The 57,671-nt window shown below is 60.3% G+C and carries 49 protein-coding genes (1 of these 49 running past the window's edge); 41 read left to right on the top strand and 8 right to left on the bottom strand.

All coding sequences use genetic code 11. From position 1 onward, the window contains the following. Positions 1-80: 80 nt before the first annotated feature. From KJA79_RS14855 to KJA79_RS14845, 3 genes are all read right to left on the bottom strand, one after another. Positions 81-344 (bottom strand): hypothetical protein, encoded by a 264-nt coding sequence (locus tag KJA79_RS14855; protein ID WP_213042831.1) that lies wholly within the window; start codon positions 342-344, stop codon positions 81-83. Positions 345-657: 313 nt separating this feature from the next. Next, positions 658-1,890, bottom strand: coding sequence for an ABC transporter permease (locus tag KJA79_RS14850; protein ID WP_213042830.1), 1,233 nt, complete (start codon positions 1,888-1,890; stop codon positions 658-660). Between the two features lie 10 nt (positions 1,891-1,900). Continuing rightward, the gene (locus KJA79_RS14845) at positions 1,901-3,220 is read right to left on the bottom strand and encodes an efflux RND transporter periplasmic adaptor subunit (protein ID WP_213042829.1); all 1,320 of its coding nucleotides are present in this window, start codon (positions 3,218-3,220) and stop codon (positions 1,901-1,903) included. Between the two features lie 261 nt (positions 3,221-3,481). Here KJA79_RS14845 and KJA79_RS14840 point away from each other — a divergent pair, with 261 nt between their 5' ends. The 13 genes from KJA79_RS14840 to KJA79_RS14780 all read left to right on the top strand — a co-directional run bounded on the left by KJA79_RS14840 (position 3,482) and on the right by KJA79_RS14780 (position 22,477). After that, positions 3,482-4,861 carry a sigma-54-dependent transcriptional regulator gene (locus KJA79_RS14840; protein WP_213042828.1) on the top strand — a complete coding sequence of 460 codons (1,380 nt, stop codon included), beginning with the start codon at positions 3,482-3,484 and terminating at the stop codon, positions 4,859-4,861. 32 nt (positions 4,862-4,893) lie between these two features. Further along, on the top strand, positions 4,894-7,578 hold the full coding sequence (locus KJA79_RS14835; protein WP_213042827.1) for a PAS domain-containing protein: 2,685 nt from the start codon (positions 4,894-4,896) through the stop codon (positions 7,576-7,578). Between the two features lie 260 nt (positions 7,579-7,838). Then, positions 7,839-8,243, top strand: coding sequence for a response regulator transcription factor (locus tag KJA79_RS14830; protein WP_213042826.1), 405 nt, complete (start codon positions 7,839-7,841; stop codon positions 8,241-8,243). Positions 8,244-8,384: 141 nt separating this feature from the next. Beyond that, on the top strand, positions 8,385-9,788 hold the full coding sequence (locus KJA79_RS14825) for a sigma-54 interaction domain-containing protein (protein ID WP_213042825.1): 1,404 nt from the start codon (positions 8,385-8,387) through the stop codon (positions 9,786-9,788). Positions 9,789-10,357: 569 nt separating this feature from the next. Further along, positions 10,358-15,295 (top strand): cupredoxin domain-containing protein, encoded by a 4,938-nt coding sequence (locus KJA79_RS14820; protein ID WP_213042824.1) that lies wholly within the window; start codon positions 10,358-10,360, stop codon positions 15,293-15,295. Between the two features lie 174 nt (positions 15,296-15,469). Then, positions 15,470-16,447 (top strand): carboxypeptidase regulatory-like domain-containing protein, encoded by a 978-nt coding sequence (locus KJA79_RS14815; protein ID WP_246507678.1) that lies wholly within the window; start codon positions 15,470-15,472, stop codon positions 16,445-16,447. Between the two features lie 82 nt (positions 16,448-16,529). Then, positions 16,530-17,462 carry a formylglycine-generating enzyme family protein gene (locus KJA79_RS14810; RefSeq protein WP_213042822.1) on the top strand — a complete coding sequence of 311 codons (933 nt, stop codon included), beginning with the start codon at positions 16,530-16,532 and terminating at the stop codon, positions 17,460-17,462. A 33-nt stretch (positions 17,463-17,495) separates the two neighbouring features. Beyond that, a complete protein-coding gene (locus KJA79_RS14805) occupies positions 17,496-18,458 on the top strand; it encodes a formylglycine-generating enzyme family protein (RefSeq protein ID WP_213042821.1) in 963 nt (320 codons plus the stop codon). Between the two features lie 303 nt (positions 18,459-18,761). Then, on the top strand, positions 18,762-19,475 hold the full coding sequence (locus tag KJA79_RS14800) for a Crp/Fnr family transcriptional regulator (RefSeq protein WP_213042820.1): 714 nt from the start codon (positions 18,762-18,764) through the stop codon (positions 19,473-19,475). Between the two features lie 316 nt (positions 19,476-19,791). Next, positions 19,792-20,337, top strand: coding sequence for a hemerythrin domain-containing protein (locus KJA79_RS14795; RefSeq protein WP_213042819.1), 546 nt, complete (start codon positions 19,792-19,794; stop codon positions 20,335-20,337). A 241-nt stretch (positions 20,338-20,578) separates the two neighbouring features. Next, positions 20,579-21,280 (top strand): hypothetical protein, encoded by a 702-nt coding sequence (locus KJA79_RS14790; protein WP_213042818.1) that lies wholly within the window; start codon positions 20,579-20,581, stop codon positions 21,278-21,280. A 146-nt stretch (positions 21,281-21,426) separates the two neighbouring features. Continuing rightward, complete coding sequence (locus KJA79_RS14785; protein WP_213042817.1) at positions 21,427-21,930, top strand: hypothetical protein; 504 nt, start codon at positions 21,427-21,429, stop codon at positions 21,928-21,930. Between the two features lie 73 nt (positions 21,931-22,003). Continuing rightward, positions 22,004-22,477, top strand: a complete 474-nt coding sequence (locus KJA79_RS14780) for a hypothetical protein (protein WP_213042816.1) — start codon at positions 22,004-22,006, stop codon at positions 22,475-22,477. Positions 22,478-22,834: 357 nt separating this feature from the next. On the opposite strand, the gene KJA79_RS14775 is transcribed toward KJA79_RS14780, so the two are convergent. After that, positions 22,835-23,536, bottom strand: coding sequence for a CHASE3 domain-containing protein (locus KJA79_RS14775; protein WP_213042815.1), 702 nt, complete (start codon positions 23,534-23,536; stop codon positions 22,835-22,837). Positions 23,537-23,887: 351 nt separating this feature from the next. Between KJA79_RS14775 and KJA79_RS14770 the strand changes: the two genes are divergently transcribed. From KJA79_RS14770 to KJA79_RS14745, 6 genes are all read left to right on the top strand, one after another. Beyond that, positions 23,888-25,135, top strand: a complete 1,248-nt coding sequence (locus tag KJA79_RS14770) for an NAD(P)/FAD-dependent oxidoreductase (protein WP_213042814.1) — start codon at positions 23,888-23,890, stop codon at positions 25,133-25,135. A gap of 49 nt (positions 25,136-25,184) precedes the next feature. Continuing rightward, on the top strand, positions 25,185-25,988 hold the full coding sequence (locus tag KJA79_RS14765) for a sulfite exporter TauE/SafE family protein (RefSeq protein ID WP_213042813.1): 804 nt from the start codon (positions 25,185-25,187) through the stop codon (positions 25,986-25,988). 32 nt (positions 25,989-26,020) lie between these two features. After that, the gene (locus tag KJA79_RS14760; RefSeq protein ID WP_213042812.1) at positions 26,021-27,010 is read left to right on the top strand and encodes a hypothetical protein; all 990 of its coding nucleotides are present in this window, start codon (positions 26,021-26,023) and stop codon (positions 27,008-27,010) included. Positions 27,011-27,118: 108 nt separating this feature from the next. Then, the gene (locus KJA79_RS14755; protein ID WP_213042811.1) at positions 27,119-27,307 is read left to right on the top strand and encodes a YgaP family membrane protein; all 189 of its coding nucleotides are present in this window, start codon (positions 27,119-27,121) and stop codon (positions 27,305-27,307) included. Positions 27,308-27,332: 25 nt separating this feature from the next. Further along, the gene (locus KJA79_RS14750; RefSeq protein WP_213042810.1) at positions 27,333-28,385 is read left to right on the top strand and encodes an efflux RND transporter periplasmic adaptor subunit; all 1,053 of its coding nucleotides are present in this window, start codon (positions 27,333-27,335) and stop codon (positions 28,383-28,385) included. 7 nt (positions 28,386-28,392) lie between these two features. After that, positions 28,393-31,746 (top strand): efflux RND transporter permease subunit, encoded by a 3,354-nt coding sequence (locus KJA79_RS14745; protein WP_213042809.1) that lies wholly within the window; start codon positions 28,393-28,395, stop codon positions 31,744-31,746. On the opposite strand, the gene KJA79_RS14740 is transcribed toward KJA79_RS14745, so the two are convergent. The 4 genes from KJA79_RS14740 to KJA79_RS14725 are packed head-to-tail and all read right to left on the bottom strand — an operon-like array spanning position 31,685 to position 37,986. Then, positions 31,685-32,596, bottom strand: a complete 912-nt coding sequence (locus KJA79_RS14740) for a universal stress protein (RefSeq protein WP_213042808.1) — start codon at positions 32,594-32,596, stop codon at positions 31,685-31,687. The two genes, KJA79_RS14745 and KJA79_RS14740, sit on opposite strands and share 62 nt — an antisense overlap. Beyond that, on the bottom strand, positions 32,593-33,471 hold the full coding sequence (locus tag KJA79_RS14735) for a universal stress protein (RefSeq protein WP_213042807.1): 879 nt from the start codon (positions 33,469-33,471) through the stop codon (positions 32,593-32,595). Before KJA79_RS14735 ends, KJA79_RS14740 begins: the two co-directional genes overlap by 4 nt. Further along, a complete protein-coding gene (locus KJA79_RS14730; RefSeq protein ID WP_213042806.1) occupies positions 33,468-36,290 on the bottom strand; it encodes a cation-transporting P-type ATPase in 2,823 nt (940 codons plus the stop codon). The genes KJA79_RS14735 and KJA79_RS14730 overlap by 4 nt, the downstream gene beginning before the upstream one ends. Beyond that, positions 36,220-37,986: a cation:proton antiporter gene (locus KJA79_RS14725; RefSeq protein ID WP_213042805.1), complete on the bottom strand. Its 1,767-nt coding sequence runs from the start codon at positions 37,984-37,986 to the stop codon at positions 36,220-36,222. The genes KJA79_RS14730 and KJA79_RS14725 overlap by 71 nt, the downstream gene beginning before the upstream one ends. Before the next feature lie 326 nt (positions 37,987-38,312). Between KJA79_RS14725 and KJA79_RS14720 the strand changes: the two genes are divergently transcribed. From KJA79_RS14720 to KJA79_RS14615, 22 genes are all read left to right on the top strand, one after another. Further along, a complete protein-coding gene (locus KJA79_RS14720) occupies positions 38,313-38,948 on the top strand; it encodes a TetR/AcrR family transcriptional regulator (RefSeq protein WP_213042804.1) in 636 nt (211 codons plus the stop codon). 35 nt (positions 38,949-38,983) lie between these two features. Beyond that, on the top strand, positions 38,984-40,327 hold the full coding sequence (locus KJA79_RS14715; RefSeq protein WP_213042803.1) for a TolC family protein: 1,344 nt from the start codon (positions 38,984-38,986) through the stop codon (positions 40,325-40,327). Between the two features lie 68 nt (positions 40,328-40,395). Next, entirely contained in the window at positions 40,396-41,517 is a 1,122-nt protein-coding gene (locus KJA79_RS14710) for an HlyD family secretion protein (protein WP_213042802.1), read from the top strand. Continuing rightward, positions 41,504-42,457 carry an ABC transporter ATP-binding protein gene (locus tag KJA79_RS14705; RefSeq protein ID WP_213042801.1) on the top strand — a complete coding sequence of 318 codons (954 nt, stop codon included), beginning with the start codon at positions 41,504-41,506 and terminating at the stop codon, positions 42,455-42,457. The genes KJA79_RS14710 and KJA79_RS14705 overlap by 14 nt, the downstream gene beginning before the upstream one ends. Beyond that, a complete protein-coding gene (locus KJA79_RS14700) occupies positions 42,447-43,424 on the top strand; it encodes an ABC transporter ATP-binding protein (RefSeq protein WP_213042800.1) in 978 nt (325 codons plus the stop codon). Before KJA79_RS14705 ends, KJA79_RS14700 begins: the two co-directional genes overlap by 11 nt. After that, positions 43,421-44,554, top strand: coding sequence for an ABC transporter permease (locus KJA79_RS14695; protein WP_213042799.1), 1,134 nt, complete (start codon positions 43,421-43,423; stop codon positions 44,552-44,554). The genes KJA79_RS14700 and KJA79_RS14695 overlap by 4 nt, the downstream gene beginning before the upstream one ends. Before the next feature lie 7 nt (positions 44,555-44,561). Next, positions 44,562-45,692 carry an ABC transporter permease gene (locus KJA79_RS14690; RefSeq protein ID WP_213042798.1) on the top strand — a complete coding sequence of 377 codons (1,131 nt, stop codon included), beginning with the start codon at positions 44,562-44,564 and terminating at the stop codon, positions 45,690-45,692. Positions 45,693-45,698: 6 nt separating this feature from the next. After that, positions 45,699-46,649, top strand: coding sequence for a DUF1207 domain-containing protein (locus KJA79_RS14685; RefSeq protein ID WP_213042797.1), 951 nt, complete (start codon positions 45,699-45,701; stop codon positions 46,647-46,649). A gap of 204 nt (positions 46,650-46,853) precedes the next feature. Further along, positions 46,854-47,330, top strand: coding sequence for a hypothetical protein (locus KJA79_RS14680; protein WP_213042796.1), 477 nt, complete (start codon positions 46,854-46,856; stop codon positions 47,328-47,330). Between the two features lie 201 nt (positions 47,331-47,531). After that, a complete protein-coding gene (locus tag KJA79_RS14675) occupies positions 47,532-47,816 on the top strand; it encodes a hypothetical protein (protein WP_213042795.1) in 285 nt (94 codons plus the stop codon). A 106-nt stretch (positions 47,817-47,922) separates the two neighbouring features. Continuing rightward, positions 47,923-48,840, top strand: a complete 918-nt coding sequence (locus tag KJA79_RS14670) for a transporter (RefSeq protein ID WP_213042794.1) — start codon at positions 47,923-47,925, stop codon at positions 48,838-48,840. 79 nt (positions 48,841-48,919) lie between these two features. Beyond that, positions 48,920-49,258: a cupin domain-containing protein gene (locus KJA79_RS14665; protein WP_213042793.1), complete on the top strand. Its 339-nt coding sequence runs from the start codon at positions 48,920-48,922 to the stop codon at positions 49,256-49,258. Positions 49,259-49,480: 222 nt separating this feature from the next. Then, positions 49,481-51,175, top strand: a complete 1,695-nt coding sequence (locus KJA79_RS14660; RefSeq protein ID WP_213042792.1) for an ArnT family glycosyltransferase — start codon at positions 49,481-49,483, stop codon at positions 51,173-51,175. A 475-nt stretch (positions 51,176-51,650) separates the two neighbouring features. Then, positions 51,651-52,076 carry a DUF2231 domain-containing protein gene (locus KJA79_RS14655; protein WP_213042791.1) on the top strand — a complete coding sequence of 142 codons (426 nt, stop codon included), beginning with the start codon at positions 51,651-51,653 and terminating at the stop codon, positions 52,074-52,076. After that, complete coding sequence (locus KJA79_RS14650; protein ID WP_213042790.1) at positions 52,073-53,242, top strand: DUF8173 domain-containing protein; 1,170 nt, start codon at positions 52,073-52,075, stop codon at positions 53,240-53,242. Before KJA79_RS14655 ends, KJA79_RS14650 begins: the two co-directional genes overlap by 4 nt. Before the next feature lie 17 nt (positions 53,243-53,259). Continuing rightward, positions 53,260-54,399 carry an ABC transporter permease gene (locus KJA79_RS14645; RefSeq protein ID WP_213042789.1) on the top strand — a complete coding sequence of 380 codons (1,140 nt, stop codon included), beginning with the start codon at positions 53,260-53,262 and terminating at the stop codon, positions 54,397-54,399. Between the two features lie 145 nt (positions 54,400-54,544). After that, positions 54,545-54,847, top strand: coding sequence for a hypothetical protein (locus KJA79_RS14640; protein WP_213042788.1), 303 nt, complete (start codon positions 54,545-54,547; stop codon positions 54,845-54,847). 113 nt (positions 54,848-54,960) lie between these two features. After that, positions 54,961-55,467, top strand: coding sequence for a hypothetical protein (locus KJA79_RS14635; RefSeq protein WP_213042787.1), 507 nt, complete (start codon positions 54,961-54,963; stop codon positions 55,465-55,467). A gap of 23 nt (positions 55,468-55,490) precedes the next feature. Beyond that, positions 55,491-55,946: a hypothetical protein gene (locus KJA79_RS14630; RefSeq protein WP_213042786.1), complete on the top strand. Its 456-nt coding sequence runs from the start codon at positions 55,491-55,493 to the stop codon at positions 55,944-55,946. A gap of 148 nt (positions 55,947-56,094) precedes the next feature. Next, positions 56,095-56,739 carry an MlaE family ABC transporter permease gene (locus tag KJA79_RS14625; RefSeq protein ID WP_281412692.1) on the top strand — a complete coding sequence of 215 codons (645 nt, stop codon included), beginning with the start codon at positions 56,095-56,097 and terminating at the stop codon, positions 56,737-56,739. 82 nt (positions 56,740-56,821) lie between these two features. After that, positions 56,822-57,604 carry an ABC transporter ATP-binding protein gene (locus KJA79_RS14620; protein ID WP_246507673.1) on the top strand — a complete coding sequence of 261 codons (783 nt, stop codon included), beginning with the start codon at positions 56,822-56,824 and terminating at the stop codon, positions 57,602-57,604. A 10-nt stretch (positions 57,605-57,614) separates the two neighbouring features. Beyond that, positions 57,615-57,671 carry the 5' end (the start) of an MlaD family protein gene (locus tag KJA79_RS14615; RefSeq protein WP_213042784.1) on the top strand. The gene runs 906 nt beyond the window's last position, so only the first 57 of its 963 coding nucleotides appear in the window; the start codon lies at positions 57,615-57,617; its stop codon lies off the right edge, out of view.

Here is a 57,671-nt window from a genome sequence, read left to right as displayed (position 1 = left end):
GAGTGTTCGATTTCAAGCCTGCAAGATCTTCGCGCAGATGGCGGCCGTGGAAAGTCTGAGGGACTTGCGCAGGGACGCGGCTATCGGGCGACGACGTTGACTTGGGCAGAATACCCAATTCGTGCAAGGAGTTGTTCGCAATCTTCCCATGCAAGCCCGAAGGTCCGGACGTCGGCGACACCAAGCCGTGCGATGACATCGCGAATAGCGGCGTAATGGGCGGGATCGAAGTCACTCTCCATCAGCGCCGACTCTGCCCATGCGACGAGGTCGGCCAGTGAGAGATCGTGATGCAAATAGGCGGCCAGCTTTTTGGCTACGGCTTCGCGGGAGATGATCTCCATAGCGGCTACACCTTTCGATGACCCAAGTCTACCGGATACTTATGATGGACCTCAATCAAATCCCCTTTTGCATCGTAGACCTCCTGGTAGAAACGGAGTGTGACTTCATCGGCGCCGACTGCTTTGACATATCGGACACGCCAGCCTGACCGGCTTGGAACATCGATCCAATACCGTCTCTCGCCGTCTGGCAGATCCTGCCACGTTGGAAACTTCCGCTCATTTGCTCCCTTGTACCCACGAGGTGCATACTCGGGAAATTCACAAGAGGTGTCAAGGTTGGGAGCCCGTTTCCGCCTCTGATTGACCCTATCTATTCATAATGCAGTGCTTCGATCGGATTCATGCGTGAGGCTTTGTTGGCCGGGTAGAGGCCGAAGAAAATCCCTACGGCCAGTGAGAAGAGAAAGGCGACGGCGACAGCCTGTGAAGAAATAATGGTCGGCCAGCCGATGAGGCGGGTCAGGAGCCGCGCGCCGGCGATCCCGAATATTACCCCGGCCACTCCGCCGATCGCGGTGAGAATGATCGCCTCGACGAGAAACTGCAGAAGAATGTGAGCGCGTTTGGCGCCCACTGCCATGCGAATGCCGATCTCTCTGGTGCGTTCCGTGACCGACACCAGCAAAATGTTCATGATGCCAATCCCTCCAACCAGGAGCGAGATGGAGGCGATGCTCAGCAGCATCATCATCATGGTGCGGCTCGCGCCGGCGACAGTCTTCGCCACGTCCTCCATGGTGCGGATGGTAAAGTCGTTTTCCTCGGCCGGGTGAATGCGATGTCGCGCGCGCAGGAGCTCTTTGATCTCCTCCACGGCGGCCGGAATGCTGTAGCGGTGCTGAGTGGCGACCATGATGATGCCGACGGTCCCGAGGAATTTTGTGCCCAGCACTTTGCGCTCCGCCGTCGTGAAGGGCAGGACGACGAGATCGTCCTGATCCTGGCCGGACAGCGATTGTCCTTTCGGCGACAGGATGCCGATCACGCGCAACGGGACATTTTTGATTCGGATCTGTGCGCCGATGACCTCCTCGCCCCGCTCGAATAAATTGTCCGCGACGGTTTTCCCCAACACGACGACTTTGGCGGCGGAGTCCTCATCGGCCTGCGTGAAAAAGCTCCCGTCGGCCACCGGCCAGTTGCGCAGGTCGGTGAAGGTGGTGGTGGTGCCGAGCGCGATGGTATTCCAGTTCTTGTGCTCGTGAATGACCTGGAGCACCGAGCGGGAGGCATAGGTCACCAGGCCGATGTCGCCGACGCGCTTTTCGATATCGCGGGCATCATCGACGGTGAGGGTGGAGACACTCCCGAGTCCGCCGCGCACGCCGCCGGTGGTGGTCGCGCCGGGGATGATGATGAGGACGTTCGTGCCGAGGCTGGCAATTTCGCGTTGCACCGAGGCCGTCGCGCCCTGCCCGAGACTGACCATGCCGACCACAGCGCCGACGCCGATGACGATGCCGAGCATGGTCAGGCCGGCACGCAGGGGATTTCGTCGGAGGATGCGGAGGGCCGAGAGAATCGTCAACCAGAGAAAGCTCATGAGGGCTGCATCACCGCATTTTCGGCCCGAACTCAAAACCCGGGGGCAGTTTTTCCTGCGCGGTCTCTTCCGTCGTCGCGAGGCCGACAATGGCGGCCTCGCCTTCGTGGACATCGCCGGATGTGATGTCCGTAAACAGGGAATCCGCAATGCCGAGGGTCACCGGTGCCGCTCGCACGCGACCTGTCGCGTCGAGTATCCAGAGTTGCGGCGTCTTGCGATCCGTCGGCACGCCCGGCATACGGAATCGCAACGCGGCGTTGGGGGCGCGCAGGGCCTCTTCGTTACGGGCGGTCACGATGGTGATATTGGCGGTCATGCCGGGTTTCAGTTTGAGTTCAGGGTTCTCGACAGAGATGATCACATCGTAGGTCACGACGTTCTGGATGCTGACCGGCGCATTTCTGACCTGCGTCACGATGCCATGGAATGATTCCCTTGGATAGGCATCCACCCGGAAGTCCGCCGACTTGCCTTCGGTCACTCCTCCGATATCCGATTCGCTGACGTTGGCAATCACCTGCATGCGGGTCAGGTCCTGGGCCAGGACAAACAACGTGGGTGTTTGAAAGCTGGCCACCACGGTTTGCCCTTCCTCGACATTGCGGGACACGACGGTGCCGTTCACCGGAGAAAAAATGGTGGTGTAGCCTAAATCGAGTTCGGTCGAGGCGAGCGTGGCCTTGGCTTGATCGACCTGTGCCTGGGTCAGATCAAGTTGGGCTTCGGCGTCGTGCAGATTGGTGGTCGAGAGGTCGAGCTCCGATTGGGCGACGAATTGCTGCTCCCGCAACGCCGTCATCCGCGTAAATTCCAATCTGCGCTGCGCGAGCATGATCCGAGCTTTGGCAAGGTTTGCCCGCGCGCTTTTCAGCGCCGCTTTGGCCTGACTGACCTTGGCCTGATAGGGTTTCTGGTCGATTGAGGCCAGGATCTGTCCCTCCCGTACGACCGAATTAAAGTCGGCATAGAGTTTTGCGATCTTGCCCGACACCTGACTGCCGACCTGGACGGAGATCACGGGATTCACGGCGCCTGTGGCGGTGACCAGGGACGTGATCGGCCCACGTTCGATGGGGAGGGTCTTATAGTGAGCGGTCACAGGGTCATTCGCCCACCAGCGCCAGAAGGCCAGGGCAAGAATTACGAGGAGGCTCACCATCGCCACCACGATTGCTGACCGCCTGGGCTTAGGCGAAGTCTCCTGCCGGCCGAGGGCAACTGGGACGGAGGGATGGCCTTGACCTTGCACTACAGGGACTGAGGCCGGCACAACCGGTGTGGCATGCGTTGTCTGTTGCGGGTCAGGCTCAGATGGCTTCGAACTCATACGGTCACTCCGTCTCTCTCAGAAGAACGCAAGAGAGGTGCCGTTCCAGTTTCGTTGAACAGGCGGTGGATTGGTGAGAAGCCCGCTGGGTCATGACCATCGAGGTGGAGTCTCGCCAGGACCGATGGGGCATTTTGGGACAGTGGCCTGGTGTCGGTTGCGGCAGGACGCCCCTTGACCGCTCAGGAGTTGGCCGATTAGTCTGTTCGCGCATGCTCGGCGGGCCCTGAGGTGACCGTCTGGTCCAGAGAGGAAGGCTGTATGACAGAGGAATGGGGCGCAGTACTGGTAGTCGACGATGACGCCGACATGCGGAGTCTGCTCTGTGACGTCTTGCAGGGCCGAGGACATCAATGCATGGGGGTCGGCAGCGGAGACGAGGCGCTTCAACAGTTGAGCGAGGAAGACTATGCCGTCGTGCTCACCGATCTCCGAATGAAAGGCATGCAAGGCACCGAGCTGCTGACGGAGGTCAAACAGCGGTACCCCGATATCGGGGTGATTCTGATGACGGCGTTCGGCACGGTGGAGACCGCAGTCGATGCGATGCGGCATGGGGCCAGCGATTACCTCACCAAGCCGGTGAAGACCGAAGAATTGGTGCGGGTGGTTGAACGGGCGATCCGCGAAGCGGCCCTCCGGCGCGAGGTGAGTCGTCTGCGCAAAGAAGTGCACAAGGAATATAGCTTTCATCAGATTCTCGGCAAGAGCAAGCCGATGCAGGCCGTCTTCGATTTGATTCGACGGGTGGCGGATAGTCCGACCAATGTGCTGATCACCGGCGAGAGCGGCACCGGGAAGGAGTTGGTGGCCAAAGCCATTCATTACAACAGTGATCGACGTGATGCGCCGTTTGTCCCCGTGAATTGCGCGGCGATTCCGGAACAGTTGCTGGAAAGCGAACTGTTCGGCCATATGCGGGGCTCCTTCACGGATGCCAAAGTGGATAAGCGCGGGTTGTTCGAGGAGGCGCAGAAGGGCACGCTGTTTCTGGATGAGATCAGCGAGTTGCCGCTGATGTTGCAGGCGAAGTTGCTGCGTGCCATTCAAGAGCGGGAAATTCGACGTGTGGGTGCCACCAAGTCCATTCCGGTGGATGTACGGATTATCGCCGCGACGAACTTGAATCTCGTCGATGAAGTAAAGAATAAGCGATTCCGTGAAGACTTTTACTACCGCCTCAATGTCATTGAGCTGCGGTTGCCCCCGTTGCGGGAACGGCGGGAGGATATTCCGATTCTGGTGGATGCCTTTCTGAAAAAGTGCGCTTCCGCCCGCGGCAGGCAGGTGAAGGGGCTCAGCGAGCCGGCCCTCGCGATGCTGGCCGACTACGCCTGGCCGGGCAATGTCCGGGAATTGGAGAATGTCATCGAGCGGGCGGTGACGTTGAGTCACGGCGACATCATCGGCGCGGAGGATTTACCCATCCAGGTTCAGGGCGCTCGCGGCGATCGCCGGATTCTCGACGAAGCGGCCGAACGTACCTTGCCGCTGCACGAAGTCGAGAAGGAATATATCGTGAAAATTCTGGAAAAGACGGGCGGCAATAAATATCAGGCCGCGCATGTGCTGGGCATTGATCGCAAGACCCTGTACCGCAAGCTCGCCGAGATCGAGGGCAAACCACACTCAGACGCGTAGATTCCACGTCTCACCGTCGTGGGGGAGCCGTCGTGTACCCTCTACCCCTAAAAACCCTGCTACTTGAATATGGCGGCCCTGCGCTGCTGACCCTGGGGATTTTCCTGCTCGACCTGTCGCTGCCGGCCGAGTATGCGGTCTGGCTACTCTATGCGATTCCTCTTGCGCTGACCGCGGCCAGCTCCCGGACTGGCTCGATACGTTATGGCGTGGGACTGGTCGCCCTGCTGGTCGTGATCGGGGCGGTCGCCTCCCCCTCAGAGCTTCCGCCGATTTCCTCTTGGATTAATCGACTATTGGGCATTGGGCTCCTGGTAACCATTTTCACGTTCCTGTCCGCGAACCGTCGGAATCATTCGGTGCAGGCGTTTCCACCGACCATGCCTGAGCCCGCGCATAAGCAATCGACACCTGCCGAGGCGGCGGAGGCCATCGCCCATGCAGAAGCTGCCGTGGAAGGGGCGATGGCCGGACAACGCCGGGCCGAAGCCGAGCTGCAGCATGACAAGCTTCGCTTCGAAGGGATCGTGCAATCGGCCATGGATGCCATCATCACGGTGGATGACGCGCAAAAAATCGTGTTGTTCAATCAGGCTGCGGAAGACATGTTTCAGTGGAGCGCGCAGGACATGTTGGGGCGGCCGTTGGACCGCCTGATTCCCGAGCGGTTTCGTAGCGCGCACGCGGAACACATCCGGGAGTTCGGGCGGTCGGGTATTACCACGCGTCAAATGGGGGCGTTGGGAGTAATCATGGGGGTTCGCTCCTCTGGCGAGGAATTTCCCATTGAGGCGGCGATTTCGCAAATCGGTATTGAAGGCCTGCGGTATTACACCGTCATCCTTCGCGACATCACTGAGCGCAAACGGCTGGAGGAAGATCTGGCGGAGCGTGAGGCGCTGCTGCGGGCGATCATCGAGACGGAGCCGGAGTGTGTGAAAGTACTTGCGCTCGACGGCACGGTTCAGACCATCAATGCGGCGGGGCTGGCGATGGTTGAGGCGACAAGCCCCACACAGGTCGTCGGCAAGGATGTGTGTCACCTGGTGGCCGAAGAGTTTCAGCCGGTGTTTCGCGAATTGGTCCGTCAGGCCGCCCATGGCGAGGCTGGTCGGTTGGAGTTTCGGCTGGTGGGGTTTCTCGGAACTCCCCGATGGCTGGACACCCATGTGGTGCCGCTGCGTGCCCCCGATGGCAGTGTGTCCGCCGTGTTGGGAGTGACCCGAGACGTGACGGAGTGGAAGAAGACCGAACAGCTGTTGCGTCAAAGCGAAGAACGCTATCGACGTCTGCTGGCCGTGTTGCCGGATGCTATCCTCGTCAATCGCGGGGGGCGGATTGTGTTCATCAACGAGCAGGGACTGCAGCTGTTCGGAGCGAGTCAGCCGGAAGACATCCTCGGTCGGTCGCTCTACGAGTTGGTGCATGCCGACTTTCACGATCTGGTGCGGGAGCGGATTCGGCACCTGCTGGATTCCGGCAGCACGGTCCCCGAAGTCGAGGAGAAGGCCGTTCGACTGGACGGGACCATCGTCGATGTGGCGGTCAGGGCCGCCCGGTTCCAGGACGAAGCGGGAGCCGGCATTCTCGTCGTGCTGCGCGATCTCTCGATGCGCAAGGTTTCAGAGCAGCGATTGCGGGAAAGCGAAGAACGGCTTCAGAGCCTGCTGGGGGCGATGGAGGATGTGATCTGGTCGGCGTCTCTGGATTGGGGCACGCTCTATTATGTGAGTCCGTCTGTGATGGAGATCTATGGCCGGTCCACCGAAGAGTTCCTCGCCCAGCCATCGCTACGGTTGGCGGTGGTGCATGAAGAGGATCGTGCCCTGGCCGACCAGGCGCTGTCGGATCTCCAGCGTGCCGGGGAGTTTGATGTCGAGTATCGCATCGTCCGGCTAGACGGCGAAGTGCGATGGCTGCATGATCGTGGGCGAGTCATCAAGGACGAGGCGGGCCATCCCCTGCGGATCGATGGGATCGCCAGCGACATCACGGAGCGGAAGCGGCTGCAGGCGCAGCTGCGCCGGACTGAGCGGGTGGCCGAACTCGGCACGGTGGCTTCCGGCATGGCCCATGAGATCGGGACGCCGATGAACGTCATTTTGGGCCGCGCGGAATATTTGATGGAGCGCACGAAGGAGGAGCCGGTCAGGAAGGGGCTCCAGACCATTATCAGTCAGGTCGAACGGATCACGCGGGTGATGAATCAGCTGCTGGCGTTTGCCCGCCGTCGTCCGGTTGAGCATCGGGCGTTGGATCTCCATCAGATCGTCGAGGATAATCTGGAAATTTTTCAAGAGCGGCTTTCGCACAGCCACATCACGGTTGAAACGTCGTTCGCGGAGGCTTGCCCGTTGGTGCGCGCCGATGCCGATCAGATGAGCCAGGTGTTGATCAACTTGGTCATGAACGCCATCCATGCGATGCCGGGTGGGGGCGTGCTGAAGGTCGCATTGGCGCCGGCAACGGATCGCGGCATGGTCATGCTGGTGATCGGCGATACCGGTCACGGCATGCCGAAGGACGTCATTGCCAAGATCTTCGATCCCTTCTTTACGACCAAGGAATTCGGCAAGGGGACCGGACTTGGCTTGACGGTCGTCAGGGGCATCATTGAGGAACATGGCGGCACGATCCAGGTCGAGAGCGAGCCGGGTGTTGGAACGGTGTTTACGATCTGTCTGCCGATTCAGGTCGACCCCGGTCAGAAATCGTGATGATCACCCTTTTCCCTCCCCGGTTTGAAGAGTGATCCGAGAAGCAGGTTGGGTGGTTGCTGTAGCGCTTCGGGGCAGCCTGTCTATACAGGTGGGGTCTTTCTCACCAACGCCGCTGGGGCTCCGTTTCTGTTTGGAAAATCCTTCACTGCCGAATCATCAATGAACGCAAGGTGTTGCCTCATGCCAGGGCCAAGGAGGAATGGCACATAGTTTGCGTTGACTCATTTGGCATGGAAACCGGTTATTGGAGCCTCGACATGAAAGGTAGGTCACCAGCCGTGTTGTTGGTGGTGGAAGATGATAAGGACATGCGCAGTTTGCTGTGCGATGAGCTGTGGGGGGAAGGGTATCAATTGCGCGAAGCCAGCAACGGGGCGGAAGGGTTGGATGCCGTGATGCGGGCCGCACCGGACTTGATCGTCACGGATTTGAAAATGCCGTCCGGCGGCTTCGATTATGTGCATCGGCTGAGACGGTGTGCGCCGGCCTGCCCGATCATCGTCATGACGGCATTCGGCGACGCCAAAACCAAGGAGGAGGCGCTAAAAAGCGGCGCGACTGCCTATTTCGACAAGCCGGTGCGCCTGTCGGAGTTAAAGGCGACGGTGAAACGACTCCTCATGCCTGCCGAGGGCTCGGCGTCCGAACGCACCATCCATTGATGACCCGGGTCGGACGGTGCGGCGACCCGATGGCCCCCCTTGGTGAGAGGGTTGTCTTCGAAGTTCCAGGCGTAGTACATATAGGGCCTTTACACTGAAGAAAGGCCCTTCTTGGTTTCTTCTGAAATAAGGAGTGATGAGATGGCCGGATCTCACGCACCAACAGGACCCCTCTCTCCCTTCGCTGATCCCATTCTCGCCGCTCGTTTAGAAGCGCTTCGTCAATTGGCCGATGGACTGACCGACCGCGTCGCTGTGATGGACCGGGAGCTCAATGTCGTCTACGCCAACGATGCTGCCTGGGGGAAGTCAGGAAAGCCGCCAGCGGGGACCAAGCCGGCGAAGTGTTACGAATCGTTCGTTCAAAAGAAAGATCCTTGCGGGACATGTCCTGCTGAGTCTGTTTTTGCGACGGGTGAAGTGCTGACGGTTTCCTGTAATACGTCGGGTGACGGCACTGCCTGTGGTATGCATCAGGCCTTTCCGCTTGTCTCCTCCGGGGGAGATGTCGGCTCCATTCTCGTTTTGTTTCACAAGCGGCCGGAGCCGCTCGGTATTCCGGCATCCCTTCCGCAGCACCAGCCGGGCGCATCGCGCCCGGAACGGACTGCGTCACGATTGGGCGATCTCGTCGGCGCGAGTCCGGCGATGAATCAGCTCTTTGAAATGATCCGGTTGGTGGCGGATAGCTCGGCGACGGTACTGATTCAGGGGGAAAGCGGCACGGGAAAAGAACTGGTCGCTCGGACGATTCACCAGACCAGTTATCGACGTGAGAAGCCTTTTGTGGTGGTCGATTGTGGAGCGCTCCCGGAAACATTGCTGGAGAGTGAACTGTTCGGCCATGTCAAAGGCGCGTTCACCGGAGCCGCAGGGGCCAAGCCCGGGTTGTTTGAAGAAGCTGACGGGGGCACGATCTTCTTGGATGAAATTGCCGACACCTCCCCGACCTTTCAGGCCAAGCTCCTGCGAGTCTTGCAGGAAGGGGAGATCAAGCGGGTCGGCGGCACACAACCGATCAAGATCGATGTTCGTGTCGTGTCGGCCACCAACAAGGATCTCACCGATTTAGTGAAGGCGAAGGCCTTTCGACAAGATCTCTATTATCGATTAGCCGTCTTGCCCGTCCATCTGCCCCCGTTGCGGGAGCGGAGGGCGGACATTCCCCTGTTGGTGGAGAAATTTGTCGGGGACTCCTGCCAGCGGCATCGGCAAGAGCTGCGCCGGGTCAGCGAGGAAGCCATGTGCGCATTAACTGCTGCGCCTTGGCCCGGCAATGTTCGCGAACTGCAGCACTATATCGAGCGTGCCGTGGTCACGACCACTCACCAGGAACTGACCTGCGCGGATCTGGTGGCTGTCGGGTCGCATGTCGAGGCCACCGATCTGAGGACGGTCGGGCGCTATGCGGCGAGGCAGGCTGAGCGGGTTCGGATACTTCAGGCGTTGCAGCAGACGTCCGGAAATCGGGTGAAGGCCGCACGTCTTCTCAAAATTAGTCGCGCAAGTCTCTATAACAAGCTCCACGAGTTCGATATCCGTTAGGCCCGCTTCCATCGATTCTCCTCACTGCTCCGAATCTCGACGTCCCGCAAAATCCTCTTCAAAATCAGCTCGGTTGCCGGCCAATCCTCCGGACATCCAGAGCCTCTTTGCCCCTTATTGCCACAAAACAGAATCCTTGGTGTCTAATAATGTAGACAGTCTAAGTCATTGTATTTTCATGCGTGTCGTTCACTCCCCTGCAGTCTGTCTAAAGGCCTGGAAAACAACCCGTAGTCCGTTCTTCCTCGTTGTCGCACTCGACACTCATAACATGTTGATAGTGTAGCGAAACGTTTCTGCTCATTGAGGTGGGTGGATAGGCACATCAATTGCGATGTGCCGGGGTGCTGGTGAAGGCGCGGGTGATTAGGACCGGCCTCCGAATGACCTGCTCCCTCAAACTTTGAGGACACCCTTCACCAGCCCTTTTCTCTTTTGGAGCGTTTCGTGGAGGGGAGAAGGAGAGGCCGGAGCAGCCGGGGTCCTGCCTGACGGAGGCCGGTCACACGACCACGCTTTTATTCACTCCCGCGGAAGGGCGCGGGATTATCAAGGAGGGAGGCCGACATATGAGGTCTTCAGTGCAGTCAAAACGCAGGCGCATCAGTCGCAAGGCGATGCTGAGCCTGCAGGCGGCGCTACTCTCGGGCAGCTTACTTGCTGCGCCGTGGGTGTTCGCGGCCGGGTCAGGCGATCAGTCGCATGATGGACATGCGACGCCGGTCGCCATGCCGGGTTGGACCCAGACCTTGAAGGGTCAGACGGTGGTGGAAAACGCCATCGAAGGTCGAGCCGGCAATGCGGAAAAGATGGAGATGCAGCACCACCGCCTGATGGAGAAGTTGGAGCAGCAGGCGGGCAGCGATGCCAAGGCGCAGCAGACCTCCGGTGCATTCAACGAAATGTCGATGATGCACCAGTACATGGGACAGGACGGGAGCAGCTTCTTGCTGGCATCCGATTCGTCGAAGGGCGAGCCGGTCTTGACCAACGGCGGGAAATGTCCGGCGGGCGCGCCGGTGAAGAAATATGATGTCTCGATGGTCAACATCGAGATCACGCTCAACCGGTGGCTCGATTATTATCCCGGTTACATGTACGTCCTGACCGAGGATCTCCCGAAAGCGCGTGCGGAAGAGGAGAAGAACAAGGCTGCGCGTGAGAAGGAAGGCTTTGATCCTGGTGCCGTGACCACCGGATTGCAGGGTGATGTGATTCAGCCGTTGGTCATTCGCGCCAACCAGGGTGATTGCGTCAAGATGACTCTGCGCAACCAGATGGAAGCCGAGGATGGTAGCTTGTTCATCCAGGCCTCCAGCATGATCGTGAGTTCGACCGGCAAGCCGGCGACGACCACGAACCCTGATGCGATCGTATCGCCGGGGAAGGTGCAGGATTTCGAGTGGTACATCCACCCGAACATGCAGGAAGGTGTGCGTCAGTTCCACTCCTGGAGCCATGACCGCGAATTGACCGTGCTCGGGCTCTTCGGCGCGTTCATTGTCGAGCCCAAAGGCTCGACCTACGTGGATTCGCTGGGAACGGGTCCGGACAAGCAGGTGGCCAGTGGTTGGCAGGTCAACATCGATAACGGATCGGGACCGGACTTCCGCGAGTTCGTGTTGTTCTATCACGAAATCGGCGACGAAGCCTTCCGCCCGCTGAACAAGAAGGGTGACTTCTTGCCGCAGCGCGATCCGCTCACCGATGCGTATCGTCCGGGCGGTCGCGCGTTGAACTATCGCAGCGAGCCGTTCGGCATCGATCAGATGCATTTGCAGCACGAGTACTTCGGTTTCGAAGATGAATCGCTGGCCTACAGCGCCTACACCTTCGGCGACCCACCCACCACGATTGCCCGCGGTTACTTGGGCGATCCGGTGAAATGGCGTGTGGTGCACGGTGGATCGGAAGTGTTCCATTCCCACCATCCGCACAGCGGAACGATCCGTTGGCAGCGGAGCCCGGGCACCGAAATGAACACCCTCTGGGCGGCAGGTCAGGACGGACCGGTGAAGTATCCGGTGGTTCGGACCAAGTCGGATCGTGTTGACGTCGAAGTCATCGGTCCGTCGGAAGCCCTGGACCTCGAGCCGGAATGCGGCGGCGGCGGCTGTCAGCACCTGGCCGGTGAATTCCTCTATCACTGCCACGTGGCGCATCACTACGTCGCGGGCATGTGGGGGTACGGCCGGTTCTACAACACGTTGCAAGCCGGAAACGGCCACACGGACACCATGCCGGACTTGGCGGAATTGCCTGACCGCAAGGGCCGCATGAAGCTCGGTGTGTCGTCCGACAAGCTGATCGGCACGACGGTGGATTGGTTCGGTAAGACCTTTAAGATTGTGGACAAGAGCCAGAAGACGAACTGGAAGTCCGATCCTGTGATCGTGAACATCAAGGATTGGGTGGAAATGTTCGTGCCGGCTCAGGGTCAACCGGGCCACACCAACGATGAGAAGGGCCAGATCATGGCCTATGATTCGACGGTGTGGGACTGGAAGTGGGACGGCAACATCGCCCGCGGTGAGCGGGAGAGCACGGCCCAGAACCCGAAGTATCCGTGGGCAGTGAAGTGGGATGACAGCACCAGACCGGCAATCCTGTTCGATCCGACGACGGGAAAAATGGCCTGGCCGTTGTTCAAGCCACACTTCGGCAAGCGCGTTCCGTTCTCGGCGAACCACAGCGGTGCGCCATGGTTGGAGCCGATTCACCAGGATGCGAACGGCGAGCGGACCTCAGAGCCGGCGCAGCCGGGCGAACAGGGCCGTTGGAGCCTGTGCCCTGACAACGCCAACCGGAAGCATTACAACATTCACTTTGTCCGCATGCCGATCACCCTTGCCAAGAAGCAGGGCAAAGAGCCGGCCATGGTGGACAAAGATGGTCTGATCTACGTCCTTCACGAAGAAGAGCGTTTGACCAGAGCCAATGACGATTTGAAACTGCCCGCCGTCATCCGCGCCAACGTGTATGACTGCGTGGACGTGTTGTTGACCAGCGAATGGGACGACGACGATTACACCAACTTCCAGTCGTCCAAGATCAACATCCATCCCCACTTCTTCCAGTTCGATACTGGGAACTCGGACGGCGTGATCTCCGGCATGGAGTACGAAATGTCGGTTCGGCCGTTCACCATGTGGGGCAAAAAGACCAAGCATGGGTTGCCGGCACCGATGGTGGCCAAGCTGACCGGCGAAGCCAAAGCCGGTGCGACCTCCATTAAGATCCAGATGGCGCCCGGCGCCACGGCCTTCCACGTCAACACCGAGTTGATGGTCGGTATGGATTGCTTGGAGAAGGGCAACGATCCAGCGGCGTCCTTGCCGCGGGATAAGAGCTGTCAGGAAGTCGCCCGTGTGAAGGAAATCAAGGGCGATGTGGTCACGTTCTTCAAGCCGCTGAAGCACAGCCACCCGGTGGGCGACCTCGTATCACCGGAGTTCGTGCGTTATCGGTGGTGGGTGGACGTGGATATGGGAACGGTGTTCTGGCATGACCACGCGTTCGGCGCGACGACCTGGCCCCATGGCGGGTTCGGCGTGACGATCGTGGAGCCGTACGGATCCACCTATCATGATCCGAAGAACGGCAAGCTGGTCTACAGCGGGCCGATCGCGGACATTCACAGCAATGAGCCGATCGGAGCCGGTGTCAGCGGCAGCTTCCGCGAGTTGATGGTTTCCATCCACGACACGGTGCCGCACACGGTCAACGTCATCGAAGCCGGCAATCCTCCCGGACAGCCGATCGAAGTGGCGTTGGAAGCGGGCAAGACGGTGTCGTTCCAGATGCCGGATAAGATCTTGAACGCGCCGAACAAGTACATCAACGGCGGAACGCACACGACCGGTAGCGGCTTCAACTTCCGCGCGGCCCCGTTTGCACAACGCCTGTCCAACAATCCGGACACCTCCAAGCTGTTCAGCAGCGCGGTTCACGGTGATCCGGGCACTCCGCTCCTGCGGGCGTACACGGGCGACACCATGGTGTTCCGCCTGTTGCACCAGCTGATGAACGAGTCGCACGTCTGGACGATCGCCGGCCATACCTTCCTCACGGAGCGGTATGCGGCGGATGCCAACCGGAAGAACTCGATTCACGTCGGGATCGCCGAACGGTATGACCTCGTCTCTAAGGCGGGCGGATTCCAGGGTATGCCTGGTGACTACATCCACTTCAACGGCAGAACGTCACACTTCGCCGAGGGTGGATGGGGCATCCTTCGTGTACTCGACAAGCAAGTACCGGATCTGATGCCGTTGCCCAAGGGGACCAATCCCCTCGGGATCCCAGCGACACCAAATTCCGTCTGTCCGTCGGATGCTCCGGTGAAGAGCTTCAACGTCGTGGCGTTGGATCGCCCGATGAAGCTCAATCCGAAGGCCCCGGATGCGATCGAGGTGGACTTCGAGCGGAAGATTGAAATGACCATGCCGGAAGGCAAGATCTTCGCGCTGGAGGAAGAAGCCGCGACCGTGGCGGGCAACGTGATGCCGAATCCGCTCACGCTGCGCGCGAATCTGGGTGACTGCATCAAGGTGAATCTGAAGAACAAGATGAAGGCGAGCCGGGCATCCTTCTTTGCGCCGGGCCTGGCCTTCGATCCGCGCGACAGCCAGGGCTTGAACGTCGGTAACAATGCCGGCGACCAGACCGTGGCTCCGGGCGAGAGCCGCACCTATACCTACTACGCGCATCCTTTGAACAAGGAAACGACGTCGTTGGTCTGGGACGGCGGCAACATCGTGGTCAATCCGCGTAACGGGTTGTACGGTGCGATCATCATCGGACCGAAGGGATCGCAGTATCGTGATCCAGTGACCGGCGCCGATGTGTCTCAGAAGAACACGTGGCGGGCGGATGTCATTGTCGACACCACGCTCACCGAAAACGCCGGCAAGCGGAACTATCGTGACGTCGCCCTCTTCTTCCAAGATGAGGACAACATCATCGGAACCGCGTTCATGCCGTACGTGCAGAACGTGGCCGGTTTGACGTCGGTGAATTACCGCGCTGAACCGTACAAGTTCCGCGAAGAGCAAGGGTGCTCGTTGGGCAAGATCTTCCAGCCTTGCGCGGTCGATAAGCCCGAAGATCCCGTCACGCCTTTGATCGAGGCGCATGCGGGAGATGCCGTCCGGATCCACGTGATCGGGGCGAACAGCGAGCAGAACGGAATGTTCGGTGTCGAGGGCCACGAGTGGCCGATCGAACCGTACATGCCTGGTGCGGATATGATCAGCGTGGTGGAATATGCCGGGTCTGAAGTCCTCGACGTCTTCATCCGTGGCGGTGCGGGCGGACCGTATCGTCAGGTTGGAGACTTCGTCTGGTCCAATGCTCGGCTGCCTTACACGCAGTCCGGACAATGGGGCTATATGCGCGTGTTGCCGGTTGGCGACTCGCGGATTCAGCCTCTCAGCGCAAGCGGTTCAGGTGCACGTCAAGCCGAGGTGCAGCCTGAGGCGCAGGCGATTCCGACGGCCATGAAGTAAGTAGGGACGTCATGGTGTAACACCGGATGGGGGAGCTGCCTGTACCACGCAGCTCCCCCATCTGTGTTTTGAGTTTCAGGGGAGGAATTCAGTGATCGGTTCCCTGTATGATCGAGAGCGGACATCGATCACTACATGAACCCATCACAGAGGAGGCCGGACGTGACACGGGGAATGACAATGACGTGTGAAGAACAGCAGAAGCAGGTGCATGCATCCCGGTGGGTCTTTGGTCTGGCGACGGCGGCTCTCGGAGCGTTTCTCGCGAGCGGGTCGGCGTCAGCCTACGAAGAAGTCACCGTGTCGGACGGAGGGACACTGACGGGAGTCGTCAAATTAGAGGGGGCCGTTCCAAAACCAAAGGGCTACAACCTCACCACGCTGCCCGATCCGTTCTATTGCGGGCGCATTTCCGATGGGGAAGGGTGGCGTATCCTGCAACCGTTCAACGTCGGACCGAAGGGCGAGTTTCGTGAAGTGGTGGTGTATCTCGAAGGGATCGAGAAGGGCAAGCCCTTCGCTGAAAAAGAGGTGCCGCAGATTGAAGCAAAGGACTGCCTGTTCCTGCCGTTTACGACGGTCGTACGGGACGATCAGTCGGTGACGGTCGTCAACATGGACCCTGTGATGCACGACATTCAAGCGTACGAAACGTCGAATTTAGGGGCACGCGTCCTCTTCAATGTGCCGCTGCCGATGAATCCACAGCATCCGCGGAATTTCAAGGATCGCACCGAAGCCGGCATGTATCACAAACACATGGCCGGTCCTCCGATGAAGGAACTGGTCAAGCTGAGCAAGGGGCGCCGAATCTTCGTCATGCAATGCGGGTTCCATGCCTATATGGAGAGCTGGGGCGTGGCGATCACGAATCCCTACTTTGCGAAGACGGACGAACAAGGCCGATTCACTATGACCGATGTGCCCCCTGGGACCTATAAGTTGGTTGTCTGGCATCCCTATATCAGGACGACTACCGAACAAACTGTCACCATCGGTCCCAAGGGCGCCCTTGAGACAACCATCGGAGTGCCGGCGCCGATCGGGCGGCTGTATGCCAATGAAGTCCTGGACCATGCGTACACCCGGTACAACGTGACTGAGGAAACGAAGAAGGAAATCGATCCCCTGCTTCAAAAGCAGGAGCACTGAGCTGAAGCATGTCACGCAGAAGGGACTATCGTCATGTCGGCGAAGCGGTCTCCTTCTGCGGGCGAATGACGAGTGGCGCACGATGCGTGTAGATCGCACGATTGGCAGGATTGTGTTGGCAACGGTCATGAGTGTGACGGGCTGGTGGGCGCCTGCCGACTGGGCCTCGGCCGACCATGAATTGCCGAAGCCTCCGCCTTTGTGGTCGCCCCTCGATGAGGCAGAGCGGCTCGCATTGATCGAGGTGCCGAACGGCATGGCGCACGTGCCGGCCGGTCCGTTTCTTATGGGGAGCGACCCAAAGTTCGATCGGGCGGCCGGTCCACAAGAGCAGCCGCAGCGCCGGGTCTATGTCGATGCATTCAGCATAGACCGGTATGAAGTCAGCAATGTGAATTATCTGCGGTATGTGTTGGCCACCGGGGCGGCCTGGCCGCATTACTGGCGGGGGCAGCCCTTTCCCGAAAAGATGGCCAAACATCCGGTGATCGGCGTGACCTGGCGGGAAGCCGATGCCTATTGCCGCTGGCGTGGCACCCGTCTCCCGACGGAAGCGGAATGGGAGAAGGCCGCACGGGGCGAAGACGGGCGTATGTTTCCCTGGGGCAATGAACCGGCTGGGTGGATCAAGAGTAACATCGCGCATTCCGGGTCCAAACGTGGGGCGAAGTATCCACCGCTGGCGAACGTGGATCGGTACGAGAACGGCGTGAGCCCCTATGGGGTGTATCAACTCGCCGGCAATGTCAGCGAGTGGGTCTCGGATTGGTTCGATCCGGAATACTATCGACAAGAGCAGAACCGAAACCCACTGGGCCCTGAGTCTGGGCAGGATAAAGTGTTTCGCGGAGGGTCATGGAATGAGGATCCCGAAGTCGCCCGTTCCGCGGGGCGGAATTCCGGTGGCCTGGATCACTGGAGTTACTTGACGGGATTTCGTTGCGCACAATCGGGTGACACAAGCCAGCAACTGTCGGCGATTGATCCGGAACTTCTACGGAAGGCCGATCGCTGAGGGAGTGGCGGGAATATCAGAGGGAGGCCGAACATGAGGAAGCAGAGAAAAGGCGTGACACGGGCACTCAAGCGTGCCGGGCAGGCGCTGGTGATCGGAGCGGCATTGTGTGCGGTGATTCCTGTCGCACGCGCGTTGGACACACAGGACATCATCGTCGAGTGGACGCCGGAAGGAAAAGCGCTTGCCGAGCAGCGTGTCGCGACGATGAAGTTCAAGGAAGAGATGGTGTTGGTCCCGGCAGGCGAGTTCATTATGGGCAGCGACAAAAAGGTCGATCGCGTAGCCTATCGGTCTGAGCTGCCGCAGCGCCGCGTGTATCTGGATGCCTATGAGATCGACAAGTACGAGGTCACGAATCTGCACTACTTGAAGTACATCCTGGCGACCGGAAAATTGCCGCAACTGGATTGGCGCTACGACGGCGGGAATTTCCAGGAATCGATGGCGAACCATCCGATCATGCATGTCTCCTGGTACGACGCCGACAATTATTGCCGCTGGGCCGGCAAACGATTGCCGACTGAAGCGGAATGGGAAAAGGCGGCTCGCGGAGACGACGGGCGGTTGAATCCTTGGGGAAATCAATCAGCAGGTTTGAGCCGTGCCAATTTCGGCCGCACCGGTCTCTCCGGTCCGGTCCGCGATCGACCTGAACGGCTGCTGATGTATCCGCCGCTCATTTCGGTCGATAAGTACGACAATGCCGTAAGCCCCTATGGGCTGTATCAAACGCTGGGGAACGTGTCCGAATGGGTCAATGATTGGTACGACCAGGACTATTACAAGACGGCGCCGAACCGGAATCCTCAAGGCCCGGAAACCGGCACGCAAAAGGCGTTTCGTGGCGGCGGCTGGATGGACAGCACCACCACCATGCGAGTGGCGATGCGCAACGGGACCGATCCCACGACCAAGATCAATTGGATGGGCTTCCGTTGTGCGCGTGATGTCAAGGAGAACGTGGAAACGAAGGTGTCACTGGTGAAGGAGTAATCGGGGAGAGGGAGCCGGCCCGTCTTCGGATGGATCGGGAGGCGACCGGCTCCCCGTATCCCGTTTGCGCGTTTGATGTCGCGTCGGTCAATTGCTTCAGCCGTGCGTTGACGGAAGGCGTTGGAGCGCACCAAGCACGTAACCCGCCCTCCTTCACGGCATCACCCCGTGAGCACGCTCACCGGGTGACGACGGAGCACATGAAAATTTTCCCCCATCACCCACGGCGGTCAGTGCAGCAGAGGATCGCATTGCGATTCGTCGTCGATCGCTCGGTGTTGGATTAGCGTCAGGAATCGGCCAGTGGTGAAACGTAAGCCCTGCCTTGTTGAGAATTGCAGCACCTGCGGGCTTCGCGCGAAGGTCGTGTTGTGCGATATTGCAGGAAGCGATCTCGCCGAATTTGAGAAAATCAAACGCACACTCGAGTACGCACCGCACCAAACCGTGTTCTACGAAGGTCATCTGTGCTTGGGCCTCTACGTGTTATGCTCGGGCAAGGTCAAGCTCACGCGCTCTTCGACACGCGGCCAGCGGCAGATCGTCCGCATCTTGGGTCCTGGTGAGTTGATCGAGAAACATGTTTTCGGCGAGAGAGCCCTTCATGAAGTCACGTGCGAAACCTTGGAACCTTCTCAGGTCTGCGTCATCGACAAGGAACGCTACCTCGCTGTCATCCGCGGAAATCCTCAACTGGCGATCAAGCTGATCCAGCTCCTCAGTAACGAAGTGGGGGTCAATATGGATCATCTCGATCAATTCACGTTCAAAACCGCCCGCGAGCGATTAGCCGGCCTGCTGCTCGAACTCGGCGATCGATTCGGAAAAAAACATGACGATCATGTCCGGGTTGGACTCACCCTCAAACGGGAAGAAGTGGCCGAGATGGCCGGAATTACGGTTGAAACCGCCATCCGCCTGCTCGGCGTTTTTCGCGATGAGGGGGTCCTCACCCTCGACGGACGAACCATTACCTTGCTGAATTCAGACCGCCTCTCCAGAATCGCCCAGCGCTGAGCGAATTCCTCACATGTGAACAGTGATGCGTCGTGCGTGACGCGCGACAGGCGCAACATGGCGTTCACGAATCCAGGTTCGACATTCCGCGCCCCACAAGCCTTCTCCATTTTGTCTCTCATGTGCGTTCCGCCCATCCCGACGCATGCCGCATCTCTGCAAGCATAGGTCTAAGGGCCTATCAAAAACCTTGAGATACATCATACGCCAGACCGGCCGATCCTAGTGCGGGCCACTGTCCTGTTCGGTACAGTGCGCACGCCATCACGCTGTCGCGTTGTTCGTCCGTTGGAGCTTCTGGACATGGGATCCTGGAATGATGGTGTCTCAAGGTAGCAGGCCAACGAGGATCGCCGTCGATCCGGTGGCGCTGCTCAAACGGGAGCACCAGGTGATTTTGGAACGGCTGGCTATGGTCGAAACGGCGATGAGCTCCTGCACTGTCGGGAGTGGTGCGGTGAAGCGAACGAACCGGGATACGCTACGAGAATTGCTCCAATTCTTTACCGGCCCCGTGGGCGTGCATTTCACACGGGAAGCCATGCTGGTGGGCGGTCTGCGGCGAGTCCTCGGCCGGAAGCAAGAAGAGCAGGAGCAGTTCCAGAGCTTCTTGGACGAACACCGGGCGTTGAAAGCTGATGCGACTGCGGTGCTGAAACAATTGGCTGGAAAGGACGGTCACGATGCAGCGGCGTCAACGGGAGGTGGCGGATTGCGGTCGCTGACCGAAGAACTGTACGCGCTGATTCGTCGCTATCAGGAATTGATCGCCTGCGAGGAGCGGCTGCTGTTCGCCTTAGCCGAGATGCGGTTGACGGCCGAACAACGACGGCGAATCAGCCGGCGCATGCTGCAAGTGTGAATGTACGCATGAGTGGCAACGGGCGCGGGATCGATGAGGCGCGCACCCGATGTTGTGGGGCCGACACGGGCAGCGCCGATGCATTCCATGATCGAAGCAGGCCTAAGACGAGGAGTATCCACGATGATCAGAAGCGTCCACCACAGGCTCGCGCTGTTGTTACGTCAAGCCGGTGAGGACAAGGCGGGAGGGCAACCCGGACGCCAGTCAGGCGTTTCGGTGACACATCAAGGAGGGGACTATGATGCGGGTTCGGAGAATCGTGCGGAACATTGGAATGTGGGGTGTAGGGGTTGCGATCGCCGCGGTGCTCGGTGTTTCTTATGCGCAGCCGGCATCGGCTGAAGAAGGCACCGGAAATATGGTGTTCTTCAAGGGCGGGTTCATGAATCTCAACCAGGACCGGAGCGGGCAGATTTTTACGGATACGGCAGGGATTGGCGGCCAGAATGGTGGAAATACCGGATGGTATGCCGGCGCGGGCTTGGATCTGGTCATGTCAAAGGATGTCTGGGGAGGAATGGACAAGACTTGGGTGGTCGGTGAAATCGGGTTGCAGTTCAACAGCATCAATTCAAACCGCGTGAACAATGCCGCCGGGAGCATCGCGACCAGAACCTTGACCGACACGCTGGCCACAGATCCCCAGAAGGTCCAGCTCACGATGGTCACGATCGATGTCGCGCCGAAAATCAAATTTATGGATGGAAATGCATTCCGGCCCTGGATCATTCCGATCGGTCTGGATATCCATGTGATCAGTCCGCCGTCCAATCGCACGCAGTACCTCGATCTGGGTGTGCAGTTCGGCGGCGGGTTCGAGTATGCCGTCTGGAAGGCGTTCAAAGTGGGTGTGGATGCCCGCTATCACCTCACGGCGCGTCTGACCAACACGAACAACGACTATTTTCAGGTGGGACCCTACGTCGGCATTTCGTTCTAGGGCGATGGAGGCGATGGGGCACCGGCCTGGGATATACGCCGGCGTTCGTGTGTGATACAAGTAGTCCTACGCGGCCACGCCGGTTTGAGCCATGGGGCCTGATCGGCGTGGCCGCGGTCTCGCGCAGCAGACGCGGAGGGCGGACCGTGGTGAACGTCGCGCTGTATGTTCCGAGTGATACGGTCTTACCGCGCAAAGTCCATGAGGCTGCCCATGGGGAGGCCTGCACCCACCGCATTGACGAGACCGGCTGCGGCCCCCATCATGTGCTCACCTTCGCTGATGTGCCTGACTCTCTCGATCTCATGCTTCGCGTGATCGGCGAGTTGGTCCGGATTCCAGGAGCCTGGGCCACAGTCGGGGGGCAGCGTATGTCGAGTCTGGTCGCCCTCTGGAATCGGCTGGACTGTTATCGGCAAAGTCTCTCCCATCCCGATCGACAGGCCTACTGCAGGGGGAAGGCAAGGAGTCTGCAGGCGTTGCTGGGATGTTCCGTGCCGTCCTGCGAGAGTCCCTGTCAATTTGTCTGTCCCCAGTGCACGGCGAAGGGGGATTCCCCCGCATCCCTCGTTCATCCGGAAACGCAGATGTTGCTCGTATTCGGAGAGGTCGAGTGGTGCCCGAATTTGGTTCGTCCCACCCAGTCGTAACGTCACCGCTCCTTGCGCCCTCCGTGGCGCTCTGTCATGGTAACCGTTTCCATACAGCCGAAAGGATACGCTCGTGTTTGCATTGGTGTGGATTCACCTGCTGGCCGCCGTGGTGTGGGTCGGAGGAATGGTGTTCTTGTCGGTCGTGCTTGTGCCGGTCCTGAAACAGGATGGAGGCTTTGCCAAGCATGTCGTGCTGTTTCGGACCATTGCCTATCGGTTCAGGGCCTTGGTCTGGGGAGCGATGGGAATTCTCATCGTCACCGGATCGGTGATGGCCGTGGGCCGATCGATTCCATTGCTGGAGCCATGGCAGTGGCCGACGATTTTTCTCGCCAAAATTTCTGTCGTTGCCTTCCTCTTCACCCTGACATTAGCGCACGATCTCGTGGTGGGACCGCAAGTCCGCAGAATTCTGGGGACGGCTGAAGCGGAACGCAGTGCGAGGGATCGGGTGTTGGTGCGGTACTCAGCGCTGGTGCCTCGCCTGTCGCTGCTCGTGGCACTGCTGGTCTTGCTCCTCGCCGTGGTGCTCGCCCGCACCTGACAGGATGCGAAAAAAGTCCGCCAGCGGCATTCTCGCAAGACACGGCCGCCTCACCGGCTCGGCGGCGTTCACAAACGTGCCGCGCGTTATTCCGCGCGACGTGAACCTCAGAGGCTCACCTTACAGCGCGAGTACGATTCGCCTCTTCGCTTGCTGCGGCCTTGCTGGACGGCCTTCTTGCGCATCCTGCGGGCTACGAGTATCCGAATCATGCCATGTGCTGCTGCGGTAAACGAGCTGCTGGCCTCTACGTCGATCTTCAACAGTTCGTGACCGCATGCATGATTCATCCGGGCGAGCGGTCTGGCGACAGGTGTCGTCGGCATGCACCACGGTGTGTCCGTTGTCGCCACGCGATTATCGCGCGGCAGAGACCGTCGATGGACGCAGGCTTTGGAGTAGGCGTTCGGCCTGCGACTGGCTGCTTAACGCCAGTTTCATCACCAGGCCACACAAGGTGAACACGACCGCGTTCAGCAGGAAAAACGCGACGGCGAACGAGCCGGTCGTAAAGGCCCAGGCTTCGGAGTCTGCGCGGTGTCGGGCGAGGGCTCGATTTTCCTCATCCCGGATCTGGTCGGTGATTTCCTGTATGGTCGCCATGGTCCGGTTCTGGTGATTAACCGAGACCACTGACTTGGCAAAAGGCAGTCCTTTGGTGCGTCGGGTCGCGATGGCCTGGTCCATTTCGTCCCCCCGCTGCTCGACCTGTGTGGCAAGAAAGGCCACTCGATCCTGCTGGAGACTGTTGCTCCTCGTCAGGCTTCCGATCCGTCGGAGCTGCGTTTCCAGGGTGTCGATCGCCTCCCGATAGGGGGGCAGATACTCGTCGGACCCGGTAATCAGGTATCCCCGCTGTTGGGTTTCGGCTCCTGCCACGGTGCCGCTCATCCGTTCCAACTCGATAAGGACCTGCTCGCTCTTAGTGGCCCAGTTGGCCGAGGTCTTGAAATGGACAAAGCTGAGAAAGCCGGCGGCGATGATAGCCTCGACCGCTACAAATCCTACAACCAACGTGATGACGAGGCCTTTGCCGGTATATATACGATTGAGTGCCATGGATTCCCTCCTCGATACGAGCATACCGTTATAGGACTACCGACCCCTGGGGCTCCAAGTCAACCCGACAAATCCCCCGCAGACTCCGGGCGATCTGTCCAGATGTCTTATCGAGATACAATCTGACGGCCAGACCCCAGGTCAGCTCACTGTGCATCACAACCTGACGGAGCTGCCGAATTCGGTTGTTACAACGACGGCGTGAATCCAAACCGACCCTTCATGCCTCTCAACAAGTGAGCAGAGGGCATGGGCCCTGCATGTCTGATTCGGGTGCGGCTGTCATGCACCCAGGTCATGAGGGAGCACGCGCAAGGAGATGTCTTCGACTGTGTTGATGGGAGGTGAACCATGGCAAGGGTAGTCATCATCGGGGCGTCCATCGGAGGGTTGCCGGCGGCCTATGAAGCTCGGGAGCTGCTGGCCAAGAAACATAAGGTCACCGTGATTTCCAACGTGGAATCGTTTCACTTCGTGCCCTCCAACCCCTGGGTGGCCGTCGGATGGCGAACGAGGAAAGACATCAGTTTCGCCTTGGGCCCGGTGTTGGAGAAGAAAGGCGTGGAATACATCCATGCGACGGCGGACCGGATCGAGCCGGAGCAGAATCGTGTCATCACTTCGAAGGGCGAGGTTCCCTACGACTATCTCATCATCGCCACCGGACCGAAACTTAATTTCGGCGCGGTTCCAGGGCTTGGTCCCAGCGGGTACACCCAATCGGTCTGTAATGTGGACCATGCCGAGCAGGCCTGGGGTACCTATCAGGCGTTTCTCAAGGACCCGGGCCCGATCGTGGTGGGGGCGGCGCAGGGCGCGTCCTGTTTCGGTCCTGCCTACGAAATGGCGTTCATCTTGGATGCCGATTTGCGGAAGAAAAAACTGCGGAAGAAGGTGCCGATCTATTTCGTCACGCCGGAACCGTTCATCGGGCATATGGGTCTCGCCGGTGTGGGCGCCTCGCGCCGTTTGATGGAGGACGAGTTCGCCGAACATTCCATCAAGCCGATCTGCAACACGGCGATCAAGGAAGTACAGCCGGGGAAGTTCCTGTTGGACGGGGGCCAAGAAGTACCGTTCCGGTATTCGATGATCATCCCGCCTTTTGCAGGCGTCGATGCGGTGGCGGGAACGCCGGGGCTCTGCAATCCGAAGGGTTTTGTGAATATCGATGCCTATCAAGCCAATCCCAAGTATAAAAATATCTATTCGGTCGGGGTGTGCGTCGCCATCCCGCCGGTGGAACAGACGCCGATCCCGACCGGCGCGCCCAAGACCGGGTACATGATCGAGTCGATGGTGTCGGCGGCCGTGCACAACATCAAGGCCGATATCGACGACGATCCGAAACGAGAGACGGCAACCTGGAACGCGATCTGCCTGGCCGACATGGGCGACACCGGGGTGGCGTTCGTGGCCCTGCCGCAAATGGCCCCGCGCAATGTGACCTGGGCGAAGAAGGGCAAATGGGTGCATCTTGCCAAAATTGCGCTGGAGAAGTATTTCTTGCGCAAGATGAAGAAGGGCGTCAGCGAACCCTACTACGAGAAGGTAATTTTAAAAGCCATGGGGATCGCCAAGCTGGAGGGGCCGGCCTAAACGGCGTGAAAATAAGGTATCGCGTGACGACGATGGGGCAGGCTCTCGCATGATCGACCAGGCGGTCCGTGCCGTGTTGGCTGGTGTGCCCATGGGCCTGCAACTGGGGGCGACCGGGACAGGCGGTGCCATCCTGGGCGTGCCCATGATGGTCTATATTGCAGGCATCCCCGTGCGGCAGGCGGCGGCCATGTCCTTAATGATCGTGGCGACCTCCTCGCTGCTGGGCGCCTGGGAATACGGGCGTCACGGATTGGTCAAGCCCAAAGCGGCCGCTGCGTTCAGCTGGACGGGCATGGCAGGAGCCTGGGCCGGCGCGTTCGGCCACCATCTCGTGCCTGATGAGATCTTGCTGATCTGTTTCGGCCTCCTGTTGCTCCTCACTCGCACCCTCATCTCTCGTCAGCGCGCGCTCATGAACCAGACCGAACAGCAGGACGGTTGTGCGACGCATTTCCCCCGGACCTGCTGGCTCAAAGTCGGGGCCATCGGGTTGGTGGTGGGGACGTTGAATGGTGTGTTTGGAGTCGGCGGGGGCTTCCTGGTTGTGCCTGCGTTGAGCGTCGTGCTGGGATTCCCAGCCCGGGTCGCCATCGGGACCTCACTCACCATCATCTCACTCATTTCCCTCAGCGGCGTGATCGGCCACCTGCAATTCGGCCGGATCGATTGGCCGTTGACCGGTTTGGTGCTGCTGGGCAGTCTTTCGGGCATGCTTGTGGGGGTGCGGGTGGGAGCATGGCTCTCGCCGACGACAATGAGCAGAATCACCGCCATCGTGACGGTCACGATCGCGATGATCCTCATCGTGGTCAATGTGGCCAAGCTGGCCGGATTCCAGATCGTTCGATGAGACCAGGGCGTCACTCTCTCCTACACCTCCTGTTGCGCACCCTGTGCTCGTTGGGGGGCGGGTCTCTACTTGCAGCCTGGGATGGGCCGGCGCAGGCCGAATGGTCGGCAGTGGCCGAACAGAAGACCAGTTATACAACTGACGCCTTTCAGTTTTCCTCCGCCCGGCGACTTCGTTTGACGGAAGATCCCTCGCAGCCGACCGTGGTGTCGGCTGAGAAGCCGGAGGATGTGATTTGGGAACCGGCATTGGAGGTGATTCACTCCACGCCGACAGCGCAGGGGAAAAATGAACTGTCGGTGAAGGCGCAGGGAGCCGTTTACACGAACAATCCCATTTTCAATCATGCCGATTACCGCATTCAGGACCGCTTCTCGCTCGATCGCGCCACGTCGGTCCTGATGCGCTATCGCTATGTGCCCAACCTCTTTCTCGGCCCCAATTTCGAGCGGCGCACCGGCACCCGATCCATCCAGGAAGAACGTGTCAGTTCGCACCATTGGCGAGCTGAACTCGAACGGCACCTCACCGAGAGCCTGACCGGTACGTTCATCGGTCGCTTCGGCCTCCGGCGGTACAACGAATCGTTCGCGGAGCGGAATACGAAGTTTTGGACGATCGGCCCGCGCTTCGATTATCAGGCGACGGACTGGTTGAGCTTAATGCTGACCTATCTCTATGAACGTGGCTTGGCCGACGGTCATGAGCAAACGCAGTTTGCGGATGATGTGTCCTATTATTTGCATATGGTGTCGGCTGGGGCGGAGTTTCGCTTCAATCGAGCATGGGATCTCGGATTGACCTACGTGCATCGACGAAAAACCTTCACCAGCGGCATCACCGGCGACACCCATGTGGATCGCTTCGATGCTACGCACCAGGGCATCGCCGAATTGCGGTATCACCTGTCTACGGCGGCAACGGCCATGCTGTCCTTTCAGTACGGGAAGCGGACGTCCACGAATGTCCTCAGGGATTTTCAGGACACCATTGTCTCCATCGGTGGGCAATATCGGTTTTGACGCTCACGGGAGAAGGTGATAAGTCTTTGATCCGCCAGACAATCCCTGGTTCCGGCGAATCCTTTCCCCCCGGGGGGACTCCTACGGGGTGAGGAAGGAGGTGCACAGATGAAACTCAATGATTGGTTGCGGTTGATCGCTGGGGTGTTCGTGTTGGCCTCGGTGGTGCTGGGGGCGACGGTCCATCCCGCATACAATTATTTTGCGGCGTTTGTTGCCGCGAATCTGATCCAGTCGTCGTTTACCGGCTGGTGTCCCATGATGGCGCTGTTACGGAGGCTTGGTGTCCAGGAGTAACGAGAGCAGCAGGACAGTCTGGTGGATGGCGCTGATCGTCCTGGCCTTTGGGGGGTGCGGACAGGGGGAGGAATCGTCCAAGCCCGGGGCAGGGTCGCCGACGATGGCGGTCCGTCCCACCATCCATGCGCCGGTGGTCGAGGTGAAGGTCGGGGAGGTGCCCGTCAGCGTCGAGGTGACGGGACAGGTGACGGCCTTGTATCAAGCCACCCTGGCGAGCCGCATTCAGGGCACCATCAATGAGTTGTTGGTTCGGGAAGGCAGTCCCGTGCGCAAGGGGCAGACGTTGCTGGTGTTGGACAATCGGGATCTGCAGGCCGAGCTGGCGCGCATGGTGGCAGAGCTCGACAATGCCGATGCGCAACGCAAGCGCATGGAAGACTTGTATCAGAAAGATGCCGTCTCCAAGCAGGAGCTGGAAAATGCCACGCGCGCGTTTCGAGTGGCGGAGGCAGGGCGGAAAGCCGTGCTGGCCCAATTGAGTTACACCGTCGTGAAAGCGCCCTTCGACGGCGTGATCACGGAGAAGAAAGTCGAAGTGGGTGAATTGGCATCCCCCGGGCAGCCGTTACTCAGGATGGAAGACCCCACGCGGCTTCGGCTGGAAGCCATGGTCGCCGAGGGTGATGTGGGCCTGGTCACGGTCGGCGCGTCTATCCCAGTCGTCATTGATGCGCTGGGACCAGAACCGCTCCAGGGAATGGTGTCGCAGATCCTGCCGGCCGGAGACCCCCAGACCCATACCTTTACGATGAAGGTGGAGTTGCCGAAGCAGCCGAAGGTGAAGTCCGGGATGTTCGGCCGGCTGCGGCTGGAGCGGGGCGTGAGCCGCACCTTGATGGTTCCCAAAGCGGCGCTCATCGAACGAGGCGAGCTGGCCGGTCTGTTCGTCGTCGAGCAGGATCAGGTCGCGCGCTTGCGGTGGGTCAAACTGGGACGTCCGTTGGAGCATGGGATTGAAGTATTGTCGGGCGTGACTGCCGGCGAACGGATCATCGCCGACGCGACAAAGGGTGAGGACGGGGCTTTGGTGCAGGACGTGACAGCGGCGGCCCTGCCGACACTGCGAGCGGAATGAGGGACCGATGACGATTCCCCGCCTCGGACCAAGCGGCCGCCTCGCCGCGCTCTTCGTCGGCAGTAAACTGACCCCCCTCATCATCATCGGCGTGCTCCTGCTGGGGCTCCTCGCCATTCTGCTGACGCCGCGCGAGGAGGAGCCGCAGATCGTCGTTCCCATGGCGGATGTCTGGTTGCCGTTTCCCGGCGCCTCCGCGAAGGTGGTCGAGGAGCAAGTCACCAAGCCGATCGAGCGCAAACTCTCCGAGATCAAAACCGTCGAATACGTCTATTCCATGTCCCGCCCAGGCGGCGCCTTGATCATCGTGCGGTTCTACGTGGGCGAGCCGATGGAGCAGAGCCTGGTGGATCTCTACGACAAGTTGATGTCGAACCAGGACCTGTTGCCGCCGGGTGCCCTCCCGTTTCAAGTGAAGCCGCGCGACGTCAACGATGTGCCGATCGTGACGCTGACCTTGTCGAGCGCCAGGTACGACGATGTCCAACTCCGGCAACTGGCCGATCAGGTATTGGAAGATGCGAAGAAGGTTCCGGGCACGGCGGCAGGGTTCATCGTCGGCGGGCGCAGTCGCGAGCTGCGGGTTCAGATCGATCCCACGCGCCTCAAGGCCTATGGCCTCACGCCCTTGCGTGTAGCAGGCGTCATTCAGGGCGAGAATCTTGCGCTGCCCACGGGACGGTTCGAAAGCCGGAACGAAAGTTTCCTGGTTGAAACCGGGCGATTCATTCGGTCCAAGGATGATCTCGAGACCCTGGTCGTCGGGGTGAACGAGCAACGCCCCGTCTATCTGCGGCAGGTGGCCGACGTCACCGATGGGCCGACCGAGACGACGAGTTATGTGTGGCATGGTGAGCGACCAGGGGAGAGTCGCTCACCACTTGTGACACGTGAATCGCAGGAGGGATTGCGAGAGACGCCTCACGAGGAACGCCTCACGCAAGAATCCCCCGCGGTCACCGTGGCCATCGCGAAACAGGCCGGTACCAATGCCGTGACCGTCGCCCGCGGCGTGATTCAAAAAGTCGAAGAGCTGAAGGGGACGGTGATTCCCGCCGACGTGCAGGTCACGATCACGCGCAATTACGGAGAGACCGCCGACGAGAAGGCCAACGAACTGCTCTGGCATCTGCTGATCGCCGTCGTTGCGGTGGTGGTGTTTCTCGGATTGACACTGGGGCTGCGCCCGGCCTTCGTCGTGTCGATTGCGATCCCGCTGACTCTTGCGTTGACGTTGTTCGTCTCCATGCTCATCGGCTACAGCATCAACCGGGTCACGCTGTTCGCCCTGATCTTTTCCATCGGCATCCTGGTGGACGATGCCATTGTCGTGGTGGAGAACACCTATCGGCACCTGACGCTCAGGCGGCATCCGCATCGCGAGGCCTCACTGGTCGCCGTCGACGAGGTCGGCAATCCGACCATCCTGGCGACCCTGACCGTGATTGCAGCGCTGTTGCCGATGGCGTTCGTCTCCGGACTGATGGGGCCGTACATGCGGCCCATCCCCGTGAATGCGTCTATCGCGATGTTCGTGTCTCTGCTCGTCGCGTTTGTCGTCATTCCCTGGTTCTGCCAGACCTGCTACCGCCCCGGCGTCACCATGCACGGTGCCGGCGAAGAGGCATCGGAACAAGGCTGGACCTACCGCCTGTACCAACGGTTGCTGGCCCCCGTGTTGTCCCATCCGCTGTTGGCCTATCTGGTGCTGGGCGTGATCGCCCTGTTCCTCGTGGGGTCGGTGTTCCTGTTCTACACGCGCGACGTGGTGGTCAAGATGTTGCCGTTCGACAACAAGAGCGAACTGCAGCTCGTGATCGACCTGCCGGAAGGGACCACGTTGGAGGAGACGGCCAGGGTGACGAAACGGGTGACGGAGTACGTGCGGACGATCCCCGAGTTGCGCGATTACCAGGCCTATGTCGGTACGGCGTCGCCGTTCAATTTCAACGGGCTGGTCAGACACTATTACCTGCGTGATCAGCCGCATGAAGCCGACATTCAGATCAACCTTGTGGCTAAGGAAGCGCGGCAAGCCCAAAGTCACGAGATCGCACAACGCATCCGTCCCGCCGTGCAACAGATCGGCCGGCAGTACGGCGCCAACGTGAAGGTGGTCGAAGTGCCGCCCGGGCCGCCGGTGCAGTCGGTCTTGGTGGCGGAGATTTATGGGCCGGAGTACGAACGCCAACTGGCGATCGCCCGCGACGTGCGCCGCCTCTTCGAACAGACGGCCGGTGTCGTGGACGTGGACGATTACCTGGAAGCGGATCAGGTGAAGTATGTGTTCACCGTCGACCGTGCCAAGGCGGCGCTGGCCGGAATTCCGTCTGAGGAAATCGTCAAGACGCTGCGACTGGCGCTGGAGGGCGCCCATGTCGGCCTCGTGCATTTGCCGAAAGAGAAACGACCGGTGCAGGTGATGTTACGACTGCCGATCAGCGAACGCACCGGCCTCGAACATCTGGGAGAACTCTCCTTGCGGAGCGCCACCGGCTCGATGGTGCCGCTCTCGGAAGTGATCCGCGTCGAGCAGACAGTGTTGGAGAAGACGATCTATCATAAGAATCTCAAACCGGTCGTCTATGTAGTGGCCGATGTCGGCATGACCGGTCAGGAGAAGGGCGAGAGCCCGGTGTACGGCGTGTTGGGTATCGGCAAGAAACTGGAGCAGTTCACCTTGCCTGAGGAGTACAGTCTGGCGCAGCACTATGCGGTGCAGCCCTGGTCGGAGCAGCGATTCGCCATGAAGTGGGACGGCGAATGGCACATCACCTACGAAACGTTTCGAGACATGGGCCTGGCATTCGGGGCGGCTTTGGTGTTGATTTATCTCCTGATCGTGGCGCAGTTTCAGTCGTTCCTGACGCCGGTTGTGATCATGGCGCCGATTCCGCTCACCCTCATCGGTATCCTGCCGGGGCATTGGTTGACCGGCTCCTATTTCACCGCCACATCCATGATCGGGTTCATCGCCTTGGCCGGCATCATCGTGCGGAACTCCATTCTCCTGGTCGATTTCATCCAACACCAGGAGGCGGAAGGTGTGCCGCTGCTGGAGGCGGTCATCCGTGCAGGCGCCATCCGGACCAGGCCGATTCTGCTCACGGCGGCGGCCTTGATGGTCGGCGCCTTCGTCATCATCCTCGATCCGATCTTCCAGGGGTTGGCGGTGTCGTTGTTGTTCGGAGTCGGGGCGTCGACGGTTCTGACGCTGCTGGTGATCCCGGTTCTCTACTACCTCTGGATCGGCACCGGCTCGGCAGGAGAAGCGATCGCAGTGGGCCCTCTTGTCCGGGCTAGTGTCGAGGTCCAGGCGGTGCGGGACGAGCCAAGCGTCGGTACCGTCCGCCGTTCCTGACTACCAGTACCGGACAGCGTGCGCCGCGAATCACCGCTTCTGCCACACTACCCAGGAGCAGCCGTTTCATGCCTCGACGACCTTGCGTCCCCATCACGATGAGCCGCGCCTTCGTGCGTGTGGCATGAGCCAGGATAGCCGCGGCGGGATCCCCGTGCAGCAGGAGCTGTTCTCCGACCCTATCGCCGGCTTGGGAGGCGGAGAGGGCTTGGCTGAATTTCTCTTCGATTCCTGTCTCCGTTGAATCCGCGTCGGCGACATGAAGTAGCAGGACATCTGCAGGCAACAGCTTCGCCAGCTCGACAGCGTGTCGAAGCGCCGCTTCGGATGAGGGAGAAAAATCCGTGGCCACCAGAATTCTGCCCAGGTTGAGGCGTAGTGGATGGACCGCGGGGTGGCCGCCGGCTGCGGCGTGGATGGTGAATACCGGGCAGTGGGCCCTACGGAGCACGGCGTCTGCGACGCTTCCCAACTTGAGTCGATCCAGTCCTGATCGACCGTGCGTTCCCATCACGATGAGGGCGGCCCGGACTTCATCGGCAGTCTGCAGGATGATCTCTTCCGGGACCCCGGCGAGCAGTGTGTATTCAGCCGCGACCTGATGGTCGTTCGCAAAGCGAACCACACGGCCTAATTCGAGCAGGGCTTTGGTCCTGAGCGGATCGAGTGAGCGGCGGGTGGCAGGCCTCCAGGACGTAAAGCCGGGTGGCGCCTGGAGCACATGGACGACGGTGAGGCTCAGGTTCAGGATCGACGCGAGCTTGATGGCATACGGCACTGCACGGGAGGCAGGCCTCGAGAAGTCGACGGCGAGGAGCAGGGTGCGTGTTGCGCGCGCGGGTGCTTTCATGGCGACACCACCAGGACATCGCAGGTTGATCCGGCCAGAACATGGCGGGTGACGCTGCCAAGCAATAGTTCCTCGGCCCGCGACTGGCCCTGTTTGCCGAGGACGATGAGATCCGCAGACTGGGCCTGCGCCTGGGCAAGGATGACGGGAGAGGGATCGCCTCGTTCAACGAGGCAGGTCTGCCGCGGCACATGAGGTAGGCATTGGGTCATCAGCCGGTCGATGTGCCGGGCGGCCTCCTGTCGCTGCTCGTCGCAGTATCGTCGGATGGTGTCGTCGGTTGCGCCGGCGATGTGGAGCCTGGCTTCGAAGGGCACACGAAACGCATGCAGGACACTGATGTGCGCATGGGGAGCCACCAGGCCGGCCACCGCGAGCGCAGGCGCGGAATAGGATGAAAAGTCGACGGGCACGATGACTCGCCCATAGGTCCCCTTCGGCGCACGTTTCACGACCAGGACTGGACGTCGGCACGTCCGGAGGAGGCGCTCGGCCGTCGTCCCGAGCAGGAGGTCGCGTAATGGGTTGGTGCCTCGGGCTCCGAGGACCAGCAGGTCGGCCTCTTCGGCGGCAGTGCGGATGGTCGCGATGACCTGACCGGTCGCCACCTCTTCTGCTGCGGTCACCCCGGTTGTTCGGGTCAGGATAGTTGCTGTGTCGTGAAGCGAGACGCGCGCCTCTTCGAGCACCGAGTGCTCGACGGCAGCCGACCCCCGCATCATGTTCCGCAGATCGTCCAGGGAGGAGCTGCTGATGACGTGTAGCAGCCTGAGGGCGGACTCCTGCTCCCTCGCGAGGAGGGCGGCGCGTTCGATGGCAGTCCGGGCGTGCTCAGAAAAGTCTGTGGCCGCGAGGATCGAAGTCAGAGTCTTCATCGGTGATGCTCCCGTTGGGAAGGGAATGACGCTGTGCCCGAGCGTGCGGCTTGAGGCGGTGCCTGTTGCCGACTCACTCTGCGTATGATCGCCTTCTCAGTTTCCGCGATCGTAAAGACGAACAGGCCCACCACCAGTACCCGCACCCACTCCGCCAGGCTCAGGTCGGTCGAATGAAACACGGCCTGCAGCGGAGCCGTGTGGACATAGGCCAGCTGAAGCAAGGCACAGGCGCCGATGACCATCCAGACATAGGAGTTGCCGAACAACCCCTCTCGTGAGAACACAGGGCGCAGGATATAGCGGCTATTCAGGAGGTACCACATTTCCGCCATTACGACGGCGCTGACCGCGATGGTGCGTGCTCGTTCGATGCCGGCACCTCGGTCCAGCTCCCACAGAAAGAGGCCGAGGGCGCCGGTCATCATGAGGGCGGAAACCATGGCCAACCTCCAAACGAAGAACCAGGACAGCAGCGGCGCTTGGGGATCGCGCGGCGGTCGTTCCATCACATCCGATTCCGGAGGTTCGAACGCCAAGGCAAGCCCCAGCGTGCTGGACGTGACCATGTTGATCCACAGGACCTGTGCCGCCGTGAGCGGCAATGTCCATTCAAACAGAATTGCCGCCGTGACGACCAGCGCTTCTCCCCCGTTGGTCGGCAGCATGAACAAAATGAACTTGCGGATGCTGTCATAGATGCCTCGCCCTTCCCGCACGGCGCCGCTGATCGTGGCGAAGTTGTCATCGGCAAGCACCACATCGGCCACCTCTTTGGCGGCGTCGGTCCCCTTCAGGCCCATCGCCACGCCGACATCGGCGCGTTTCAAGGCCGGGGCGTCATTGACTCCGTCGCCGGTCATGGCCACGATCTGCCCGGAGGCCTGGAGCGCGCCGACCAGCCGCAGCTTGTGCGCCGGGCTTGTGCGGGCGAACACGTCCAGATCCGACACGGCCAAACGGAGCTGCTCGTCGTCCAGTTGCTCAATTTGACTGCCGGTCATGGCCGGTTTGTCCTGCCCGATGCCGAGGCGGGCGCCGATGGCACGAGCGGTTTCCGCATGGTCGCCGGTGATCATCTTCACCCGGATGCCGGCGGAGGCGCAGTCCGCGACGGCGGCCGTTGCTTCCTCCCTCGGCGGATCAATGATTCCCAGAAGCCCGAGCAGTGTGCAACCGCCGTCGACGTCTTCAAACCGCAGGTCCAGCTGTGTGGCGGACACTCGTTTCAGGGCAATCGCCAGGGTGCGCATTCCCCGTCCGGCTGTGGCTTGCACTCGTTCGTCCCAGAGGGCTCGATCCATCGGGATTTCAAGGCTCCCGGCACGATAGGTGGTGCACATGCCGAACAACCGTTCCGGCGCCCCTTTCAGGTAGATAAACCGGTTCCCTTCATGGTCGTGGTTCAGGGTGGCCATGAATCGATGCTCCGACTCGAAGGGGATCGCATCCACCCTGGGCCGGTTCTCTCGCTCACCGAGCAGATCCAGGCCGACCTTCACGGCCAGGGTGCAGAGGGCGCCTTCGGTCGGATCTCCCTCCACCTGCCAGGTCCCGTTTACGTGGCGCAACGACGCATCGTTGCAGAGCACACCGGCTCTGGCCAGTTCCGCGATCTCTGGGTGGGCGCCGGGGGAAACCACCGCTCCGTCCAGGTGCAGGCCGCCCTCGGGAACGTAGCCGGCACCGCTCACGTCGAAGGTCAGTTTGCCGGTGAGGATCGACTGCACCGTCATCTCGTTCTTGGTCAGGGTGCCCGTCTTATCCGAACAGATCACCGTGACCGATCCCAGGGTTTCCACCGCGGGGAGGCGTCGGACAATGGCGTTGCGGGTGGCCATTCGTCGGACGCCGAGCGCCAGGGTGATCGTCATGATGGCGGGAAGCCCTTCGGGAATGGACGAAGCGGCCAGCGCGACCACCATCATAAACATGTCGTCGGCGGAGTGGCCGCGCCAGAGCACCCCGGTGAAGAAGGTGCTCACGGCGATGAGGCCGATCGCTGCGGCCAACCATCGGCTGAAGGCCGCCATTTGCCGGACCAGCGGAGTCGTCATCTCCTGCACGTCTTCCAACATGACGCTGATCCGGCCCAACTCCGTCCGACTCGCCGTTGCCACGACGATGCCCGTGCCTTGTCCGGAAGACACCAACGTGCCGGAATAGAGGAGGCAGCGGCGATCACCGAGCGGCGCTTCGATCGGCACTGCGGCGGGCGACTTTTCGACGACCGCCGATTCGCCCGTCAGGATCGCTTCGTTGACGAACAGGCTTTTGGCGCTGACCACGCGAAGGTCCGCCGGAATTTTGTCGCCGGATGCCAGGGTGACGAGGTCGCCTTGCACCAGGTCCTTGGCCGCGATCTGAATGCGTTCCCCTTGGCGGATCGCGGTCGTGCGGAGGGACAGCAGATTGCGAATGGCATCGAGCGCTTCTTCGGCCTTCCCCTCTTGGAGGAAGCCGATGACGGCGTTGACCGCGACGGCGGCGAACAAGACCGCGGCATCGATCCAGTGGCTCAACAGGCCCGCAACGACTGCGGACGCCAGCATCATGTAGATCAGGACATTGTGAAACTGTAGAAGGAACCGGACCCAGGCAGACCGTCTCGCTGGAGAAGGCAGACGGTTCGGCCCATGCTGGGCCAACCGCCGTGCGGCCTCCTCGACCGTTAGCCCGCGGCGAGGATCAGTGTGCAGGCATGCCACCACCTCCGCGACTGCGCGGCCATGCCAGTGCTCCTGCTCGTCAGTTGGTGGTGGCTCCAATGTCGTCCTTTCGATCACCAGTCGGCTCAGCAGATGGTTGCGCGGACCCATCCGATGGACCTGTGGGATCCACCGAGGCGCGATACCGTTCGGCGTACTCACAGATTCGATCTTTGGGCACCGCAAACCAATCCAAGGTGTGGCGGATCAGCGTCACCGACGCTTCGACTTCCGGCTGAATGAGCTCGGTCGCCCCCACGGCCGCCAATTTTTCGGCTTCTGCCTGGCCGTGTGCGCGGGCCAAGATGCGGACGAGGGGATTCAGGCTGCGGATGCGGCGTATCGTCAGCGCAGCCGTTTCGATTTCGGGCAGGGCCACGACGATGAGCGACGCATCCGCCGCTCGGGCCTGCGTCAGCAGTTCGTGATGAGAGGCGTCCCCGTATAGGCAAGGGGTGCCACGAATCTGGAGCCGCCGAACGATATCCGGATCTCGCTCGATGACGAGGTACGGAACTCCGAATTCCTCCAGGGCCTTCCCCAGCGCGTTGCCGACCTCCCCGAAGCCACAGAGCACCACATGCTGCGGAGGAATCTCCTGCTCAGCCGCCCACGATACCGAGAGTCGAGGGTCTCGCGCCAAGCGGCGTTTGCCCAACCACTCGGGGACGTAGCGCACCAGGGCGGCGTTCAGCAGAATCGTCAGCAGTGAGGCGGCCAGCGTGGCGTTGTACACCTCGGCACCGACATGTCCCGCCGCCTTCGCCACCTGCACCAGAACGAATGAAAATTCCCCGATCTGCGTGAGGCCGATGCCCACGAGGATCGCCGTCGAAAACGCATAGCCGAAGAACCGCACCACCGTGGTCCAAATCACCAGCTTTCCCACCATGATTAAGCCGATCATCGTGCCGAGCAACGACAGGTTGTCGAGGATGACGTGCGGATCGATCAAGATGCCGATGGTCACGAAGAAGAGCGCGACGAAAGCGTCACGCAAGGAAATCAAGCGGGCCAACGTTTCATGTCCATATGCGGACCCGCTGATGATCAAGCCGGCCAGGAACGCCCCCAGTGCGAGCGACAGCCCGACCATTTGCGTCACCGCCGCGGTCCCCAGACCGATGGCCAGGGCCACGAGCAGGAAGAGCTCCCGATTCTGGGTTCTGGCCACACGCGTCAAGAGAGGGGGGATCACCCTGGCCGCCAGATAACCGAAGGGAGCCAAAATCAGCAAGGCCTTCAGCAGGGCTTGGCCGATCAAGATGAGCCGTCCCGATTCGAATGTGCCGAGCGCGGGCACGAGTACGGTCATTGCCACGACGGCCAAATCTTCGACCAGCGTGATGCCGATCATGACGCGTCCATGGCGGGAGTGCAGTTCTCCGCGGTCCAGCAGTAGGCGAGCCAACACCATGGTGCTCGCCATGGAGATCGCCGCTCCGATGACGATACTCTGCGTCACGGGCCAGCCGATCAGGCTACCGACGCCGATAGCCAGCAGGATGGAGAGGAGAATGCCGAGGGGGCCGCCGACCAGGGCGACCCATTTGACCCGCATCAGGTCCTTGACCGAGAACTCCAACCCGATCGAAAACATCAGCAGGATGACGCCGATCTCGGCGAAAAAATCGAACGTATGGAGATCGGACACGGAAGGGCCCGGCGTAAAGGGGCTGATGGCGATGCCGCCGAGCACGTAGCCGAGTACGAGGGGTTGTCGCGCAATCCACGCGAGGGCGCCGCCTGCGACAGCGGCCAGAAAGACGGTGGCGAGATCTCGGAAGAATAAAGGGTCCGGTTGCACAGGGGTCCTATTCTATAGAGGGCCGCGCGGCGAGGGAAACGCTCAGCATGGTCAGGCTCATGGACTAGTTGAGAAATAGAGGGCTCGTGGGCCAAAGTCAAATGCTGTATGTTTCAGGGCTCGGGCGCCTCGTCAGTTGTCGCCTTCCGCCACAGACTCACGGTCTGGCTGTAGCAAGACACCCCTGATCTCGCACGCTCTCAACATCACCGTTGTCGCCGCCTCCGATGTAGGTCTCCTGGCAGCGCCCCCTCTATTGACAACCTGCTTGCCTGAAAGATAGTAATTAATTACTTTCAATTGTAGTTGAAGTGAGTTGGAGTGATATGGCTCATCCCAAGCACCTTCCAGCGAAGCAACGTCGAATTGAGACGGTTCAGGCTCTGATCGCCTTGGCGGCGGAACAGAATCCCACCGACATTACAACGGCCGCTGTTGCCAAGCGTATAGGCCTGACCCAGGGCGCGCTGTTTAGGCATTTCCCAAGCAAAGACGCCATCTTGAAGGCAGTCATGGAATGGGTGGCGGATCGTCTGTTGGCGCGAATCGACAGGGCGGCGCAATCCGCCTCCTCTCCTATCGCAGCGTTGGAAGCTGTCTTCCTCGCGCATATCGATTTTGTGGTCGAGCATCCTGGCGTACCACGGATGCTGATCGGCGAATTACAACGATCCGAAGACACCGTCACCAAGCGGATGGTGCGGACCTTGCTCCGTTGCTACACCGAGCGCCTGATTCGGCTGATGGAACTAGGCAAGAGGCAGGGCCAGCTCGATCCAGACCTGGACACCGCCGCTGCTTCAACCCTGTTTGTTGGGACCATTCAGGGGCTGGTTATGCAGTCGTTGCTCACGGGAAATGTGTTACACATCCGCCGCCAAGCGCCCGACGCGTTTGCCATCTATCGGCGCGGCATCGCATTCGACAGATCGTCAGGAGAGAAGCGATTCTCTCCGCGATAACAATCACCGTGCGTAGCGCAAAATTGGAGTGATCGATGAACAGGCGAACAGTGGGTATCGCAACCCTGGCAGCATTCTGGATGATATGCCTGTCGGCGGCTGCTGAGCCGCCTCAGGTCCGCCCCGAGTTACGTTTGAGTCTGCATGATGCCATTCAGGCGGCCATCGACAATAACGCCAATGTGCGCTTGCTGAAAGAACGGATCGTGGCCGCTCAATCGGCGGCTAGCGCCAGCTTGGGGGCGTTACTGCCGAACGTGTCCGGGTTCATGAGCGGAAGCCATCAAACCGTCAATCTCGCCGCCTTCGGACTGCCGCCCGACAGACTCTCCGGCTTAGGCTTGCAGAGACCTGTGACCGAACCGTTCGATGTCTACAACGCGAGGGCCAACCTCGTGCAGAATATTTTCAGCCTGAGCCTGATTCAGCGTTGGCGGGCGGCCAAAACCGGAGTCGATGTGGCGGGGCTTGAGGCCGAAGTGACGAAGCGAGACGTCATGGCCACGGCGGGGCTTCTATACATGGAAGCGTCTCGAGCGGAGGCTGCGGTGAAAGCCCGGCTGGCGGATCTCGAACTCAGCCAGCAACTGTTGAAGTTGGCACAGGATAGAAAGAAGGCAGGTGTGGCCACGGGCCTCGATGTCACCCGTGAAGAAGTCCAGGTCGAGAACACCCGCCAGCGGCTGCTCGTCGCTCAAAACGATCACGAAAGCGCGAAGTTGAACCTCATTCGCACGTTGGGTATCGATTTTGACGTGTCCGTGACGCTGACCGACGAACTCACATTGGCGAACGTCGAGTCGCAAACCCCTGAGACGGCTCTCACTGTGGCGCGCGAGAATCGCGCGGAACTCAAGGCGCAGATCACGCGCCAAAAGCTCGCCTCCCTTAGTCTCAGCTCTGTGACGAGTGAACGAATTCCCTCGTTGTCCTTGAACGGCGACTACGGATGGATCGGCCTGAAACCGGATGAAGCCCTGGCGACACGATCGGTAGGGCTCATGCTCTCGGTTCCCATTTTCGACGGGGGGCAGCGCGAGGGCCGTATTTCCGAGACGCGTAGCCGTGTGCGTCAGGAATCGATCCGGATGAAGGATGTATCCGACCAAGTCACCCTCGAAGTCCGCAGTGCCCTCCTCACGCTCGACTCCTCCACGCAGCAGGTGGCGGTCGCCGAAAAAGGGATCGAGCTGGCAATGAAGGAACTGACCTTTGCGCGTGATCGCTTTGCCGCCGGCCTCGCCACGAATATCGAGGTGACGAACGCCCAAACCTCGGTCGCGCGGGCACGCGACAACCTCATTGAGGCGTTGTTCCGATTCAATGCGTCACGCATCAATCTGGCGCGGGCCAAGGGTGAGATTGAACAGCTATTCTGAATCCCTGAGCCGCGCACGCAATCTTTGTTTTTGAAGCCTATGATGATGAGAAAAAAGGACCATTGAGTATGGAGACGATGGCGGCTCCTCGCAGATCGGGTGGGACTGAGCCAGGCGAGCATGGAGCCTCGCCGCCGGATACCGCGGCGCCCGCCCCAGGAAGCGCGAGGGCACGCATTCGGATGTGGGCGATCCTGATCGTTGGTGCGCTGCTCCTTGCCGTCATCGCCGCGCTCACTCTCTGGTCACGGCCGGCGCCGGAGCCTGGAGTCCTCCGGGTGTCGGGCAACATCGAGATGACCGACGCCGAGGTCAGTTTCAAGATCCCGGGTCGCGTGGTGGAGCGTCTGGTGTCGGAAGGGGAGACGGTCAAGGCGGGACAGATTGTCGCTCGTTTGGATACCAGTGAGTTGTCGCAGGAGGTCGCGTTACGCAAGGCGGAGGTTCGTGCGGCGGAGGCGGCGTTGGCTGAGCTGGAGACCGGCTCTCGACCGGAGGAGATTGCACAATCGGAAGCCGTGGTTCGGCGGGCGCAGGCGGAGGTGGAGCGTGCCAAGGCCGATTTCAGGCGCCTCAAGACGCTCTATGAGCAGGACAATGTCTCGGGGCAGGACTACGATGCGGCCAAGACGGCCGTGGACGTGACTGAGGCCAAACTCCGTGAGGCACAGGAGCAATTGCGTCTCGTCAAAAAAGGCCCGCGCATGGAAAAAATCGACCGGTCACGGGCACAGCTTCAGCAGGCCAAAGAGGCACTGAAGCTGGCCGAGACGCGGTTCAACTACTCTATCTTGGCCTCTCCATTAACCGGTGTGGTCCTCTCCCACCACATCGAGCCGGGCGAGTTCGTCGCCGCCGGGACGCCCATCGTGACCGTCGGCGATTTGGAACATGTCTGGCTGCGGGCCTACGTGGATGAGACGGATTTGGGACGAGTAAAGATCGGCCAAACGGCGAAGGTGAGGACCGATACCTTCCCGGACAAGCATTATGTGGGGCGCGTCTCCTTCATTGCCTCCCAGGCAGAGTTTACGCCCAAGAGCGTCCAGACAGAGAAGGAACGCGTGAAGCTGGTCTATCGCATCAAGATCACCATCGCCAATCCTGAGATGGAGCTCAAGGCCGGCATGCCGGCCGATGCCCGGATCAGGCTTTTGGATCGATCGGAGGCACCAGGTGGAGGCCCTTAAGCTCGTCCATTTGACGCGATCGTTCGGCGCGGTCCGCGCGGTCGAGGATCTAAATTTCACGGTGGCGTCGGGAGAAATCTTTGGCCTCGTCGGTCCGGACGGCGCCGGCAAGACGACGACGATGCGGCTCTTGACCGGCGTCATGGAGCCGAGCGGCGGCGAGGCCTGGGTCATGGGGAAGCACGTCGTCCGGGAAGCGGAAGCCGTCAAGGATGACATCGGGTACATGAGCCAGCGGTTCGGTTTGTATCCGGATCTCACGGTGGACGAGAATATCCATTTCTACGCGGATCTCTACGGGGTTCCCGCGAGAGGCCGCGAGCACAAGATCCACGACCTGCTCTCGTTCAGCAACCTCACGCCGTTCAAAAAACGGCAGGCCGGCCGATTGTCCGGCGGCATGAAGCAGAAGCTGGGCCTCGCCTGTGCGCTGATCCATACGCCGAAGGTGTTGTTCCTGGACGAGCCGACGAACGGGGTGGATCCCGTGTCGCGGCGCGACTTCTGGCGGATTCTCTATTCCCTCCTCAAGGAAGGTGTGACTATCTTTGTCTCCACCGCCTATCTGGATGAGGCCGAACGCTGTCACCGCGTGGCGTTGCTGCACCAGGGCCGTCTCCTGGCCTGCGACACACCGGACCGGGTCAAAACCCTCATGCGGGGGACCATTCTGGAAGTCCGCGTCAATCGGGCGCGCGAGGCTGCAGTCCTGCTCAAGCAGCGTGTGAAAGCCGAGTCGATCGGACTGTTCGGCGATCGTATCCATGTGGTGACCATGGATCGGGTACAGACCGCGCACGAGGTGCCGGCCGTGCTGCAAACCGGAGGATTTACGCTGCAGGGGCTCAGGCCGATCGAGCCCTCTCTGGAAGATGTCTTTGTGTCGGTGCTGACGAGCGAAGGGGCCGTCTCTCAGCGGGAACCGATCAATGCACGCTGATCGTGAACCCTACGCGGTCGTCGTCCGCGATCTAGAAAAGCGGTTCGGCTCCTTCGTTGCGGTCAACCGGATCAGTCTGCAGGTCAGCGCCGGCGAGATCTTCGGATTTCTCGGCCCGAACGGCGCCGGCAAATCCACGACCATCCGAATGCTGTGCGGGCTGCTGGCCCCGACCGCCGGCACCGGGACCGTCGCCGGCTTCGACATCATGCGCCAGGCCGAGCGGATCAAGGCCCGCATCGGCTATATGAGCCAGAAGTTCTCGCTCTATGAGGATCTGACGGTCGAGGAGAACATCGACTTTTACAGCGGCATTTACCGAATTCCGAAAGGGAAGAAGGCTGAGCGAAAAGAATGGGTGATCGGCATGGCGGGCCTTGCGCAGCATCGGACCTCTCGGACCGCAGTGCTCTCAGGGGGTTGGAAACAACGACTCGCGCTGGGCTGCGCCATCCTGCACGAGCCACCGATCATCTTTCTCGACGAACCGACGTCCGGCGTGGACCCGATCAGCCGCCGCAGCTTCTGGGATCTCATTTACACGCTGGCCGGGCGAGGTGTGACCGTCTTCGTGACGACGCACTACATGGAAGAGGCGGAATACTGCGACCGACTGGGATTGATCTATCGCGGGGAATTGATCGCCGATGGGACGCCGGACGAGCTGAAGACGCGCTTCATGGAAGACGACATCATTGAGGTCCTGTGCGAGCAGCCACAGGAGGCGATGCTGGCGCTCGGGGAGATTGAAGGGGTCAAGGAAACGGCCCTGTTCGGCAAGGGACTGCACGTCGTCGTCGAGCGCCGGGCGGAGGGCGTGATGACTGCGATCAAGAACAGACTGGCTGAGCGGAAGTTCCCGGTGTCGCGGGCCGAGCGAATCGTGCCGTCGCTGGAGGACGTGTTCGTCTCGCTGATCGAGGCACGGGATCGACAGGAACGGCCTCAGGCGGAGGTGGCGGGATGAACGCGCGGCGCATCTGGGCGGTCGCCCGCAAAGAGGGCATCCATATTATCCGCGACTGGCGCAGCCTGGTCATGGGGATCGCCATCCCTATTCTCTTATTGACCCTGTTCGGTTATGCGCTGACCTTGGACGTGGATGAGGTGCCGCTCGTCGTTTGGGATCAGGGCGGCACGCAGGCCAGCCGCGACTTCATCAGCCGTTTCGAGGGATCGCCCTATTTCGCCCTCCGCCGCGTCGTGCAGACCTATGCGGAGGTCGAGCGGGCGATCGATGCGGGGGAGGCTCTCGTGGCCTTGGTCATCCCGGTCGACTTCGCAATGGATGTGGAGTCGGGCCGGGTCGGGCGGGCTCAAGCGATCGTGGACGGCAGCGATTCCAACACGGCCACCATCGTGCTGGGCTATGTGGAGACCGTCGCGCGCACCTACAACCAGGATCTGGCGATCGAGCAGGCCGCCCGCACCAGCGGCCGAACCGTTACGGTCCCGCTCGATCTGCGCCAGCGCGTCTGGTTCAACGCCGACATGGAATCGAAGAACTACATCATTCCGGGACTGATCGCGGTGATCATGATGGTCATCGCCGCGATGCTGACCTCGCTGACCGTGGCGCGTGAGTGGGAAACGGGCACGATGGAGCAGGTGATCTCCACGCCGTTGAAAGGGCCCGAGCTGATCCTCGGCAAGTTGCTACCGTATTTCAGCATCGGGATGCTCGATGTGCTAGTGGCCGTACTGATGGGCGAGTTCCTCTTTGAGGTCCCGCTGCGCGGCAACGTTGCGCTCCTGTTCGGCATGGCCGCCGTCTTTTTGGCCGGCGCGCTCTCACTCGGCATGTTGATCAGCATCGTGACCAAAGCCCAGTTGCTGGCCAGCCAGCTCGCCATGGTGGTCACGTTCCTGCCAGCCTTCCTGCTCTCCGGGTTCATGTACGACATCAGCAACATGCCGAACGTGATCCAGGTCCTCACTCATGTGGTGCCGGCCCGGTATTTCGTCTCGCTGTTGAAGGGCATCTATCTCAAAGGGGTCGGACTGGAGCTGCTGATGATGGAGGCGGTGCTCCTGGCCGTCTTCGGCCTGCTCGTGCTCCTGGCCGCCAATCTGGTCTTCAAAAAAAAGATGGCGTGAGAACACGATGTTCGAACGGATCAAACAGATGCTGATCAAGGAATTCATCCAGATCCTCCGCGATCCGCGGATGAGGACCGTGATTTTCGTGATGCCGCTGGTGCAGACACTGGTCTTCGGCTATGCCGTCACCACGGACGTCACGCATATCCCGACTGCAATCTTCGATCTGGACAACAGCCGGGCCAGCCGCGAACTCGTGGCGCGGTTCACCGGGTCCGGCTACTTCGACATGGTGACCTACGTCGATCGGGAAGAAGAGGCCCAACATCTCGTCGATCGCGGATTGGTCAAAGCGGTGCTACGGATAAACAAGGGGTTCGGGGACGAGTTGCGCGCCGGACGGACCGCGCCGCTCCAGATCATCGTGGACGGGACGGATTCCAATACGGCCGGCATCGTGCTCAACTATGCCGGACAGATCGCCGGCCGGTTCAGCGAGACGGTGCTGCAGACCCGCTTTGTCCGGGCGACCGGTCAGCCGGCCGCCCCGGCTCGCGTGGCGCTAGAGACGCGCGCCTGGTTCAACGAAAATCTTGAGTCTCGGAATTTTTACGTCCCCGGCGTCATCGTGCTGATCGTCACGTTGGTCACCCTCATGCTGTCCAGCATGGCCGTGGTCCGCGAGAAGGAAATCGGCACGATCGAGCAGATCATGGTCACTCCCATCAGACAATCGGAGTTCATTCTGGGCAAGATGTTGCCGTTTGCGCTGATCGGGTTTGCCGATGTCGTGCTGGTGACTGCGATCGCCGTCTATTGGTTCGACGTTCCGATCAGGGGCAGTCTGCTGCTGCTCTTCGGTGCGACGAGCCTCTACCTGATGAGCACGCTGGGCATCGGCTTGCTGATCTCGACCATCAGTCGGACACAGCAGCAAGCGATGATGAGCGCCTTTTTCTACTACTTCCCCGCCATGCTGCTGTCCGGGTTTGTGTTTCCGATCGCGAACATGCCCGAGACCGTGCAATGGCTGACGTACCTCAACCCGCTGCGCTACTTTCTCGTCATCATCCGCGGGATCTTTCTGAAAGGGGTGGGGCCCGGGATCCTCTGGCCGCAGATGTTGGCGCTCTTGATCTTGGGAACGGTGACGTTGTTGGTAGCGGCTCGGCGGTTTCACAAGACCGCTAGCTAGACGGAAATGGCTATGTTCTGGAAGACGATAGTCGGGGTGGTCGGCCTCACTCTCCTGACGATAGGCGGAGTCCGAGCGGAGGACGCTCAGACCACGAAGAACGGCGCTGGACTCGACTGCCGGTATGAGCAGAGTGACGGTGAAACGAGCGGTTCCGCATTCCCAAGCGATGACGTGTTCCGTCCCTTGATGGCGGATCCGAAGCAGCCGCAGTTCTTCGCCACCTATCAGTCCGTTCAGCGCAGAGAGCCCACAAGTACCGTCAAAGGGATCGGGAAGTCTGTGAACGTCGGCTCGGTGGGGTTCGGAGAAAATTTCGGCTTCTACACCAAGCGGCAAGGGTGTAATGGTTGGCAGGTGGGCCTGTTGGCCGGGGTGTTTTCACAGTTCAATCTGGATGCGCCGTCTTCGGACTTGATCAATACCGATTACATCGTGGGCATTCCCGTCACTTGGCGGCGTGGTGACTGGTCGACACGGGTGCGCCTCTACCATCAGAGCAGCCATGTCGGAGACGAATTTCTTTTGGAGAATCCCGCATTCAATCGAGTGAACCTCAGTTTCGAAGAGGTTGAGGCGATCCTCTCCTACGACCACCGGTGGGTACGGGTCTATGCAGGCGGAGGCTACTTGCTGCATCGCGAGCCGGCGGTGTTGGACAGGAATCATGTGCAGTGGGGAATGGAGTTGCGCGGGCCGACGATCGACGCTCCGTTCCTTGAGCGGGGGATACCGGGGCTCCGACTCACGCCCGTCTTGGGGGCCGACTTCAAAACCTTTGAAGAGTTGCACTGGATCATCAACAGCCATGTCGTGGGCGGGTTCGAGTGGTCCAGGCCTGGCGCAACGCGTCGGTTTCGGTTCCTCGTGAACTACTATCGCGGCTTCTATCCCTATGGGCAATTCTTCAACGAGAAGGTCGAGAGCGTCGGCTTTGGGTTCTATTTGGCTTTTTAGGCCAGGGCCGACCGTTCTGAGCCAGAATTGTCCATGGCCGTCTCGCAGGCTTCCGCCATGCCGATCTATGTTGGAACGCTGAAAAGAACAGCGATCGGTGAATCCTTCCGTGCGTATGGCGCTCTCAGTAAAAGAAGGATGATCCCATGATGGTCGAATATCCTGTGAGGAGAAGAGGATAGTTCACGTCTGAGGAGGGTGATAATGGGTAGTAGGTCACGCACGTTGTGTCTGGCAACGATGGGGCTCTGGGTCATGACTCTGGCTGTTGCCGGATGGTTCTTCGTGACGGGTTGGACGACGAAGGGGGCGGATGGCCGCACCGAAATCCTATTGGCACCGGTGGAACGCGACCAGATCCTCGCGGAGATGCGACAGCTCCTGAAGGCGGTAGATGGTGTCGTCCGTAGCCTGGGGGAGGAGCAGCCGAACCTTCAGCAAGCCGAAGCGGCGGCCAGAGCAGCGGGGATGCAGATGGCCGTGGACACGAGTCCAGCCATCATGGCGAAGCTGCCGCTGTCGTTCAAACAGATGGGCCTGTCCATCCACAAGGACATGGACGCGCTGGCAGATGCGATCGTGAAAAAGGAGACGCCGCAACAGATTCTACAACGGCTATCGAGCATGACCGCCCGCTGTACGACGTGCCATGATTTGTATCAATTTGGAGCGGGTAAGTAGCGGTCAGCCGGTAGGGAAGATCGTTCGATTGGAGAAATTATAGAGCGGACATCCGAACACGGTTGAATCCATTGCATGCGCGAGGCCTCTCATAGAGTATGCGATCGTCTTGGACGGATGGCGAGCGCCGCGAAGCGGACTGATCGCCGGTTTCTGCCGCGGGTAATATCGCTCACGGCCATGTGTACAAGGAGGTGCCAGATGAGGTCCAGAATGATTCTTTCCATCGCAGTGGCTTCAGCCATGTCGTTTCCGGCAGGGATGGCGACCCTCGCATCGGCGCAAGATCGCGACCGCGACCAGCTCAAAACACAGCAGCAAGTTCAAGATAAGGACAGGTTGCAGACGAAAGACCAACTCAAAGAAAAAGACCAACTCAATGAGCAGGAACGAACTCGTGAGCGGACTCGGGAGCAGACTCGTACGGAGCGCCCGGAGAGACCGCAACATGAGAAGGCTGAGCGGCCCGAACGCGGCGGTCGTTGAGTGCGGAGAGGTCTCTGAGGTGACTTGGCGCGACGCCTGCTCCTAGAGGGGCGTCGCGCGTGAGGGCGGGTGTGGGAATGAGTTCAGCGAGCGCAGGAATCTCCCGATGCGATGGGAGATTGTCAAAGTGGTGAGACGGTCGATCGCTGTGGGTCTGGCACGGGTTTTTCTCGTGATGGCGTTGTATTTCATCGGGCAAACAGCGATTGGGTGGACGGCGGCTGAAGCGGACGGGCCGCCTCAACCGGCCCCTCAATGGCGTGTCATCGCCACAGTGAATTATTCGAGCGGTTCCTACGGGACGGATTCCAGGACGAATATTCTCTATGCGCCCATGACTGTCAGGAGGGTCTTTCGGGATGGCGATGTAAGCTTAACGATTCCCTTTCTCAGCATCTCCGGCACCGGTGCCGTTCGACTGGTAGGTGGCGTTCCCACGCGAACAAGCAGTGCCATTGCCGGGCCGGTGGGAACCCTCGCCGCGGTGTCCAGAGGCGGCAAAGGGCCCGGTGCGAGTCCCTTGGCCGCCGCCACAACCGACAGCGGGCTCGGCGACATGATTCTCCGTGGCCGCTATTATCTGATCGAGGAAAGTTCCGTCATGCCGCTCGTAGCGGTCACTGGCCGGGTGAAATTGCCGACCGCGGATGCAGACCGAGGGCTCGGCACGGGGGAGTTCGATGAAGGGGTTGGAGTGGAACTGACCAAGACCCTCGCGGAGCGCTGGCTGGCCTATCTTGACGGAGGCTACACCCTGATCGGCGATGCGCCAGGCACCAACTTCAATAATCAGTGGTGGTATGACGTCGGTGTCGGGTATGACGTGACGGAAAGCCTCCACATGAGTGTCTTTTATGAAGAGTACCGCGCATTGGTCAATACGGTGAATAACGCTCGTGACTTATTGGCTGTGGCGAATTATGTTGTGGACGACACCGTGCATCTCACCGGGTCGTTGCTGGTGGGACTGTCGAACGGCGCGCCGAATTACGGATTGGGCGGAGGGGTCAGATTCCGGTTTTAATGGAAGGCCGCGTAGGCCGCGCGGTACTCAAGTGCCGCCTCACGAACGTCGCGCAATGTAGAGCCAAAGGAGGCGAACCATGGAAGTGGTCAATGCACGAGAGGCCGATCTCACTGAGAATCCCCATCAGGTCAAGGCGAGTCGGTTGTACGACACGGAGCATGCCCAGGTTGTTCATATCACGTTGGAACCGGGGGAATCGCTCAAGAAGCATGTTACGCCTGTCGATGTGTTTTTTTATGTCCTGGAAGGGAGAGGGATCATCGAGATTGGTGACGACACAAAAGAAGTCGGGCCGGACATGCTCATCCCAAGCCCCGCTCGAATTCCGCACAGGTGGTCCAACCGGAGCGACAAACCGTTTCGCGTGTTGGTCGTCAAGGTTCCGCGCCCGACCGAAGCCACGAAGTTGCTGTGAGAGACCGGTCAGGCGAGGCCTTCTCAATAGGCTATCGAGAAATTATACTGCTCGCCCATAGCGAGCCATGCGTGGCTTTGTAAAGAAGCGTGGAACATCAGTCCGCTCCATGTTCGTGAGGACAGCCCTCCTCGATAGGCGTCCGCTCTAGACCTTGTGATTCGTGAGGTAGGACCGGTCAAGCGCCTGGGCACATTCAATTGCGAGGGAGGTTGCGGGGATATGTCGGCGGGAAGAGTGATGAGTCAGGAAGGTTCGGGGAGAGGGCAGCCGTGGAGTTTTGCCAGTCGGCAGTACCTCGAGTTGTTGGTGCTGGCGCTGGTCAGCGTCTGGGCATTTTTTACGAATCTGCAGTTTTCGCTGCTGGAAGGCAGCGAAGGGCTCTATGCGGGCATCGCAGGTGAAATGGGGCGGCGGCAGGAGTTCTTCGACCTGACGTATCAAGGCGAACCCTATTTCAACAAACCCCCGTTGTTTTTTTGGATGCTCCACCTGTCGACGTGGCTGTGGGGCGATCACGAAATCGCGTTGCGTCTGCCCGGCTCTCTTGCGGCGGTCGGTACGGTGGCGCTCGTCTATGTCTTGGGGACGAGGTTGTTCTCCTCGACCGCGGGCTTCTGGGCGGCATTGGTCGTCGTCACCAGTCACGTCTTTCTGTGGTACGGACGTCGCGTGCTGTTTGATTCCTCCTTGACGTTCCTCGTGACGCTGGCCTTGTTTGCCTGGGTTCAGGTTCAGTTTGTGGGCCGCAGTTCACGCTGGTATCTGCTGGCGTTTCTCAGTATGGCGCTCGGGGCGATGCTGAAGGAGATGCACGGGTTTTTCCTTCCGTTGCTCGTGATGGCCACCTATGCCCTGATCCAACGCGATACGCGGATGTTGAAAGACCGGTGGTTTTGGGGCGGGTTGGGTCTGGCCTTTGCCATGATGGCGGGGTATGCCTCTATGCTGGGATCCGGGTATCAGCATCATTTTAAGATCCTGAGCGCGATCGGGTCCGTGTGGAATAGCGGTTTGGCCGGCTCCATCGGTATGGCGCGAGACGGCCACCCGCTCTATTGGTATCTCGGGATGATGTGGGCCGACTTCTTCCCCTGGTGTGCCCTGCTCCCGTCGGCCCTGCTGTTACTTTGGGCGCAACGCCCGTTCCGCGCCCATCCGACCGAATTGCTGTTGCTGGTCTGGGTGCTCAGCCTCTTCACGGCATTCAGTCTGGCCACGCTCAAACGTGAGCCCTATCTGATGACGATCGTGCCGGGAATCGGTCTGATGATCGGCTATTTCTACCATCGCATGTTCGAGACGACCGACGCGTCTCGTGCAATGACCCCGTTGTTGAAAGTGCTGCTCGTCGTCTTGGCGCTCGTGTTCGGGGCCGGCATGTTTTTCGGCGCGGCTCCGTTGCGGAAGCGCTGGCTGGTCTCCTCGCCGGTGGTTTCACCCGTATTCATCATGACGATCGTGGCGCTGTCCGGCACGCTGATCTATGCGGTGGCGAAGGCGCGCCTGCAGCTCGCGCTTCAGCTGGTGGGGGTGCTTGCGGCGGCCTATGTCGTGCTGGTGGTGAACTACGTGTTTCCGGCGATCGACCAGGCCGCCTCGCCGCGCAAGGCGACAGAAGAGATCAAGGCCATGGCGCGAGAAGCCGGTCCGGCTCTGTTCATGTATATCCCCGGCTGGCCGAAGAATGAGGATGCCCTCTATTACCTGAAGCGGGACAACGTGGTGCCGGAGTTGCCGACTCCTGATGCGGTCCGTGAGGCCGTGCGCCGACAGGGGCCAGTCAGAATCATCACGGAGGAACAGCACATGCAGTCCTTGCAGCAGTCTGCCGGACTACGCGTCGAGCGACTGCATGAATTTCCGCAGCCGAGCCGAAAACATCTGTTCCTCCTGTCCGTGAGCGCACAGGAATAAACCAGTGTGATAGCCCGCATGATTCATGACGGTTCGTCGCGAAACCGCCGACGCACGTGGCGAGACCGGCGCGCGGAGCCGGGAGGACCCGACGCGTACTCGTGCAGTACGGTGAGGGTCCGAGGGGCGAGCCCGCCGGCCGAAGGCTCGTCGTAGCAGTGAATCGGCGGTTGCAACAGAAGTGTTCATGAATCATGCGGGCTAGGGGGCCTGCTCCTGTTGCATTCTGCCACAGGCAGGCAGGCCTCCCCTGTAGCAGACCTCCCCGCTTATCACGTTGTCTCATGAACAGGCGATTTCCGACCAGCCGCGACTCTGCACGGTTTCCGCCATCCCTGTTGTCGTGGTGAGGGGGCTCCATCCTTGCACTCATCAGGCGCACAACCTCTCTGGTGAGGTTCACGGTCTGCTTGCCAAGGGAGTGAGTCATCGGTGCGACACTTCTCGAAACGGGAGGAAGCACCAAGGAGCCTGCATGCATCCTATTCATCCGATGGTCGTCCACTTTCCTATTGCCTTGCTGTTGACGAGCACCCTGTTTGATGCGTTGGCGTTCCGATGGCGGAGCCAACAGTTTCGGGATACCAGCTTGTCTCTGCTGGTGCTCGGCGTCCTGGCGGCAGCGGTGGCGGTGCTCACAGGGCATTTGGCCGAAGAAGCGGTTGAACGAAGCGGAATCTCGAAGCAAGCGATTGAAATTCATGAGGAGCTTGGGGGCTCGGTGTTCTGGGTGTTTCTCGGCCTGCTAAGCCTGCGAGTGATGTCGTCTTGGGGGTTGATGCGGGAGCGCCCTGCGCTGGTGCTGGGGCTTGGGGTTGCTGGATCGTTGCTGCTGTTGGTCGCCAGCTATTTCGGCGGCGAGTTGGTCTATCGCTACGGAGCTGGAGTCATGCCACGATGAACGTCAGGGATGCCATCGGTTCAACCGTCCTGGTCCTGCTCATATGCGCGCCGTCGCCGGCGGCCTTTGCCGATGATGCGGTCTCGCGATCGCCGTGGGGCGATCGAGCCGTGTTGCGAGCGGGGCAGGTGGTGCAGGGCGATTACTTCGCGTTCGGGCCGCATGTCCAAATTTCCGGGATCGTCAACGGCGATCTCTATGCGGCCGGCGGCGACGTGATGATCGATGGCGTCGTCAACGGGGATGTGATCGTCGCCGGGGCCAAGGTCATCCTGTCGGGCACAGTGGCTCAGGATGCTCGGGTGATAGGTGCCCAAGTCACCGTGAGCGGCACGATCGGGAGAAATGCCACTTTGGCCGGAGTGGATCTTCACCTGACCGAGACGGCGAAGGTTCGGGAAAACCTCATCGCCGGAGGCGGGCATGTGCAGCTGGAGGGACCGATCGGTCGCGATGCGCGGGTGGGGGCCTGGCGGGCGACGCTGTCCAATGAGATTGAGCGCGACCTGATCGTGGCCGCCGAGTCCGTTCGCCTGACCTCGAAAGCGTCGGTGGGCGGCCGGTTGCGATATTGGGGAGATGCGGCTCCCTCGATCGACGAAGAAGCCACTGTTCGCGGACCGATCACCCGCCGCCCGTTGCCGGAGGGCTGGAGCGTGGAGCGGGCTCGTCAGGGAATCATCGGAGCGCGGGTGCTGGCGGCTGTCGTCGGTTTTCTGTCCACGCTGATTCTGGGGCTGATCCTCTTGCGAGTCTATCCCGTCTTCTCACACCGAGTGACGACGACGATACGGGATCGGCCGGGAGCGTCGCTGGGAGTAGGCACGGCAGTGTTGCTCGTCACACCGATTGCTGCCGCGAGTCTGGTGGTCACGCTGCTGGCCCTACCGGTGGGGGTGGTGTTGCTGGCGATGTATGGGGTGACGGTCTATCTGGCTCGGATCTACACCATGATGTACATCGGGCAGCGTCTGCTTCGTCATCGAGACGAGTCGTCATCCTTGGCCAAGCCGTTTATGGTGGGGCTCGTGGTCTATTCACTCCTGTCGCTGGTGCCGGTGGTCGGCGGCCTGGTGACGCTTGGCGCCGTGCTCTTCGGCCTGGGGGCATTGTTGATCACCAAGAAGGACTTGATTGTCGGGTTGCGAGAGCAGCAACAGGTGTGACGTGCAGCGAAGCAAGCATGGCTCGTCGATCGACAACTGAAAGTGGAGAACAGCCGGCGACTGTCACCCTGGTGGAAGGGCGTACATTGCGTTGTCAGGGCGCCTGGACGATGCCAGAAGTCGCGAGGGCCGAACGTGTCCTCGCGGCGATGGACTGGCCCACGGGTGGAGCGTTCCGATTTGAGGGGAGCGGCATCGCGGCCTTCGACACCGGTGGGGCAGTGGTCTTGTCCCGCGCGGTGATGGACGCGCGCCTTCGCGGGTGTGAGGTGACCGTTGAGGGGCTGCGGTCTGAATATCTGCAACTGATGAGTCTGGTGTCGGCCAACTGGAGCGTCATGATGGCCCATGTCGCGGTGCGGCCGGACGGGACTCAGCTGCTCCAGGCGCTCCTCCGCAAATCCATGACACAGGCCCTGCAGGGGTTGGAATTTGTCGGCCGGACGTCGACGGCGCTGGTTCGTGTGATGTCGTCGCCGGCTCGCATTCGTTGGCGCAGTACCCTGAACAGTCTTCGGCTCGACGGGGTAAACGCCTTACCGATTACCGGCCTGCTGACGTTTCTGATCGGCGTGGTGATTGCGTATCAGGGCGCCGAGCAACTGCGAAAATTCGGCACCAACATTTTCATCGTGGATTTGGTGGGCATCTCCCTGTTGCGGGAGATTGCGCCGCTGATCGCGGCCATCTTGATTGCCGGGCGGTCGGGGTCGGCCTATGCCGCGCAGATCGGTACGATGAAGGTGACGGAAGAACTGGATGCCCTGCAGACCTTCGGGCTCTCGCCCATCGAACTGCTGGTGTTGCCTCGTGTGCTGGCCTTGGTCGTCGCGCTGCCGTTGTTGACGGTGTATGCCGATGTGTTGGGGGTGTTCGGCGGTATGTTGATCGCGTCGAACCAGCTGAACGTGAGTTTCACCGCCTTTCTCACGCGGTTTGAGGAGGCCGTTGCCTTGCGCCATTTTCTCATTGGGATCGGGAAGGCGCCGTTTTTTGCCGTCATCATCGCGCTGGTCGGATGTTATCAGGGGTTTCAAATTCGCGGCGGAGTTGATGACGTGGGGCGGCACACGACGATCAGCGTGGTGCAGAGCATTTTTCTGGTGATCATTTTCGACGCCTTGTGCAGCATTCTGTTGAACTGGTGGGATCTATGAATACGCCTCGGCGCAAGACACGGCCGGCTCACCGACTCATCGGCGTCCGCAAACATGGCTCGACTTGTTCCGATGGTGTCACTGCTCCAGGAATTTTATGCTGTGAAACAACTGCGGGGCGCTGCAGCTCTCTAAGGACGGAGGCATGACGATACTCAAGAAGGTCGGGTATGGGTTTATCTTGTGCGTCGTTCCTTATGTGACGGCGATTCCCTTGGTACCGCTCATGCAGACGGACCTCTTCTTTTTCAAGACGATCATGATTGTGGAGGGAACACTTGAGGGAGGCCTCTTGTCGGCTCTGTACTTACAGAGAATCACGAGGCGGTCAGTCTCACGCTGCTTCATTGACATCTGCGCACGCAACGTGGCCATGGGCGCTCCTCTTGTGGCGATCGGATATGTGCTTGAACAGAAATCGCCGCAGATACGTGAGAGCACATCCTGAATGGTGTGGAGGTGACACCCTGAAACGGGGGAACGGCGATCGTTGAGCGGACAGGCACCGGCAAACCGGTGCCTGGTTCCATGTCGAATGTGGGGCGTGAAGAAGGAATAACTATGAACGATTTCGCGGCCAGGCGGATGACGCAACGCTACGTGCAGCAATTTATGGCGTCACCCGATAGGTTGTTTCCTCTTCTCTGTCCGGTGCGCGAATATGAGTGGGTCGAATCTTGGCAATGCGAGATGCTCTATTCGGCTTCCGGTGTTGCAGAGAAGAATTGCGTCTTTAGAACTCATGTTCCAGGCGATTCCTCAGACGATGTCTGGGTCATCAGCCGGCACGATCCGTATTCATTGGTTGAGTTTGTCCGCGTGAATCCGCTCAGAGTCATATCCCTCTCCATCGCGCTGATCGACAATGGAGACGGCACGACCACGGCAAACAATGAGCAGGTCCTGACGGCCCTCACCCCCGATGGAAACCGGATTCTCGATGGCATTACCGACACCTTTGTCTTCGAGATGAGAATGGGCGAGGCCATGCTCAACCACTATTTGACCACGGGGAAACGTTTGCCACTGAAAGATGCTGTCGCTAGAGCGAAGTCATTGGAACAGTAGTACGAGAGATACTTGGAGACCACATGTTGAAAGGCAGCGCCCTCTTCTGGTGGCGGTGGCTCATCGTCGTGACAGCGGGCGTTCTTGTTTTCGGCCTCAGCATGGTGGTCGCGCCCGGTCTCACACGGCAGTTTTTCAGCCTGCTCGTGTTCTCGTCGGCTGGAACCATCGGTGCCCTTGGAGAGCCTGCAGTGACGTACATCGCTCTTGTTCACGGGGTGTTGGGCGCAGTCATGATTGGCTGGGGGATTGCGCTCCTCTTCATCGTGCTCAGTCCATTCCGCCGCGGCTCGCGTGACGGTTGGTACACGCTCGCTGTTTCGGTTGCTGCATGGTTCATTCCTGACACCGTGTTCTCCTTATGGTCCGGCTTCTGGCACAACGCCGTGCTGAACGTGGTCGTGGCAGTGCTCTTTGCTATCCCGCTCGCGGCCACGTACCCTGTTTTCCTCGAAGCAGACACCGGATCCTTCACATGAGCGGATCGGCGCCGGCAGCCGGAGCGGCTGGCCCCTGTCACAGGGTGGATTGATGTGAAGCAGAGCACATTTCACAGAGGTATGCCGGGATCGATCGGCGAGGGCTCGGTCGTCTTGGCCCGGTCGCTGGCGCGCCGTATTCGGCAACCTGGAGATCAACGGGTTCAAAGTCCTGCCGATCACGGGGTTGCTGACGTTCCTCATGGACATCGTCATCGCGTATCAAGGGGCGGAGCAATTGCGCACCATCGGAGCCAACATTTTCATCGTCGATCTCGTCGGCACCGCCTTGTTGCGGGAGATCGGCCCCTTGGTGGTGGCGATCCTCATTGCCGGGCGTTCGGGCTCGGCCTATGCGGCGCAGATCGGGACGATGAAGGTGACGGAAGAACTGGATGCGTTGCGCACGTTCGGACTGTCGCCTACCGAGTTGCTGGTCTTGCCGCGGATGCTGGCCTTGCTCGTCGCGCTGCCGTTGTTGACGGTGTATGCCGATGTGTTGGGGGTGTTCGGCGGTATGTTGATCGCGTCGAACCAGCTGAACGTGAGTTTCACCGCCTTTCTCACGCGGTTTGAGGAGGCCGTTGCCTTGCGCCATTTTCTCATTGGGATCGGGAAGGCGCCGTTTTTTGCCGTCATCATCGCGCTGGTCGGATGTTATCAGGGGTTTCAAATTCGCGGCGGAGTGGATGACGTGGGGCGGCACACGACGATCAGCGTGGTGCAGAGCATTTTTCTGGTGATCATTTTCGACGCCTTGTGCAGCATTCTGTTGAACTGGTGGAGCTTGTAGCCGGGATGTTCGAGTTCTGTGTTTCGGCCCACGATCACGTTGGGAAGTGACAGGCGTCATGTCTGGAGTCGCGCACAGGGACATGCCGGTGATCGAAGTGAGCCATGTCTCCACCCGATTCGGGCCGGCGATCGTGCACGAGGATGTGAACCTCACGGTTATGCAAGGCGAGGTGTTCGCCATCGCCGGCGGAAACGGGTGCGGCAAATCGACGCTCTTGCGCGAGATCATCGGCCTGCTGGCGCCGACGACCGGGAGCATCAGGCTTCTGGGCGTGAACAGTCGCGAGTTGGAGCAGTCGGACGGATCTCCCCTCCATCGGCGGTTTGGGGTGATGTTTCAGCACGGGGCCCTGTTCAGTTCCATGACGCTGGCCGACAATGTCGCGGTTCCCTTGAAGGAGCACACGACACTGAGTGCAAGGCTGATCCGCGAGATTGTGGCGTTAAAAATCGCCCTGGTCGGCCTTCCCCCCGACAGCGCGGTGAAATTTCCGAGCGAACTCAGCGGCGGGATGCGGCGCCGCGCCGCGCTGGCTCGTGCCATCGTCATGGACCCGGAACTGTTGTTTCTCGACGAACCGACCGCCGGACTCGATCCGATGATCGCTGCGGGGTTCGATGATCTGGTGCTCGAACTCAAGCGGTTGCTGGGTCTCACGGTGGTGATGGTGACGCACGATCTCGATTCGTTGTGGCGTATTGCCGATCGGGTGGCGGTCCTGGGCGAAGGTCGGGTGTTGGGAATGGGCACGATGGAGGCGCTCGCGGCGTCGGAGGATCCGGCGGTCCGCGGCTATTTCCACGGTCCGCGCGGACGGGCCGCGCAGCAGAATCATACCGGGACCGCGGCGAATCGGGACTGAGAGGTACCGGATGGAACCGAAGGTCAACTACATCGTGGTCGGGGCATTCGTGCTGCTGCTGGGGCTC

Origin of the sequence: Nitrospira defluvii, assembly GCF_905220995.1 — a bacterium.
In the GTDB taxonomy this organism is placed as follows: domain Bacteria; phylum Nitrospirota; class Nitrospiria; order Nitrospirales; family Nitrospiraceae; genus Nitrospira_A; species Nitrospira_A defluvii_C.
The sequence above is the reverse complement of the archived record's forward strand: the minus strand, read 5'-3'. Positions and strand labels throughout refer to the sequence as shown.

What these genes read in the sequence shown, in the direction of transcription:
- KJA79_RS14630 (WP_213042786.1), top strand. Translation starts at nt 55,491, where the DNA reads ATGTTGAAAGGCAGCGCCCTCTTCTGGTGGCGGTGGCTCATCGTCGTG.
- KJA79_RS14695 (WP_213042799.1), top strand. Translation starts at nt 43,421, where the DNA reads ATGAACGCGCGGCGCATCTGGGCGGTCGCCCGCAAAGAGGGCATCCAT.
- KJA79_RS14855 (WP_213042831.1), bottom strand. Translation starts at nt 344, where the DNA reads ATGGAGATCATCTCCCGCGAAGCCGTAGCCAAAAAGCTGGCCGCCTAT.
- KJA79_RS14735 (WP_213042807.1), bottom strand. Translation starts at nt 33,471, where the DNA reads ATGAAGACTCTGACTTCGATCCTCGCGGCCACAGACTTTTCTGAGCAC.
- KJA79_RS14815 (WP_246507678.1), top strand. Translation starts at nt 15,470, where the DNA reads ATGACAATGACGTGTGAAGAACAGCAGAAGCAGGTGCATGCATCCCGG.
- KJA79_RS14740 (WP_213042808.1), bottom strand. Translation starts at nt 32,596, where the DNA reads ATGAAAGCACCCGCGCGCGCAACACGCACCCTGCTCCTCGCCGTCGAC.
- KJA79_RS14840 (WP_213042828.1), top strand. Translation starts at nt 3,482, where the DNA reads ATGACAGAGGAATGGGGCGCAGTACTGGTAGTCGACGATGACGCCGAC.
- KJA79_RS14795 (WP_213042819.1), top strand. Translation starts at nt 19,792, where the DNA reads ATGATGGTGTCTCAAGGTAGCAGGCCAACGAGGATCGCCGTCGATCCG.
- KJA79_RS14665 (WP_213042793.1), top strand. Translation starts at nt 48,920, where the DNA reads ATGGAAGTGGTCAATGCACGAGAGGCCGATCTCACTGAGAATCCCCAT.
- KJA79_RS14820 (WP_213042824.1), top strand. Translation starts at nt 10,358, where the DNA reads ATGAGGTCTTCAGTGCAGTCAAAACGCAGGCGCATCAGTCGCAAGGCG.
- KJA79_RS14700 (WP_213042800.1), top strand. Translation starts at nt 42,447, where the DNA reads ATGCACGCTGATCGTGAACCCTACGCGGTCGTCGTCCGCGATCTAGAA.
- KJA79_RS14640 (WP_213042788.1), top strand. Translation starts at nt 54,545, where the DNA reads ATGACGATACTCAAGAAGGTCGGGTATGGGTTTATCTTGTGCGTCGTT.
- KJA79_RS14770 (WP_213042814.1), top strand. Translation starts at nt 23,888, where the DNA reads ATGGCAAGGGTAGTCATCATCGGGGCGTCCATCGGAGGGTTGCCGGCG.
- KJA79_RS14745 (WP_213042809.1), top strand. Translation starts at nt 28,393, where the DNA reads ATGACGATTCCCCGCCTCGGACCAAGCGGCCGCCTCGCCGCGCTCTTC.
- KJA79_RS14825 (WP_213042825.1), top strand. Translation starts at nt 8,385, where the DNA reads ATGGCCGGATCTCACGCACCAACAGGACCCCTCTCTCCCTTCGCTGAT.
- KJA79_RS14650 (WP_213042790.1), top strand. Translation starts at nt 52,073, where the DNA reads ATGAACGTCAGGGATGCCATCGGTTCAACCGTCCTGGTCCTGCTCATA.
- KJA79_RS14620 (WP_246507673.1), top strand. Translation starts at nt 56,822, where the DNA reads ATGCCGGTGATCGAAGTGAGCCATGTCTCCACCCGATTCGGGCCGGCG.
- KJA79_RS14670 (WP_213042794.1), top strand. Translation starts at nt 47,923, where the DNA reads ATGCGATGGGAGATTGTCAAAGTGGTGAGACGGTCGATCGCTGTGGGT.
- KJA79_RS14765 (WP_213042813.1), top strand. Translation starts at nt 25,185, where the DNA reads ATGATCGACCAGGCGGTCCGTGCCGTGTTGGCTGGTGTGCCCATGGGC.
- KJA79_RS14810 (WP_213042822.1), top strand. Translation starts at nt 16,530, where the DNA reads ATGCGTGTAGATCGCACGATTGGCAGGATTGTGTTGGCAACGGTCATG.
- KJA79_RS14715 (WP_213042803.1), top strand. Translation starts at nt 38,984, where the DNA reads ATGAACAGGCGAACAGTGGGTATCGCAACCCTGGCAGCATTCTGGATG.
- KJA79_RS14790 (WP_213042818.1), top strand. Translation starts at nt 20,579, where the DNA reads ATGATGCGGGTTCGGAGAATCGTGCGGAACATTGGAATGTGGGGTGTA.
- KJA79_RS14710 (WP_213042802.1), top strand. Translation starts at nt 40,396, where the DNA reads ATGGAGACGATGGCGGCTCCTCGCAGATCGGGTGGGACTGAGCCAGGC.
- KJA79_RS14830 (WP_213042826.1), top strand. Translation starts at nt 7,839, where the DNA reads ATGAAAGGTAGGTCACCAGCCGTGTTGTTGGTGGTGGAAGATGATAAG.
- KJA79_RS14675 (WP_213042795.1), top strand. Translation starts at nt 47,532, where the DNA reads ATGAGGTCCAGAATGATTCTTTCCATCGCAGTGGCTTCAGCCATGTCG.
- KJA79_RS14655 (WP_213042791.1), top strand. Translation starts at nt 51,651, where the DNA reads ATGCATCCTATTCATCCGATGGTCGTCCACTTTCCTATTGCCTTGCTG.
- KJA79_RS14635 (WP_213042787.1), top strand. Translation starts at nt 54,961, where the DNA reads ATGAACGATTTCGCGGCCAGGCGGATGACGCAACGCTACGTGCAGCAA.
- KJA79_RS14720 (WP_213042804.1), top strand. Translation starts at nt 38,313, where the DNA reads ATGGCTCATCCCAAGCACCTTCCAGCGAAGCAACGTCGAATTGAGACG.
- KJA79_RS14755 (WP_213042811.1), top strand. Translation starts at nt 27,119, where the DNA reads ATGAAACTCAATGATTGGTTGCGGTTGATCGCTGGGGTGTTCGTGTTG.
- KJA79_RS14805 (WP_213042821.1), top strand. Translation starts at nt 17,496, where the DNA reads ATGAGGAAGCAGAGAAAAGGCGTGACACGGGCACTCAAGCGTGCCGGG.
- KJA79_RS14660 (WP_213042792.1), top strand. Translation starts at nt 49,481, where the DNA reads ATGTCGGCGGGAAGAGTGATGAGTCAGGAAGGTTCGGGGAGAGGGCAG.
- KJA79_RS14850 (WP_213042830.1), bottom strand. Translation starts at nt 1,890, where the DNA reads ATGAGCTTTCTCTGGTTGACGATTCTCTCGGCCCTCCGCATCCTCCGA.
- KJA79_RS14645 (WP_213042789.1), top strand. Translation starts at nt 53,260, where the DNA reads ATGGCTCGTCGATCGACAACTGAAAGTGGAGAACAGCCGGCGACTGTC.
- KJA79_RS14685 (WP_213042797.1), top strand. Translation starts at nt 45,699, where the DNA reads ATGGCTATGTTCTGGAAGACGATAGTCGGGGTGGTCGGCCTCACTCTC.
- KJA79_RS14730 (WP_213042806.1), bottom strand. Translation starts at nt 36,290, where the DNA reads ATGGGTCCGCGCAACCATCTGCTGAGCCGACTGGTGATCGAAAGGACG.
- KJA79_RS14690 (WP_213042798.1), top strand. Translation starts at nt 44,562, where the DNA reads ATGTTCGAACGGATCAAACAGATGCTGATCAAGGAATTCATCCAGATC.
- KJA79_RS14680 (WP_213042796.1), top strand. Translation starts at nt 46,854, where the DNA reads ATGGGTAGTAGGTCACGCACGTTGTGTCTGGCAACGATGGGGCTCTGG.
- KJA79_RS14750 (WP_213042810.1), top strand. Translation starts at nt 27,333, where the DNA reads ATGGCGCTGATCGTCCTGGCCTTTGGGGGGTGCGGACAGGGGGAGGAA.
- KJA79_RS14845 (WP_213042829.1), bottom strand. Translation starts at nt 3,220, where the DNA reads ATGAGTTCGAAGCCATCTGAGCCTGACCCGCAACAGACAACGCATGCC.
- KJA79_RS14775 (WP_213042815.1), bottom strand. Translation starts at nt 23,536, where the DNA reads ATGGCACTCAATCGTATATATACCGGCAAAGGCCTCGTCATCACGTTG.